This is a genomic window from bacterium (assembly GCA_035419245.1).
Taxonomy (GTDB): Bacteria; Zhuqueibacterota; Zhuqueibacteria; order Residuimicrobiales; family Residuimicrobiaceae; genus JAKPUX01.
Window position 1 is genome coordinate 1 of sequence record DAOLSP010000009.1, and the last position, 57,671, is coordinate 57,671.

A 57,671-nucleotide genomic window follows, 5' to 3' on the forward strand; every position below is an offset into this window, starting at 1 on the left:
TACTGGTATTACGCCCATAAGCATTGACTTTTACACAAGATTTTGGACTTGACTCGCTGTTTTCTGCTGATATTAGTCAGGGCTAATTTATTTACCGATCTTATCACAGGCTTTTTAATGTTACTACTGCATTTTTCAAGCCATCCGTCGTCGCTTCAAGTTTTATTTCTCCAGAGTTCTCTTGCGACTGGATCACAACAAGGCACAAACCGTGGAATGCCCTTCGCTCGCTGGCTTTAAAATGCTCATGGCTGGTGGGATTCCCGTTGTCCACTCCGGCAATAGCGCCTGCGCCTTTAATTACGAATTTCACAAGATGGTTGGCATTGGGGCAGACACGACCTTCCTGATCCACAATCTCGACTTTAACATACGAAAGATCCTTGCCATCGGCGCTGATTTCGGCACGATCCGGCGTCAGCCTTATTTTGGCCGCTAAACCTGCGGTTTGAACTATATCCGTGCACACGGTCAATCCATTGTTCTTAGCAATAGCCTTTAACGTTCCCGGAGCGTAAGGGACTTGCCATGCCAAATGCAAGTCCTCGGTATCACGGAATATCTTTTCGCCAAGTGACTTTTCATTCAAAAACAATTCCACTGATTCACAATTGCTGTAACACCAGACCGGTATCTCCTTGCCTTCGAAACCTTGCCAGTTCCAATGGGGAAGAATATGAACCATTGGTTTGGTTGTCCACTGGCTTTGATAAAGGTAATAGCGATCTTTGGGAAATCCGCATAAATCCACAATACCGAAATAAGAACTCACTGAAGGCCAGGCAAAAGGCGACGGCTCGCCAATGTAGTCAAACCCTGTCCATACGAATTCACCGGCAACCCACGGTGCGCTTTTGACCGCTTTGAGCGTAGCTTCCGCGGTACTTCCCCAACTGGGCGTGGTCATATCGTAAGAAGCGCACTGGTTATTCAACTCTTTTTTGATAACCAGCGTATCTCCTTCTTGAACCAGATTGTATTCTCCACGAGTGCTGACGGCCGAAGCAGTTTCAGTGGCAATCAACTTCGCCTTGCCTTTCAGCGTCTGGTAGAAGGGCATGGAATAATTAATGCCGAACAGGTCGAGTGGTTTTGAAAAGCCGCTCTGGATGGCCGCTTCCGGGGTATTACATCCCGAAGTGACAGGCCGCGTCGGGTCTTCCGCATGACAGATATCCACAAGCCGCTTTGACATCTCGTATGCATCAGCATTATTTTGCTCGGGGATTTCGTTGCCGATGCTCCACAGGATAATACTGGGATGGTTCCGGTCGCGATGAATCATGTCCCGTAGATCCCGCTCGCTCCATTGGTTAAAAAACGAGCCATATCCGAACATGGTCTTGTTTCTGATCCATTCGTCGAACGCCTCGTCCATGACCAGGAACCCCATATGATCGCATAAATCCAGCAGCTCGGGTGCAGGCGGATTGTGGCTTGTGCGAATGGCGTTGCAGCCAAAGCTTTTCAGGATTTCCAACTGACGTTCGATGGCCCGTTTGTTGATGGCACTGCCAAGGCATCCCAGATCGTGATGCTGGCACACGCCCTTGATGTCGACGTGTTTGCCATTCAAGAAAAAACCTTTGTCTGTTGTAAATTCAAACGTGCGGATGCCGAAAAGCGTTTTACAGGCATCCACACTATTGTTTTGCACAAGGATTTTGGATTCAACGCAGTACAGCGTCGGATTTTCCAGTGACCACAACCTGGGTTTTGCGACCTTTATAAACTGTTCGAAAATGCCAATGCTGTCCGCTTTAATTTCCTGAAAAACGCTGCTCCTTTTGGCAACCCGACGTCCGGTTTCATCCTCAATGACAGTTTCAAGCTTTACTGGTACGACAGAACCGGATTGATTCTGAATCTTGGTTTCGACGCGAACCGTTGCTTCGCTTTCAGACACTTCCGGGGTTGTGATCATAATCCCCCATGGAGCGATATGAACCGGTTCCTTGATATTCAATCTTACATTCCGGTAAATGCCTGCGCCGGAATACCAGCGCGAGCAGGGTTGCTGAACTTCTACCCTGACCGCCAATACATTTTTGTCTTGACCAAATTTCAGATGTGGGGTTAATTCATACTGAAAGCTGGAATAGCCATAAGGTCGATTACCGAGATGAACGCCGTTGATCCAGACGTCACTGTTCATATACACGCCGTCAAATATGATGAAAACCCGCTTGTCTTGAATATTTTCCGGCAGTGCAAACTCTTTCCGGTACCAGCCGATTCCTGCATTGATATATCCCGCACCGCTTCCGCCCGGGCAGGTTGAGTCAAAAGGTCCTTCAATCACTTTTTCGCCATCATTATAAATGCCGCCGCCCATGATCCCGTCGAACACCCGAACGGCGATGGTGTTTATTTCGCCGTACTTGATTATTTCGTGAGGGACTTTATAATGCCGTAAAAGATCCCAAGCCGTTATATAGTTGGGAGGGAAAGAACCCATACCGCCCACTTTTACGCCGTTGAAGTAAGTCTCGTCAGCATCGTCAATTTTGCCGACGCTGATGACGATATCTTTTCCTTTTAGATCCGCAGGAACAGTCAATCCGCAGCGGTACCAGCCATACACATTATCCGGAGTGTAGTTTGAATGTTCTTCCCAGGTGGAAGGGAGTTTCACAATCTGCCAGGAAATGTCGTTCAGGCCAGGGTCCTTCCAAAGCAGATTGTCGCCTTTATTGAATTTCCATTCACCTTTCACAATATTGAATTCAGGCGCCTCCGTCTCGCTCGTATCGAATTGAGCAAGCCCTTCGATACTCCAGTCGTGGGGCAGGTTTATCAGTCTCCACTGCGAATCATCAAACTTGGAATTCTGTCCATCCTTGACATCGCCGAGATGAAAGCGCCATGATTTGGTGAACAGCTCCCCTGTTTGCGGCTGAGCGAAAGCAACGGTAAACATCGCTGATAAAATTGCATGTAAAAATAAAGGATTCATAATATATGGAAGTTTAAATTTCATCTCAGGCCTCTTTGAGAACATACTACAACGAAACATTTGCAGGCATAGCCTGCGTATCCGGCTTGCCGACGGCTGTAACCGTTATTACTTTTTACTTTTCAATGGCTTGAGCAGCAGCGGGAAATACAAATCGAACGATCATTGAATCGCAATGGTGATCCATTTCAAATCTTTTGCGTCCGAACTGTTGCCGTAGAAAACCTGATACTCTCCGGGCGTCACGGCCATTTTACCGCTTTTCCTGTCGAAAAACTCGAATGCCCCGGCAGGCAGATTGATGATCGCTTTTTGGGTTTTTCCGGCAGCCACATCGACCCGTTGAAAACCCTTTAGGGTTTTCAGCAGTCCTTCCGTTTCATTGGCCTTGCGGACATAAACCTGAACGATTTCCGTTCCATCGCGTTTGCCGATATTCGAAACTGGAATGGTCAACTCGACGGATTCTTCCTTGTTGATTTTCATCTTATTCAAACTTGCCTCGCCGATCAAGAAAGCGGTATAACTTAATCCAAAGCCAAAAGGATAAAGTGGATCAGACATGTAGCGATAGGTGCGTCCCTTCATGGAATAATCTTCAAAATCGCCCACCTGTTGGATGTTCTTATAGAACGTGATCGGCAGTTTGCCGGACGGATTGTAATCACCGAACAGGACATCGGCGACCGCCTGTCCGCCGGATTCGCCGCCGTACCATGCCTGGAGAATGGCCGCACAGGTTTCGGTCTCCGGCATCAAACCCATTGCGGATCCTGAGCAATTCACTAGGATAATTTGTTTGCCGGCTTGTTTCAGAGCCTGCAAGCAGTTTCGCTGAATTTCAGGGAGTTCGATATCCGTACGGTCGCCGCCCTTGAAACCGGGCAATTCAACCGGCATTTGTTCGCCTTCCAGCTGAGAAGAAATACCTCCTGCGAATACAACGATATCGATGCCATGCAGCTTTTTGATGAGTTCATCGAATTTGACCGGCATTTCTTTGCCGAAATTCATACGCAGGCCGGCGGGCCAGCGGCCAATCTGTCGAAAACAGGCCTCGATTTTGTATTCCTTGCCTTTTTCTACTTTGAGCGGAATGCGCAGCGTACGCGGTCCAAACCGGACCGGCTTGTACAGGGTATCTGCGTTTACAACCAGTTCGAATCTACCCCTGGGTTCCACTTTGAAAATGATTTCACCCGACTCGGAAGGTTTGTAGACCGTCTCATATTTCCCGGAAAAATCCTGCAGATTCACGCCTGGTGCAAAGGCATGCTGCCCATCCGTCGTTAATTGGATTGGCTGAGTGATCTGCACGGTGGCGGCGACGTCTCCGGTCAGATCACGGTTGTTCCAATACGTTGCTTTGATGCCTACTTTGCCGGAAATGGAACACTTTCCGATAATGGATTCAATATACGTTTTATCTGTCAGGTCACATCCCCGGTCATAGACAATTTTTTCAGCAGGGAGTTTGGATTTGATACCATCCAGGATCGTTATGGTATGCAAAGGCGTGCCATTGTAGTTTCCCCACATCATTCTGGCCTCATCGGCGTTGGGCCCGATCACGGCGATCTTTTTTATGGAGCGGGAGAGAGGCAAAACATGATTTCTGTTCTGCAACAGAGTCATGGTTTCAAGGGCCATATCCAACGCCAATTTTCGATGTTCGCTGCAATTGATCACTGAAGCTGGAATTTTCGTCCAGGGCACCAAGGCATCATCATCCATTTCTCCCAGATCAAAACGAGCGGCCAGTATGCGCAGCACGCTTTGATCTATTTCTTCTTCATCGATCAAGCCTTTTTGCACGGCTTTCGGCAATTGCAGGTAGGCCGGGCCGGCGCATTCTACATCGGTTCCGGCTAATACGCCTTTGGCCGCGGCATGCAGCGTGTCCGAGGATACTTTGTGGCTGGTATAAAAATCAGAAATGGCGCCGCAGTCGGAAACGACGAGGTATTTGAAGCCCCATTCATCCCGCAGGATTTTTTGCAGCAGCCGCGTGTTGCCGCAGCAGGGTTCATCATCCAAACGCTGATAGGCGCACATCACTTCCCGGACATCGGCATCCTGAACCAGAGCTTTGAACGCCGGCAGATAAGTTTCCCGTAAATCGCGCGGGTCAACGTTATTGACGTTGAGCGTGTGACGGCTCCATTCCGGTCCGGAGTGAACGGCGAAATGCTTGGCGCAAGCCAAGAGCTTTTTATATCGACTCTCAGGAGGGCCCTGCAGTCCTCTGACTACAGCCATGCCCATACGCGTCATCAGGTAAGGGTCTTCACCATAAGTTTCCTGGCCTCGCCCCCAACGCGGGTCGCGGAAAATATTGATGTTGGGGGTCCAGACCGAAAGGCTCAGAAAACGGCGATTTTCCAGACCCCGCTTCTGGGCCTGGTTGTATTTAGAGCGAACTTCGTCGGAAACGGCATCGAATATTTGATATACCAGGGCGTCATCAAAGGAAGCGGCCATGCCGATTGGCTGCGGGAAAACGGTCACGCTGTCATTATTCGCCAAACCGTGCAAGGCTTCACTCCACCAGTTGAATTTTTTGATGCCCAGTCGCGGAATAGCTTCAGAAATATCGCACATTAAAACAGCCTTTTCCTCCAGCGTCAGTCGACCGAGCAGATCCCGGGCTCGCTCCAGCGAACTTTTTCCCGGATTCTGATATGGCAGCGTTTGGGCCTGGAGATGCGCAAAAAACAGAGCGAACACAGCAAGCAGCAAAATCTTTTTCATTTTTATAGTTCCTTTCCAGACGAGCAGGACACTCGTGGGCATCGGTCTTGATCCGGCGGTCAATAACTTTTCAACTGACGCTGACGGCGCGAGATATTTTGTCTGCAATATTTTTGGTGCTAATCGGTTCTAATGACAAATCCGCCCTGAGGAGACAAAACCAGCTTGATCGGGCGGGAACAATCGACCGCTTGCTGGACAACCTCTTTTGCATCGGCAGAATCGGTCATGAGGACCCCTTCGCCGGAGACAGCCAGAACGGACAGGTCCAGCGCCAACGGGCGTGGAGAATTTTCACCGTTGATGCCGGCGATATACCAGCGATTCGCTTGTTTTCGCGCCAGGACGACGTATTTTCCGGGAAAGCCGTCGATGAATTGGACATCATCCCAGATAACCGGTACAGTCCGCATGTACTCTTTGATATAATCCGGCTGCGCCGCCATGCCGCCGGGTGTTTCGGCGATATGCTGAATACCGCAGGTGAAAAGAACCGAAAGCGCCAGTTCAAAACCGTTGGTCGTTCGTCTCTGGACATTCGGTATGCCGGAAAAATTGACCGGTGTAAAATCCATCGGATCGAACAGATTTCTGGTAAAGGGGATGACCGTACAATGCGAAGCCTGGTTGTCGGCAAAGAATTGGCCGAATGTCACATATTCCTCTCCCCGGATCGCCTCCATGCCGATGAGATTGGGAAAGGTCCGCTGCCATCCTCGGGGAAAAGTGCTGCCGTGAAAATTTACTGCGAGTTCGTATTGGGCCGCATCCTGCAAAATATCCATATAATACGTCATCATGGACTGCCCGTCGCCGCCGAAAAAATCAACTTTGATGCCGCCAATACCGTAATCATGCAACTTTTGAAATTCGGCGCGTCGCAATTCCCGGGTGAGCAATTTATTGCGCGGCGTTTGGGGTGTAGTGTTCCAATCGCCGGCCGAATTATACCAGAGCAGGATTTTTACGTTTTTTGTTTTCGCATAATCCGCCAGTTGTTTGATCTTTTCATAACCGATTTGCGTATCCCACTGGGCATCGATGAGGCAGTATCGCCAGTTCATGGCGGCGCTGAAATCGATATAGCGCCGTTGCACATCATAAACAGTCGAATCATCCTTCAAAATGACCCAACTCCAGGACGCAAGGCCCGGTTCCAGCCATGAAGAAACATCATATTTTGCCGGAGCAGCCAAATCGGTTTCCAAAGTGGACTCGACGAGACCGGCAAGGTTATCGGCCAGGGCCACAATACGCCAGGGCGAAAGCCACGGCAGAGTCGATTCAGGCAAAGCCGGTCCACCAGATTTGCTCTCCTGCGGTTGCGGATATTGCACCGTGTATTCTCCATCCGGAGAGAATTGACCGAGACGTGATCCGCAATTGTTGGTATCCACGCCCGCCTCGCTGAGACAGATCCAATACTTGCCATAATTGAACAGAGCCGGCAAAACCCAACCGGCCGCATTGGGAGCAACGACGCCAACCGGAATGTCCAGATTGTAATACTCTTCGTAAGAGGGCGAAGAGTAGCACCATTGCATCCTGGCGTCGGCGCAGGGCTGCAAAAACGCTTTTGCGGCCGGGTCAAAGTGATAAGAAGTCGATTCTCGATAGATTCTCACTTTGGCTGTCGTTTTCTCCGGGAAATGATATCTGAACGCCACGCCGTCGTCCGACACCTGAAAAATGATCTTGAGGGTTTGTGCCTTTGGATTCTTTAGATAAAAGGTGCGTTTGTTGCCGGAATAGATGCAACGCACTCTTTTACCATGCAGCAATTGATAACTGTCGCGAACCAACTGCACGTCGGAAACAGCACTAAGGGAGAGATGGGTGGAGAAATCGCCGTCACTTCTGACCAGACCTAGTCTGGATTGTTTGAGGACCGTAACACCCGAATAAGAGATCGAATAGACTGGTTCACCGAGGGGCGTTAATCTGAAATCGACTAAAATTTTATTATCTGGACTCTGTATCTTATAGCTCTCCAAGCAAATTGCTTCTGTACTAACAACGGCCATAAACAGGATCAGCAACGACTGCGCCTTTTTTATCATCCGTACCTCGCTATCTAAATTGCGGTTTTCATGGAGAAGCCTAGTTTTTCAATTCGTTTACCGCTCGGCCAAGAAAGATATATTCAGCGCAGTTATCCAGCACGCACTCATTTTCACCCCAGAGAAACGGCCAGTCATCCTTGTTCTCTGGGAAATCCGGCTGCAACAGCAACAGACCGGGAACAATGCCGCCGGCAATAAATCGAAAATCGGCACGGTTATTTCCATAGGTAATTTTTTTCGATACGGTGCCCACGGAAGAGACGAACGACATGTTCGAATAGGGATGACAACCCATGATATAGTTCAAGCCTTTGTAGATGTACTCTGAATCGATGATTTCAGGATAGGCCTTGTGTGCATAGTAATTGTCAATTGCCCACCTGACGATCATGCTGTTCCCGCCCCAGCCCCTTGAAATCATCGGCACGCCATAGGGATTTTCTTTAGCGAGTCCATCCATATACTCTTTATACTTGACGACATAATCCTTCAGCCTGACACGATATGCGTCATCCATGTAAGGCCAGGCGCGCAATGCTGTGGATATGCTATAAGGCAATGCTCGATCCAGTTCGGGCCAGATGGATTCTTTGAAAAGTCGGCCATAGGTCTCGTCTTTTGTTGAAAGGAACAACTGCAGTGAAGCCATGAGCTTGACGTTGCCACCAAACCAGGCTGCCCATCTGGATGTATCAGGACCTTTAAATAGTTGGTTGTCTTCCTCCCACAGAGTTCGGGCCAGAGTCAGACACTCTTCAGCCAGAGGTCGGTTGAAATTCAGCAGTGCACGATGGGCTGCAGCCAGAGCGGCGACGGTATGATAGTCGGTCCAGGCCGTTCGTTCGGTAAATACCCAGCGATCATCCATGGTGCCGCTGGATTGGCCATCGGATTCATAAGGTTTTAAAGCGGGATTATAGGGCAGATTATCGGTGATGGTGGAGGCGTCGCCCAGATGGTGGTAGAGATGCAGCTTGGGAACGACAATGCCTCGTACCGGGAACCCGATATTTTTCACCTGTGCGGCCAGATTCAGCGTTCCGTGTTCAATTTGCTGTAAAATATCCGGCTTGCCGTCCGGGCGATGTATATCAACATAACGGGTGTCCTGATCAATATACGTTTCATCACGATCGAGAGCGAAATTCTCCCAAGCGTCGACGAAGCTCAGAATAGCGGCGCAATGAGAATCGGTCTGAATATCGAAATCGCCGGCGTCAAACCAGCCACCGACAGTCAGACCGGGGATGCGTTCCAGAGGTTTGTATTTCGTACCTGTGGTGGCGCCCATGGTATAGCCGTCAAAGTGCTGCTGATTGAGCGGCGCCTGCAGTGCATCATCCAGGTACGGAACACCATGCCACGTGCGATACGCCTCGTTGACCTTCATGTGATCCATCTGCACCGGAAACCAAACATCCAGGGTGGGATGCCAAATGTTGCGATAGACCTCAGTGCCGATGGGAAAGCTGTTGGTTTTTTGCTGACCATATTGTATGAAATAGAGGCCGGAATCCTGCACCGGAGTAAAGTCAAACTTGAAGTATTGGTAGCGCAGGAAACGGCCCCAGGGTTGCACATTGGCTGTAAACATGGCGACCGGCTTGCCGTCCGGCGTGACCTGATAGACGGTTGCCTTGGCCAACGGCGTGTCATTCTTGTCCAATTCGATGACCGCGACCTTGTGCTGGTTAGGCCGATACCCCACCTGCGAAAAGCCGATCACCGGTGCCCGTTTCCAATTGGGCACCGCATTGGCTTGCAGATACCACGTGAGCACCAGACCTGATTTTTTGGCAGGAATCAAACTGCGCACAATATACCATCCATTTTGCGCCAGATTGCGGCCGTCATATAAGCTCAAGATTTCGTCCGCAGACCTGATCAGGACAAAACGTTCCGGATCTTCAGGCGCCAGGGCAATGGTTTTGCCTGTGGCAAGAGGGAGGGGGAGGATAAACTCGCCTTTACCCCGGTCATCAAAAGTTGAATGACCGGCGAATTGCGCTATTTTTTGCGCGCTGGGTTTAACGACGGTATCACCGGAGGGATACAGAGGGAAATTGGCCGGCTTGCCGTCCGCCAGATAGGATTTTTCAAAATACGCAGCAGGCAGAAATTCCAGATTAAATCCGGCATGACCTTCCAGCTTTTCGGGAAGCGGTTTATCAAGAAAAACGTCGATCTCTACGCCCTTATCCTTGGCTGCAACCCGGATCCGGGAGTCAAAGTCGAATTCCTTATAACGGAGCGTAACCTCGATGACGTTGTTCTTTTTATCCACTTTGCGATCCACGACGGCAGGCACCAGGTCCCATTGTTCCGGAGTATTCTGCAACCTGACGGCGCCGCCGGTTGCCGTTCTCACTCCGTGATGGATGAGTTCAATACCGGCCGTCTTTTCATCAAAAAAGAAACCGTTATACTGGTTGCTGAACACCAGGACATTGACGCCTGGCGTTTCAAAGTAGCCCAGGTCATTGACCTGCAGCGTTTGGCTAAACGAGGCACGAAAGCAGAACAAAACAGCAATGAAGAGAAAATGCGGCTTGAGGATGGAGGCTGCCATGCCCATTCCTGCTTTTAGCACGGGACGAGTATCTTCGATAAGCATGTGTGACATTTTTTCCGCCTTATTGTTATTGTCCCGGGATACGACGAAGCCGGAGGTACGATACGCATTTGTCATACTCTGCAGCAACACGATTTGCAGATCCTACGGTTTCGACCGTGAAAAAGCTCTTTCTCATTTTCCGGGAAAAACGAGAAAGAGCTGGTCATGGCCTGCTAACGCAGCAGCACTAATTTTCGAGTCACCGTCCGATCGCCGGCTACGAGTCGGTATAAATAGGTGCCGCTGGGAACCGGAGCGCCGGCGCCGCTTTTTCCATCCCAGACTGCTTCGTGGCCTCCGGCGTTCAGGTTTTCGTTTACCAAAGTGGCAGTTTCCCGGCCAAGCAGATCGTAAATTTTGAGGACTACTTTTGCAGGTGCATCAATATCGAACCTGATTCTGGTCGTAGGATTGAAGGGATTGGGATAATTTTGCTCCAATCTGAAAATTCCCGGTTGTTCCGGTTCGTTCCGCTCGACAAGAGTCTTGTAGTCTTTGATATACTGAGCCAGCCATTGCATGGCGGGCCTCCAGGTTCCGTCTGCGCGCACCAGGTAACAGGTGGTTTGCCACATCTGCCCTTCGAGATATCCCCAAAGGGTTATGCCTTTCACCCCAGGATGTTCCCACAGGACCGGGAAGATTTTTTTAAACAGATCCAATTGTTGAGTGTCATTGGGAGTGCCGTAATTGCTGAGATTGCCCAGGTCCAATTCAGTGATGTAGATCGGCAGTCCGGTTGCGGCAAGCCTGTTGAGATTATTCGTCAAGGTGGTTGTGCTGGCCGATTCGAGTTCAAAGCGATGCCCTTGAACGCCGATACCGTCGATCAATCCTCTCTGCTTCAACAGGTTGATGATTTTCAGGTAGGTGGTGGTCGCGGCATCGTCATTGATAATGCCAAAATCATTCAAAATGAGTTGCGACTTCGGGAAATACAGTCTGGCTAACGCAAAGGCGTTGATGACCCAGTCCCAGCCGGTGCTGCCATTACCGCCCAGAGCTTTTTTATAATTGGCGCGCGCCGGGTTTCCGCTCCCATCCGGCGGATTGTGGTCGTTCAAGGGTTCATTGACTACATCGATCATATCAATTTTGGGATATCTTTTAGCCAGCATTCTGAACCAGGTTTCAATATATTTGATCTGCTGGGCAGAGTCCAAAGCGGAAATCCAGGAAGGTTGCTGAGCGCCCCAGATCAAGGTATGCTCCTTAAATAGCATGTTGTTATTTATCGCGTAATTATAGGCTCTGTCCAATCCAGTCCAATTCCATTTTGTGGTATCCTGCGTGCCTGCGACCGATCCCCACTTGCCGGCGTTTCCGGGCGATAGCTGTGTCCAGTATTTTGCAAACAAGTCATCAGGTACATCACCGTAGGCGTTGCCCAAAAATTTATCGGCTCCGGCGGCCAAAGGCGGACCTTGAAAATATTTGCTGGAATCAGGCGGTGTTTTTGCGGTAGAGCCGGGCAACCCATTATTCAGAGCATCAACGGTATAAAAATATTGCGCTTTACCAAAGGCGATCTTGTCGATCTGCAATCCGTCTTCGCGACTGGCGATTTGAAATATTTTATCCAGGCTGTCCGGAGCGACATAGAATGATTTTTCCGGTGAAGCGCCCTGGTACAAATTCTTGGTAACGTTCACCCATTTCCAGATTTGTGTCCCCAGCGCTCCGGGACCATCCACATAATCGGCCGCATTGGCAAATCCGGCACCGGCCAGTCCGTTGATGAAAATCCAATCTGCACTGGCGGTATCGCCTTTTACACCAAAACCTCTACCGTAGAAAAAGCTGTCATCGTCATAGCCGCCGGCGCCCACGCGCAGGCGAACAAACAGATTGTAATAGCCCGAATCCTGAAAAGCGACCTGGTAGGTGGCTATCCGGTTCGTGTCAGCAGGACTGGCAAGCCCGGTATAGTTTTGGGTCGTAGTGATATAGGTGACAGCGCCGTCCTGTGTTTTGGAAAAGAAACTGCCGATCTTACCGGATTCGGCTTCGACTATCACCGGCAGTTTGGGAGCGTTCACATCCGTTATTCTTAGATTATCTATGTAAATGACATTGCCGATATCGCCGGAATAACTGAAATGAATCGGTGCCCGGATATAGGCCTGGTCGTCACTTACCGTAAACCGCATGGTATACTCTTTCCATAGCGTGCCGAGTGTGGCAGGACGGATAGCGCCGTATTCCGAGTAAGAGTAATTGCCTACTGTAAAATTGACCTTCGCGCCGTTCTTTTTCGATCTGGCCCAAACCGAAAAATTATAGGTCGTGCCCTTTTTCGCGGGAATACTGTCGGCCACCGCCTGAATATCCCATTGATTGGTTCCGACGGCTTGGATCACAACTTTTAACGCCCGGTTGCCCTGTTTGACCGTATCACTGGTGATTTCGAAGATCGGTGGTGGTGTGATGCCGCTCGCTACCTGAATCAGCCAGCCCTTGATGCCGGCCGCATCGACCACGCCCGGATTGGAACTCTCAAATCCGCCGTTGGTCACCAGCTGAGCCAGCGCAGTGCCCGAAGTCATGATGAACAACACGAGCATACTAAGGAGACTCATGGACGATCGATTGCGAATAGAATTCATTTTGACCTCCAATCAATTTAGTGTAGCGTGATTAGTTTTTCGCGTAAAATGGTCGAGAAAAGTCGAACATCTCGAAGATGTCCGACTTTTGGTTCCGGTTTATCCGGGCCGGGTAAGTATGGAATTCATCTGAACAGCAAAGGGGCCATATCATACAGATTGTGCCTCCATACCGGCCACGTGTGGCCTCCGGGATATTCACTATAGACATACTTTATCTTCATCTCGTCGAATCTTTCCAGCATTTTCCGGCAGTTGTTGTAGGCGATATCTTCCTTGCCGCCCATCGAGATCCAGAAAAGGTTCAGGTTGGTGTTGATGCGATCGACATTTTTTGCCATAAACTCGTATTGCGCATCCGCCAGACTATTCTGCATGGGTATGATCCAGCCGGAGCTGAATACGCCCAACCAGGAGAATAGATCGGTGTTATTAATGCCGGCATATAGGGTTTGCAGCCCGCCCATCGATAAACCGGCCAGCGCCCGATTTTTGGCATCGGTCTCCGCACGATAATTCTTTTCAATAAACGGAATAATACACTGTTTCAGTTCTGCCGAAAATATTTTAAAGGTATTTTCGTCAAAGCCGGATATATCCACATTTCCATCCGGCATGACAACCAGCATGGGCTTGGCCTTATTGGCGGCGATAAGATTATCCAGAATCAAATCGGTTTTACCCTGGGTGGCCCAGCCGCGTTCGTCTTCACCACCGCCGTGCAATATATACAGCACCGGGTATTTTTCATGGAGATTGGCGTCATAGCCGGGAGGCGTATAAATATAAAATTGCCGCCATCGGTAGAACACCGTCGAAAAATAGCGCTTTTTTCTGATCTCTCCATGCGGGACGTCTTTTATCGCGTAATAGTCGTCGCCTTTGAACGGCACTTCGATGCCGCTGGCCATGCGTCCCATGCCATAGAACGTTTCGCTGGCCGGATCAGCGACCGCCACGCCGTCAATCAGGATGGAATAATAATGAAAACCTTCGCTCAACGAATCGGTGGTGACCTCCCAGACTCCGGACGTATCTTTTACCATGTCGTATTTCTTGACCAGATCGAGTTGGACATTTTGCGCCTGCGGCGCTTTGAGTCGAAATATGGCCCGGCTGTCCGGCAGGATTTGCGGATATTGGGCTCTGCGGACGTTGCTGGCGGCAGGAACGCCCAAGACGCTGTACTTGTTGAATCGGGACGCGTCCACTGGTTTGAATAAAAGCTGGGAAAACATATACAGGTCGTTTTTCCAGACCTTAAAGTCGTGCACGCCCGGTTCGATATAAAAAATATGAGGAACATCTTTGGCTTGCAGATAATCGTGCGTGCGCCGACTGAACAGGATCAGACCATCACTATCGCCGCAGGAAATCCACAACAGCTTTATTTTCTTTTTAGCCTCTTCCGGATCCGGTACCAGCAATTCAGGACTCTTGGTGTTCGGCGCCGCTGAAAAACCGCCAATCCAGGCAAATGTATCCAGATGGCCCAGGCCGAAATTCAATGCCTGTCCGCCGCCCATGGACAGACCGGCAATGGCGCGGTGCTCGCGATCGGCAAGCACCGGATACCTTTTCTGGATGAATGGGATCAAATCAGATAGTAGATCCTGTTCAAAAGCGGCGAACGCTTGCACCTTTTCTGGATCCATGATGTTACCGACAGCACGATCGTCCTTCATGGCCCGGCCGTTGGGCATGACGACAATCATGGGCGCGATTTTCTTTTCAGCATAGAGATTATCCAGAATCACCTGCGGCTGACCACCATTGAGCCACTCTTTTTCATCACCGCCGATGCCGTGCAGAAGGAAGAGCACCGGGTATTGGACCTTCTTGACATAATTGGGCGGCGTATAGACCAGCGCTTTGCGTTTGGTGCCGACTGTTTTTGAGTGGTAATAGACGGTGTCGATTTTGCCATGGGCAATATCCGCGCGTAAATCGTCAAAACCGGATGGCGCATGTTTGATGATGCTTTGTGAATTGGCCATAAGAGGGTAGGCAAAGAAAATTAAAATGGCCCCAAGTAATCGTTTCATGATTCATCTCCACAATTTTGAATTTTTCATCCATTTGAATATGGACGGCATCCAATCCGCAGGCTGCTGAAACAGGACAAAACCGTGACCGCCATGGGGATAAATATGCAGTTCGGCTGGAACGCGGCAGTGCCGCAACTTTTCATAAAAAACGATGCTGTTGTCTACATCGACCAATTGGTCATCTCCTGCATGGGTAATATAGGCAGGCGGGGTGTTCTCATTGACCTGCAATTCATTGGAGAATTGCCCGATGATTTCCGGGGATGGATTGTCGCCTAGCAAATTTTTTCTCGAATCAAGATGGGTAAGACTGTCCTGCATACTGATCACCGGATAGACGAGTATCATAAAATCCGGCCGCAGATTCACTTTGGCATCATTGTTGATAACGACCCGGTCAAAATGCGTGGCGGCCGTGGAGGCCAGATGTCCGCCCGCGGAAAAGCCCATAATCCCGACTTGTTCAATTCCCCATTTTGCAGCATTTTCTCGCACCAGCTTAATGGCTTGTTGAGCATCCTGCAAAGGACCAATTTTTTTATCCTGCATGGTGGCATCATCCGGAATCCGGTATTTTAGCACAAAAGCAGCCACTCCGTTCTTTGCGAATTCTATCGCCGTTTTGACGCCTTCCGACTGGTAGACAATCACCTGGTAACCCCCGCCTGGACAGATGATGACCGCGGCGCCGGTCGCCTTGTCTTTATCCGGCAGATAGATTTCCAGGGTCGGCTTGGTCACGCCGGAAATGATGCCTGCAGGCTGATCGTTTCCGGTTTCCGTGACAGCAGACGCCTTTGTATTAGGAACAGCGCCCGGATACAGGTCGATTATTTCCTGTGCGCCGGCTGGGAAGGAAAGCGCCAATATCCAAATAAATGTAATTAAACCTGATTTCATTCGATTACCTTGATTTCGGTTCAATGGTTACCAGCACCCGTTTGTAGCGTGACAGCGGCGGATCACCTTTATCGGTAACGCGCAGTATGAAATGAGCAATTTCGGTTTTATCGACTTCCGGCGCCAGCAAAAACACTCTGTATAAATTCTCCGCCGAGGCGATTTTAATTTCTTTTTTGAATGAACCAGGTTCCGGGTAATGAAACCAAAGATAGCTCAGGTTGTCGCCGTCCGGATCATGCGTACCACCGGCATCCAGCCAAAATCCTGAACCGGATTGAACCGTTATTTGTTCTGGATGCGCCAAGACCGGGACCGGTGGATGATTCGCCATAGGATAGGATTTGATACACCAGTCCATGCGCGCGGCAAAATCATTTTGAATATCATCTCTCCAGCGCCACAAGGTCACTCGATTACCGGTGAATGTAACCGTGTCCTTTTGAACAGCTCGGCCATATTCAGATATCTGATAGGGTTCGTATTTATCAATCGCATTGCTCCAGATTTCCCGGGATTCGGGCTCGATGGGTACGCCGCCGGTAAATCCAAAGTTAAACGACGCATACCCGGGTATGTATCTTTCATAACGCCCGCCCCATCCGCCCCAGTCAGGACGCTCCGGCACATTCAATCCATTGGGAATTAAAGACAAAAAGGACGGTGTATCGCCTTCCATGCCATAGCCGACATCGGGATAGAGCGCGCCGAGTGGGCCGTGACCTTGTTGAATGTTGTGCGCCAGCCAGCTGTTGCTGACAGTCTGGTTATTGATGCCCTGTACGAATTGATGAATAGCGCCCCAGGTCGAATTTTCATAGCCACCGGGACTTACAATATAGAACAGATCCGGAAAATTTTTCCTTATCCACAGACCGCTGTCATCCTGATCCGAGATAGTGTAAACCCGAAGTTGGGCGAGCAGACGTTTCACCTCGTTTTTTGATCTGTTTTTTTCAATCTTGTAAAGCGCCTGAGCCAGCGTATTGGGCCCACCCCACACGCACACCCATAACGGTCGTTGGTCGTTTTCATCGAGTTCCTTGATGATCCAATCAGAACCCGGCGAATCTTGCCCAACGCCAACGCCTTGCAGGCCATAGACCGGCAAACCTTGTTTGACCAGCTGCAACAATGAATCAGCCTCAGGATAACCCGCTGCATGCCTAAGCAGATTGGCCTGCACTTTGGCGTAGGCGCGAATCAGTCGGCGAATCGATTCAGGATAGACATTGCTTCTCTGGTGAATCGAAGTAGTGGCGATCAATCCCTTTATCTCGATTTCATTTGAATATAAAAGCAACCGGATCATGGATTGCGTGTCGTCAGGATCTGCTTCAATGTCCGTCAATATGATAGCCCGGCATTTTTGATTCGCCTGGCCGTAGAGTGCGGGTAAAAAGAGCAACAGAAACATAGCGGCCCGAAGCAGCGCTTTATTCAAGGTGCACATCGCGGTCTCTTAATTGATTTCCAGTGTTATGATCGATTTGGCCGGCAGGTTGACCGTCAGAATGCCGTTTTGCACTTGCGCGCCTGTGAACGGCTTGATATTCACGGTTTCCGGTTTGCCGAAATCATTATAGTCATTCATTTTCGCGGCGGTGATGATTTCACCGGTGACCTTGGTGCCTGTCTTGCCCTGCAACTCGCAACGAAGCTTCTGGCTATTGGTCGGATCAAGATTGGCCAGTGAGAGGTGAATTTTTCCGGCCTGGTCCCGTGAAGCGGATGCACTTAACGCTGGTATCGAATTCGTTCCGGATGTATATGCGGCGCTTTGCAGATCGATCGGCAGCCGCACTGCATCCTGATGTACCGTGTACATCTTGAATACATAGTAGGTCGGTGTCAGCACCATCTCGCTTCCCCGGGTGAGAATCATCGCTTGCAGCACATTGACCATTTGTGCAATGCTGGACATCTTGACCCGGTCACAATGATTGTGGAAAATATTCAGGTTGACGGCTGCCACCATGGCATCGCGAAGTGTGTTTTGCTGAAATAAAAAGCCGGGATTTGTTCCAGGTTCCACGTCGAACCAGTTGCCCCATTCATCGACGACGAGGCCGATTCTTTTCTGCGGATCGTACTTGTCCATGACCGCAGCATGTCTTTGCACCAGTTCTTCCATGTGCAAGGTGCGCGACAGCGTGGCGAACCAATCCGCCTCGCCAAAGTTCGTCGCTGATCCCTTCTTGTTCCAATCGTTCACCGTGTAGAAATGCAGAGAATATCCGCCCAGAAAGCCCTGTAGCCAGCCATCGGTGGTCTGCCATTTTTTCATGATCGTTTCGGTCCAGTCATAATCCTCAGGCAAACCGCCGGAAGATATCTTGTAGAGCGAATTGCTGCCATAGTTTTTGAGGAAAAAGGAGTAACGCGCCAGTTCATTGGCATAAAAGTCTGCGGACATGATGCCGCCGCAGCCAAAGGTCTCATTGCCCACGCACCAGAATTTTACTTTCCAGGGTTTTTCCCGGCCGTTCTGTTTGCGCAGCGCTGTCATTGGATTGTCGCCATCGGAGGTAAGATACTGCACCCATTCCGACATCTCTTGAACCGTGCCACTGCCGATGTTTCCGCAAATGACGGGCTCGCAGTTGAGCTGCTCGCACAGGTCCATGAATTCGTGCGTGCCAAAGCTGTTGTCTTCCGTTACTCCTCCCCAATTCGTATTGACGATCTTGGGACGATCCGCTCGCGGACCGATACCGTCGCGCCAATGATATTCATCTGCAAAACAGCCTCCCGGCCAGCGAATCGCCGGGACCTTGATGTTCTTCAAGGCAGCGACCACGTCATTGCGTATACCGCGGGTATTGGGAATGGTGCTGGCTTCCCCCACCCAAATACCACCGTATATGCAGTGTCCGAGGTGTTCTGAGAATTGCCCATAGATATACTTGCTGATGGTATCCTGCGCCAATTCGGCATGCACCACTAGCTTGTTGACCACCGGCTGTCCCCAGAGCACAATCGGCAGGCACAAAAACAGAGCAACAGTTAAATACCTTATGTTTTTCATAATCAACTCTCCTGAAAACGAGGTTACATCCAATGTGTTTTTACTGATTGGCTGATGGTTTCTCTTGAAGGGCCTTACAGTCGTCACTCGATGATGATGGATTTTTTTAAACGGATATCTTGCGACGAACTCCCGACGAGTACCTCCCAAGGTCCAGATTCCGTTTTAAAATCGTTGCTGGCGGTATCGTAAAAAGAAAATTCTGCCGCCGGTATCTTGAATGAAAGCGTTCGGTTCTCGCCGGGGGCCAGACTGATTCTTTGAAACCGTTTCAATTGCCTGATCGGCGTTTTGATGCTCGCAGCCATGGGATGAGCATAAATTTGCACCACTTCATCACCTTTCACACGACCGGTGTTTTGCACCGTACAGCTAAGTTCTACTTCGCCCTCTTTTGTAATCCGATCAGAGGTGAACGTCAAATTGCTGTAGGTAAATTGGGTATAGGAGAGGCCATGCCCGAACGGAAAGAGAACCGGCTGGTTGAAATACATATAGGTGCGCGGATTATGAATCAGATCATAATCCGACATCGGCGGCAGCTGCAGTGTCGAGGCATAAAATGTTTGCGGCAGTTTGCCGCCCGGATTGACATCGCCGAACAGGACATCGGCAATCGCCTGGCCGCTGTATTCGCCGCCATACCAGGCTTCCACGATGGCCTTGGCTTTGGCTTCCGTTCCGGCCAGAGCGACCGGACCGCCGTTTACCAGCACTATTACCACATTTGGATTAACGGCGGCAACTTCCTGGATAAGGTCTCTCTGTATTTGCGGCAACTCGATCTCGCTGCGGTCCAGTTCCTCGCGAGCCATGCCCGGCGACGTGCCGAGCACAAGGATGACCACATCATTTCGCGCAGCTGCTTCCTTGGCATCTTTGTACTCTTTTTGCCCAAGATCCCATGTCAGTCTGGCACAGGCGCCCAGACCATTGTCATATTGTTCTAACACGACTTCATATTCCCGGCCCGGCTGCAAATCCACGGCCACACTGCTCGGCTGTTCAGAGTGATCCATCCAGTCGTTGATCAACAGCTTGCCATCCAGGTACAGACGACTGCCGTCATCCGTACTGACGCCGAGATGATGAATGGGTTCAGACGGGATTATTTTTCCCTTCCAGCGAATGGAGAAACGATCTTCCGGCAGACCGGGAGCGGGAGCGCTGGTGCCGAAATTAAAATTGATCATGGAGTCGATGCGCGTAATAACCGGTTTTCCCGAGAGATCCATATTGGCATAGTATTCTCCCTTCATTCCGGTTTTATTCGTGCCCTCCACGCGAGTGAAGAACTGCGGCTCAATGGGACGCAGCAATCCGGGCATAATGACGCAGCCCATCGCATACTCAACCTGCAGACCCAGAGCAGCGGCTTTGGACTTTATGCCGGCCAGTGGACTGATCTGAATATTCGGCCAGCCGCTGTAGATGCCGAGTTGGAGTTCCGCTGCATTTGGACCAATAACGGCAATGGACTTGCTCTTTTCCTTTTTTAACGGTAATACGCCCTCATTCTTGAGCAGTACGATGGATTTCTGCGCAGCTTCAAGCGCCAATGCACGATGCTCTTGGCAGTCAAGCCGCTCTTTGGGGATCGAACGGTAAGGCACGGCTTCCGGCGGGTCGAACTCACCGAGACGGAAACGGGCGGCGAATACTCTTGCCAACGCACGATCGAGATCTTTAACCTCCAACAATCCAGTTTTAAGCGCTTCCGGCAGGAATTGGCGATACTCCCATCCGCAATCCAGGTCGCATCCGGCTTGAATGCTTCTCGCCGCGGCCTCTGCTCCGGTTTTGAAGAAACGATGTCCGAAGACCATGTCATTGACGGCGCCGCAATCGGAAACCACAAAACCGTCGAATCCCCAATTCCGTCTTAACAGATCGGTCAGCAAGAAGGTGTTCGCATTACAGGGTACATGATTGATTTCATTATAGGCGCCCATAATGGAATAGGCTTTCCCTTCCACGATCGCCTGCTTAAAGGCCGGCAAATAGTATTCAAACATGCAGCGCATATCGACATCGGAGGAACCGGTGTGACGGCGCGCTTCTTCGTTGTTGGCCATGAAGTGCTTCGGAGTGGAAACCGTTTTCAAATAATACGGATCGTTTCCCTGCATGCCTTTGATAAAAGCGACGCCCATGCGGGATAAAAGATACGGGTCCTCGCTGTACGACTCTTCATTCCGCCCCCAACGCGGATCCCGCGCAATGTTGATCGTAGGACTCCAATAGGTCAATCCCTTGCCGGAGGTCGCGTTTATGACGCGCGCCTCATCCCCTATGGCAACGCCGACCCGGTAGACGGCGTCCGGATCCCAGGTGGCGCCCATGGCCACTGCTTGTGGGAAGGACGTCGCACCGCTGGCCAATACACCATGCAGTGCCTCACTCCAATAGTTATATTTTGGCACGGCTAATCGGGGAATGGCGTCCGTTTCGTTGGTCAACTGCCGGATTTTTTCATCCACGGTCATTAAACCGATCAAATCAGCCACACGATCTTGGTAAGCGTTCGGTTGGAATACATTGACAACGACCGAACTCCGGAGCGAGTCCTCGCCGGAAAGAATGAGGTGATAATATCCGGGTCGCGGGAACGTCACCCGAGTGACCGGATTTTCTGCGTCTTCAAAAACGACATCGGCATTCTGCGGGCATCGCCATTCCACTTTAGTTTTGCCTGATGATACCTTGCCCGAAAGTTGGGCCGTGTGCGTCTTTTCCCAATTAATAATCTGATGACGGCCGGCGTCGATGACACTGGTTTGACCAGGCAATGACGAAGACAGGAGCAGAGAAAATAATATCGTGACGATTAAGTGCTGCACGGTTCCTCGATTCATTGATTCCTCCAGGCACTATTCGAATTTTATCCAATCGACTGCAACGGGATTTTCATCATTGTGCACCATCACCAAATTCTGTATCCCCGGTTGTAGGCCTGAGATGGAAGTAGTGACGGTTTTCCACTCCATAGCTTTTGGAACAGTCACCTTGGCGATGATCAGACCTTCCGCGTTCTGCTGCCGCAGCAGCAGCTTGGCGCCAAACTCGGCTGCAGCGCGTACGCTGACGGTCGTGTATCGTCTTTCGCCAAAATCCACTGCGTTGTATTGCACCCAGGAGTGCTTGGCGTAGAGTGTAACCTTCCAACCGTTGGATTTGCATAGCGTGTCCTGGAACGCAACGGTTACGCCGGAAGGACTGGTACGACTGTAACGATCAATCTGGATTTTTTGAGAAGCATCCGTTATGCCGACGCCGCGCAAAGAAGGTACTACTTTTTTAATGGTGCCGTCGTCATTGAAGAACAGACTGTCGATTCTTACGGACCTGTTTTTATCAAAACGGGGTGACAGGTCATTGCTGTGATAGAAAAGGTACCATTGCTGCTGATATTCGATGATGGACGGCTGGTTGGTCCAGCAGCTGTCGGGAGATTCATCCATCAACACGCCGGCAACTTGAAACGGTCCCATGGGATTACGGCTGATGGCGTATTCGAGCCGTTCGATTTTGTTTTCCACATGCGGAAAAGTCAGATAATAAAGGCCGTTGCGTTCAAACACGAACGGACCCTCTTTCAAGCCCTTTTCAGGCAGACCCTGAACCACCTGCGGTTCAGAGGCGAGCTCCAGCATATTCTCTTTCAACTTGGCCACATAAAAATTTCTCGCCGCCCAATACAGATAAGCCTGCCCGTCTTTATCGATAAAAGGATTCGGATCGATGCCGCGGGCCTTTAACATGGGCCCTGGTTGCGGAATAAAGGGACCATCGGGTTTATCGGACACGGCGACACCGATGAAAAAACCTCTGCCCAGCGTCGTATCGGCTGGCGGAGCAGGGAAATAAAAATAATATTTACCGTTACGGCGGATGCAATCCGGCGCCCACAGGGCATAGAAATTTGCATTGACCCATGGAACCTTATCTTGACTGACAATCACGCCATGATCGGTCCAGTCGCAGAGGTTTTCAGAGGAAAAGACATGATAATCTTCCATGCAGAACCAGCCGGGGCGGCCCTTGCCTTCAACAGCGAGAATGTCGTGTGAAGGATACAGGTACACTTTTCCGTCAAATACTCGAGCCGCAGGATCAGCGGTAAACTGATCCAGGATGATCGGATTTTGGGCCTGAATATCAACGCTGATAAAGCCGAGAGCGGCAAACAGAAATACAACAAATTTAGAAGGGTGCACCAGTCAATCCTTTCGGAAAAATCGTTTTACTTTATGACGGTTAATCTTTTTGTTGCCGAATGGCCGAGCGCCGTCAGTCTGTAATAATAGACTCCGCTCGCCAACGGGGCTGCGTTGAACACGGCCACATGCGTGCCGGCCGTCTTGGCAGCATCCTCAATCGTGGCCACCTCTTTTCCGGTCAGATCGTACACCTGGAGCAAAACCGGAGCAGCCCGAGGGATCGAATAAGCAATATTGGTGACCGGATTAAAAGGATTGGGGAAATTTTGATAAACTTGGAACCCTTCCGGCATGCTCTGCCTGCTTTTCTCGACGGCGGTGGCCAGCGGTCTGATTTTGTAGAGCGATGTTCCCGCCGTAATAAACAAGGTCTTCCGGTCGGCATCACCCCAGGCGCAATTGGAAGCAGAAGCATTCTGGGGCAAATTGATCTGTCCGAGCAACAATCCGTCGGGAGAGATCACCCACACGGCTGAGGAACAGGTACAGTAAATATTTCCCTGTTGGTCTGTTTTCATTCCGTCGGCATACCCGAACGTGGGAATGGTATAGAACAGTTTTTTATTCGACAGGGTTGAATCATCAACAACGTCCCAGACATAAATTTTGCGCGCCTGCGAATCATTCACGTACAGTTTGGTTTCATCCGGCGAAAAGCAGATGCCGTTTGGCAGCGTTAATGTGGCTAGGAGGGAAAGGTTTCCGGCCGGACCGATGCGATAAATTCCGTTAAAGCTCAGTTCCTTTTGTTGCCCGCGGGGGATATTAAAATCAGGATCGGTGAAAAAGATGGCGCCGTCGGATTTGACGACTAGATCGTTGGGGCTGTTGAATCTTTTACCTTCATACTTGTCGGCCAGGGCCGTTTGCGATCCGTCTTTTTCAAAACGTACGACCCTCCTCAAACCCATTTGACCGGCCACTAGCCGTCCCTGCAAATCAAAAGTCAAACCATTGGTACTATCGGAGTGGGGGTGGAATATCTCTTTGCCGTTTTCAGCTGTCCATTTATAGATTTTATTGCCCTTTATATCCGAAAACAGCAAGCCAAGGCCCTGATGCCAAACCGGGCCTTCCGGTTGAAGAATATCGGTGGCGATCATTTCTACCCTGGCATTCGGATCCAGAACAGTCTGTGAAACGGTGATCGATGCAACGATCAGGATGCAAAAGCTGCAAATACCTCGTATGAATGGAAAATAAGTACGGTTATTCATTGTTCTGCCTTCATACCCCCCCAAATGGACGTCTTTCAGTAAAGTATCAAGGACTGGCGAAGGCCAGGTTGAATAACGGAATCACGGTCGTTAGGGATTCCGGATAAAAACATACTTTTCACCTGGTTTCGTGGCCACATCATACAAAAATGTGTCGCGCCCCTTGATCGGTTCCAGTTTCGCTTGCGCAGAAATCACGGGTTGTTTTATTTGCGGTACCTGATAAAATGGGTTCTGATTCTCGCCTTTCGCTTGAACGAGTTCAGCCTTCGCGTCACAACGCAACGGCGAGTAGGAACGAATCCGGCACTGGCCTCCCCAATGGGATTTAATCGTCAATGTGCAGATTTCGCCGTTTTGCCACTCCATATTTTCTATTTCAAATCCGCCGCGGGCGCGCAGGCCTTTTACTCTTCCGCTGCTCCAGGCCTCAGGTAAGGCGGGAAGGACAAAAATAGCGCCATCGTTGCTCTGGACCAGCATTTCCGCAATACCGGCCGTAAAGCCGAAATTCCCGTCGATTTGAAAAGGAGGATGCGCATCGAACATATTGGGATAGAGCCCGCCTTTTTCAAACTCTGGTTTATCGACCAGACTGAGCTGTTTCTTTATTAACTGATAGGCATGGTTGCCATCCAGAAAGCGGGCCCATAAATTGATCTTCCAGTTCATGGACCAGCCGGTAGAGGGATCGCCCCGGTGCCGCAGTGAGGTTTGTGCGGCCGCACACAGCTCCGGGGTCCGGAAGGGTGAAATCTGATTGGAGGGATAAACCCCGTACAAATGGGAGACATGCCGATGGTGATCATCCGGATTGTCCCAATCCTCCAGCCACTCCTGCAATTGACCGTATTGCCCGATTTGCAGAGGTGGTAAACGCTTCAGCGCATCACGGATACTGAGGACGAACTCCCGGTCCCGGTGCAGGATGGTCGCGGCCCGGATCGTCTTGGTAAACAAATCCAGCAGCAATTGATTATCCATGGTGGTACCGGCAGAGATGGATGATTCAGGATGACAGGATGGCGCATTTTCCGGAGAAACTGAGGGACATACAACCAGCCAATGATGCCGGGGTTCTTCCACTAAAAAACTGAGGTAAAATTCAACCGCGCTCTTAAGAACGGGATAAACCGTCTCGAGATAGTCCTGTCTGCCGTGGAATTCATATTTCTCCCACAGATGCTGGCAAAGCCAGGCGCCGCCCATCGGCCACATGCCCCAAAAGGACCCGTCGATGGGGCCAGTCATGCGCCACAGGTCCGTGTTGTGATGCAGCACCCAGCCTTTTGCGCCATACATCTCTCTGGCGGTTCGTTTGCCGGTTTCGGCAAGCTCCTGTATCATCTGAATCAGCGGCTCATTCATCTCGCTGAGGTTGGTGACCTCGGACGGCCAATAGTTCATTTCCGTGTTGATATTGACGGTATACTTGCTGTCCCAGGGCGGATAAAGCTGATCGTTCCAGATACCCTGAAGATTCGCCGGCTGACCGCCGGGCCGAGACGATGAGATGAGCAAATAACGGCCGAACTGAAAAGCCAGGGCGACTAATGATGCATCGTTTCCCTCGGCAAATTCCTTAATTCGAACATCGGTGGTATTTTGGGCGGCAACCGACGCCCCCAAATCAAGGCTCACCCTTTGAAAGAAGCGCTGATAATCGGCAATGTGTTCTTTTAGAGTCCGGGCATAATTCTTTTTTAAAGCAGCGTTTAAAAAAGCGTTTGCTCTTGCGCTGGCATCAGCGCTGATATCGTGATAATTCCTGAAGCTGGAGGCGATCGAAATATAGAGTGTCGCCTGATCGGCATCGGTTACAGCAATGCCGTTCTCCTTTGCGGATACCACACCTCCAACGGTCATTATTTTTACCAGCACTTGAAACCTGACTGCGCCTTTAATGGAATCGCAATCGCCGGTTGTTCCGGATATGATTATCTTGTCATTCCCTTCTGTGGCGATACGGACCGGCAGGGGATGCGTCAGGGACGCGGTGAAATTGAGCATGCCCGGTCTACCGGCAGAAATTCGGCAGATGATAACCTGTTCGGGAAAAGAAGCAAAAATTTCACGGGTAAAGGTCACACCATCGACATCGTACTGGGTGTTTGCCACTGCGGTTTCGATATTCAAATCACGATAGTAATTGGCGACATTTTCATGTCCTGGAAATACGAGGTTGAGATTTCCGGCGGTCTGATACGGCATACCCTGGGAATTCCGGCTGATGAACTTTTGATTCACCAGATCCTGCGCCTCTTTGTAATGACCGTCAAAAATCAATTGCCGAACTTGCTGCAATGCGGTTTTGGCTTCAGGATTGTCATTACGGTACGGCTGACCTGCCCAGATGGTATTTTCATTGAGCTGGATCGTTTCCCGCGCCGGATTTCCATAGATCATGGCAGCCAAACGACCATTGCCGATCGGCAACGCCTCGACCCATTGTTTGGCCGGTTCATCATACCAGAGTTTCAGCGAAGCGTTATCCTGAGCCCACGTGTCCAGGACTGGCACGAGACCCAGAATGAATAAGAGGCCAATTTTTTTCACACCTATTCCTTCAGTTGATAATGATCAGTTTCCTCATCTGCATGCGGTTGCTGCTTTCCAGTTTGTAGAAATAAATACCAGAGGCGAGCCCTTTCGTATTAAACTGGATCACATGAGCGTTTGCGGCCGCATATCCGTCGACCAAGGTCGCGACGACTTGTCCCAGTGAATTGAAAACCTTCAACGTCGTCCGGCCAGCTTGTGGGAGTGAAAAAGCGATGGTTGTACTCGAGTTGAATGGATTGGGATAGTTTTGCTGCAGTTCAAACGTGACCGGCTGGCTTGAAGAATGCACAATGTTCGTCACTCCCATTTCTTCGTCAATGGCAGCGTATTCAGCGCTTCGTTGCGCCAACCATTCTGCCTTCTTCACCGGAAACCAGTTTAGATCGCCTACAGGGTAACCGCCGGTGGCCCCGGTTAGCAGAGCGGCATCGCTGTAAGACAGATCGACCTGAATCGGCCAATCGGAGTGGATATAAGAATTCGGCCCTGTACTCACAATGCGGAAATCAGGCAGCAGAGCCATGCTGAGCGTATCCACCGTTGAAAGCGCAAATGCCTTTAAAAGATCGACCCGGCTGGTGAGCAGATCTTTAGTATCTGTAAAGGTTGGAAGAGTTGTGTATACCTGACCCAACTTGAAGTGGGGGTAAGTGGCCTTGTTGTTGAACATCGCAGTGGTACGTTGGTTCGTTATGACCATCTGATCCGCCCAGTCGCTCTGGCCGTTCACTTGCAGCGAATCCAGGATATGAACCATATCGGCAAGTCTGGGGTCCCAGTAAACGACATTGTTTTCAAACAGGTACTTTCTCGGCAAATTTCTGAACCGGTCAAACGTCGTATCGTTGGCCGGGTAGGTCTGCACATTGACCAGACCGATCGATTGCAGGTCGGTATCGTGTTCACCCATATCAAGCCACGGTATGCGAGAATAGGCCTGGACATTGCAATTCACAAAAATGTTGTTGGTTGTACTCATGTTGATCTGATAGCCCAGGTCCATGAACACATATCCGGCGCAATCGATCAACGTGTTATGGTTGAAAACAACTCGATTGAAAGGAAATTGGCGTAATTTGTACATCCATCCCGGAATATTGACATGCGTCGTATTTTCAACCAACAACGTATCCATAAAGCTGAACATGTCACAAACGCCGCCGCTGCGCCTGCAGGGCTGACCGCCCAGGTTCACGATATAGCAGTCTCTAATGAACAGCGAGAGGCCTGGTGTGAAGCTCGTGACAATGGTCCAGCGTGTACGCTCAAACAGATTGTTCTGCAGAGTCACTTTGCAGTTCGGATTCGTAACATAAAAGAAAACCCAACCTAAAGCGTCAGCCGAAGCCGCCGGAATAATATTACAATTCTTCACCGTGATGTCGTGCGCCACATTGATGCCGCCGGCATTGGTGCTCCCCCAGGGATAATTGCTGCCGCATATCAATGGCGGCGCTGAATTGGGATTCTTGTTGTTGACGAGAATCGTACTGTCTGCTCCGACAATGGTGGTCGGCCGCCGGGTCGTTGGATTTAAAAGCAGAGGATAATAACCGTTAGCCTTCAATAGATAGACGCGTCCGGGAGGGACATTGACCGAGTCCAGAAACAGGGCCTGATATAAAGAATTGGATTGTCGGCCCATTTCGTAATAGTCCTTGATCACCAGTGTGTCCCCGCGCACTTCGGAAACATAGTCGTTGAGCGTCTGCGAAAGGGCGATGGACAAGGGCACTAGGAGAGACGTCGCAAGTAGGGGCAGCTTTTTCATACAAGCCTCCTTTACAGGTTTAATGCCCGATGGCAATAAATCTGTTAACGCTCGGCCCGTCCATTATACTCATGGTTGACAAGGTTTATGATGTAATGATTCATCTTTCTGTTCAATCGACAAAGTTTTATGCACTCGAAGCACGTGTAACATCATCCGTGAGTCGTAGAGAGATTTACGACACCGTCAGTTTTACTTAATTTATGCCACATGTGCCCATAAAGAGCAACGAACGCAAAGCAACCCATCGGCATAAGAAATCCGACAGACATATTGTAAATATCTCCAAGATAGCCCATGAGTTTGGGCATAATTGCACCACCCATGATAGCCATGACAATATAGCCCGATGCCTTTTTCGCCTGTATGCCGAGCCCGTAAATACCCAATGTAAAGATCGTCGGAAACATGATCGACATAAAGAAAAAGCTCAGGAAAACTGCAGCAACCGAGATCCAGCCGAGTTGAAGAACGACAAGGCCGCACATCAAGACATTCAAAAGCGCATAGGTGCCGAGGGCACGATGTGCCTTGATTTTCCGCAACATGGCAGCACCCGTTGCACGGCCTAAAAGAAATAAAGGGAATCCTATTGTTCCGAGAAGAAATGTCGCGCCTTTTTCATTCAAAAAGTAAGCGCCATCGCGCAGGTTCGTGCGATCGACAAAGAACCAGCTACCGGCAATAGACTGGGAGAGAGATGGAATTTCTTCAACCATATAATTAATAAAAAAACTGAAAATACCTGCCTGAGCTGCAACGTAGAGAAATTGTGCAGCCACTGCTCCTGAAAAATGTGGATGAGACCAGATGGAACGCTTGATTTTCTTCTCTGCGGAATCACTGAGATGGTATTCATCCTCTGTATTCAACTCAGGAATGTCGGTAAAGTAAAAAATGATAGCCATCACGAGCACAATAATCGCCACTACCATATAAGGAATATAAAGTTGCTGCTGAGCGACTTCAGCACCTTGTGTGGAGTAGAAAAAAGCGCCGCCGATGATCGGTCCGAGAATCCAGCCGATACCATTAAAGGATTGTGCAAAATTAATGCGTGTTGCGGCATATTTTTTCGGACCCAGAACGGTCGTATACGGATTTGCCACCGTTTCCAGAATAGTTAACCCCATCGCGATCAAACAGACACCGAGCAGAAAACTCCAAAATGTCGAGATGTGGGTTGCCGCGATGAACCAAAAACCGCCCAATGACACCAGGAGAAGTCCGGATATGATTCCTCCTTTATAGCCAAGTTTACGGGCTAACCAGCTCGCGGGCAGAGCCATCAGAAAGTAGCCCAAATAATGTGAAAACTGCACCCAGGCCGACTGTGCTTTGGATAAATGCAAAAAGTCCTGAAAATGCTTATCCATCACATCGATCATGCCATTACACGTTCCCCATAACAAGAACAAGGTGCTTACAATGATAAAGGTAAAGAAATAGTTGTTGCCGGCATCGTCTTTGAATATTTTTAAAAACTTCATAAGATCTACCTTGTTTTTCTAAACCTTTGCATATTCTCATGATCGTTGAACTAGTTAGAAATCACAACTCCCTTTTTTAAAATAATGTTTGCATACAGAGCGGATTCACCTGTTGATATTACAGCAAAAGCTTTTTTTGCTCTTTCATAAAATTCGAATCGTTCAATAAATTCAAACGTTGAAAAGGGTTCTTTACTGTCTTTAATAATTTTTCGATATTTTTCCCATATGACAGGATTCACATTATCACCCGGAGTTACAGCCATTAATCCTACTGGCTTTTCAACATAGGTATCGAGCGGAAAGAATTTCAATATGGCTTCTAATACTTCAGGCACATTGTGTCCATCAAGACGCACTAATCTATGTGCAACCGAAGCGGCTGGAAAATTTCCGTCCGCGATTACAATTTCGTCCCCATGCCCCATCTCCATGAGTATTTTAAGCAAGTCCGGGCTTAATATTTTTGGAATATGTTTCAGCATTTTATAACCTCCTATTGACTATTTAATTTCCTCGTCAAAAACAACAGCAACTTTACCGCATTTTCCGCTGGCCATTAATGAATAAGCCTGACCGGCTTCGCTCAACGGAAATCGATGGGTAATTAATAACTCCGGTTTTATTTTCCAGCGAACCAGCCTTTCGACAAGTTCTTCCATACGCCAAATGTTTGTGACCCAAGAACCATAAATAGTTTTTTGATCATGAATTATATCTCGCGATGGTTGGAATTCACATGTCCCGCCTTCTCCGAGAAATACAATCTTTCCCCATTTGCGTGTAGCCTGTATGCACGTGAGGCGCGCCTTGTTATTTGCCGAACAATCGATTGATTTTTCTACACCGTATCCAGATGTTAAATCCAACATGTGCTTAAGATTATCATCTTGATTTTTAATGACTTTATCGAATAAACCAGTATCTTGTGCAATAGATAATCTTTCATCAATCACTTCGATTCCAAATATTTTTTGTGCACCCATTGCTCTACAAAGCATAGCGGATGCCAAACCAACGGGTCCTAATCCGGTGATCAGTACAGCGTCATTTCCGCTTATCCCAATTTTTTCCAATCCTTCATATACGGTCCCAAAACCACATGCAACCTGTGCCCCATCAGAATAACTTAATTCATCTGGCAGGTAGACGAGATCTTTTTCTTCAGCAAGCAAATATTCTGCCATTCCCCCATTACGCTGCCAGCCGTAGGCCCTCCGGTAAGGACTTGTGCAGGATATCATATATCCTCTGCGGCAGTCGTTGCACACGCCGCAACCTGAAATGTGATAAACAATTACACGATCTCCAGTTTTAAACCGCCGGCACCCTGGACCAGTTGTGACGATCTGACCACATGGTTCATGCCCGGCAATCATTCCAGGCTGGTATCCTTCCGGACCTTTACCAAGATGTTGGTGATAGATACATCTTATATCCGAACCACAGATTGTAGAAGATTTCATTTTTAGTAAAACCTCGCCATGCCCTGGAACAGGTATATCAAATTCCTTTAGTTCCACAGTACTGTTTCCGGGCATAATTGCGCCGATCATTGTACTCATATTTTATCTCCTGTGAAAATAGTTATTAAGGAGGAGTAATTTCTCCATTCAAATCCCACAAGTCCTCCCAGCTCTGGTTTTCTTTCCACAGAAACACCTGTCCTTTAATTAGTCTGCAATTTTTATCTATTTGTGAAATACTTTGCATATCATTTTCGGTTAATTGGAATTTGACAACAGATTCAAGATTTTCAAAGTAATGATTTACAGAAAATGGAATCGGGATTTGCCCGCGTTGGATTGACCATTTAATGGCAACTTGTGCCGGCGTGACATTTAATCTTTCAGCAATGGACACGAGCAGTGGGTCTTCAAGGTCAATGGTATCATCCGGGGTTCTATCGCGTTGAGGCCGTCTCGGTGAGCCGAGCGGACAATAAGCAATCGGTTGAATACCGTGCTGTAAACAGAATTCCAACAATTCCGGTTGTTGAAAATGAGGGTGCAATTCCATTTCGTTGCATGCAGGTTTTATTTCTGCATCTCTCAATAGCAACTTCAACTTGGGAATAGTCATATTGGACGTTCCGATATGTTTAACAAGACCTTTATCAACCAGCTTTTCCATTTCACGCCATGTTTTCATATAATTTTCATGAATGTAGGGCTGGGCGTTCGCACTCCGCGACCTAACATCGCATTTTGGCGGATGGTAATTCGGAAAGGGCCAGTGGACAAGATAAAGATCAAGATAATCTATTTGCAAATCTGCCAATGACTTGATGCAAGACTCTTCAACTCTATCGTGCATGTCGTTCCAAACTTTTGATGTAATCCACAGATCTTCTCGTTTAAGAAAACCGCTATGAATTATTTTTTTAAAAATAGAACCAATGTTTTTTTCATTCCCATAAACGGAGGCACAGTCAATGTGCCTGTAACCTGCGTAGATCGCTCTCTTGACTGTCTGGGCTACTGTTTCGGCAGGCACTGAATCCGAACCGAATGTTCCGAGTCCTATGCACGGTATTTTGTGGCCGGTACTTAGAGTAAGTTCTGGGATTAATTCCGGATCGATTTGTTTTCTGTTGGTACTATTCTCGATCATATAAATCTCTGGCATTTACAGTTAATTGCACTTGACATAAGAATGATATCCGGATATTTTTCATGAATGGCCTATGTGAATAGCAGCCAGTTTTCGCATAGGGCGCTTGGCCGATCTCAAGGTGTTTCAGATTAAAGGATTGGTGTCCGCGCGTCGACGGTATTCTTCCCATGGTTCATATACACAAAATCCTCGTCCTCAACCCAGCAACCGCCGGTGAAGCGCAGAATTCTTGACCGCGCTTGCAAAGGCTTGAAGGCAAAAAGACATAACCAATAAAAGCGAACCAAAGCCAAGTCAGTAAATTTTTGCGCTCATATTTCTTTTCATTCGGCAGTCCGGCATTTTTAAGTCTTGCCTATTTTACAATGATAGATCCCAATCCGGCATTCGTTTCAAACCAATCAAAATCGACATAACCGCCCAAGGCTTTCGTGGCATAGTTGAACAGACAGAATTTGTTGCCGGTAAAAATTTTCAGATTAAACTTCATCTTGAGTTCGTCGCCGAGCCGGATATAGGATTTGTTATCCAGGCTGTAGGAAAAGAAAGCCGTGCCGGTATGGGGTACTGCGTTGCCGTGATACAGTTCGGCCGCGCCGGAGCCATAAAACGCATGGGCGCGCAGATAGATGGTAGAATGCTTGACGGCTACAGAGTCCACGGTTTTGCCGTTATGGATCATGAGGAGATAATGCTGTCCGTTCGTTTTTCGAACTGCCAGAGAAGCGTAGGGATTTTGCAGCACCGCTATCCCGGCCACATCTCCTTCCCTCATCTGGCTCACATCCATGACCGTGGTGGCCATGGAAATCAACGAATCGGAATAATAGGCGAACATCCTCTGGGTCAGTGTATTGCGCGCTTCAGGCAGACTGTCCACGATCGATGCGGTTTTCAGCCTCAAAAATCCTGGCCGTTCCGACAAAGACCATTTGCTGGGATCCGGGTTATGATTCCAGCCCCACTGCATTCCCAGCGCAGGGTTCAGAAATTCATCGGATGTGGGCAGCACCTTAATGGGATGTTCTTTGCCGACGTTGGGTTTTGGAGCGGTGACAACCGCTTTGCCGTTTACACCGACCAGCGGCCAACCATCCTGCCAAGTGACTGGTTGCAAGGAAGGAAAACGTCCAAAGGGACCGCTATCGACGAAGAGCATGGACCACCATTCGCCGGTTTGTGTTTGAATCAAAGCGCCCTGATGGATGCCATAGTTGGGACCGTGGGTCGTATCGCGAATGGCGATATTTTGTTCGTAGGGACCAAAAATGTTTTGCGATCGCAGTGCCACTTGAAAGCCGTCCAATCCACCGTAGGTGCAGTACAGGTAATAATATCCGTTGATCTTGTACACGTGGCTGCCTTCAAGACCATTGCGGATATTGCCTGTAAACACAAGCGAATCCGGACTGATCGGAGAAAAGTTTTGATCCAATTCGGTCATGCGAATGGTGCTGTATCCGTGAGCGACATAGATTCTGCCGTCATCATCAAAGAAGAGGCCGGGATCGTAAAATCCCTTTGGCAGCCTGGAGATCTGCCACGGACCTTCGGGTTTGACGGCGGAACAAACAAACCCGCCTTCATCTAGCGTGATGAAAAGTAAATAAAATTTGCCGAGATGATATTTGAGGCTTGTCGCCCATTGACCATGTCCGTACCGATGGCAGCCCTCGAGATCATAGCATCGGCTGAAATCGAATCGTGGTACAGCATTGTTGCAGTACTCCCAATTCACCAGATCATAGGATTTCAGAACTGTGACGCCAGGAAAAACGAACATGGTTGTGGTCACCATATAATAGACGTCGCCGACACGGATGACGTCGGGGTCCGGAAAGTCGGCCGCAATGACCGGATTGGTAAAGGTGCCGTCGCCGTTATCGCTATGCAGTTTTTGCGCTGTTACAGAGGTGCATATGCATATAAAGACGAGACACAGCCATTGGCCGATTTTCATCGGATTTTTCATACAACTGCTCTTTCCTATTGGGTCGTGTCTCCCGATATCATCTCAGAAGCGTAAATCGCTTTATGGAAGTAAAATCATTTGCCGTCAATTTGTAATAATACACACCGCTGGCGAGTTGACTGGCATTGAACGAAACCATATACGTTCCAGCAGCCCGGTCGCCATCCTCCAGCGTCGCCACTTCTCTGCCGATGGTATCATACACTTTGATGGTCACCCTTGAAAAACCGGGAACCGAATAACTGATTTTGGTCGAGAGATTAAACGGATTCGGATAATTCTGGCTGAGAATATAGTTGGAGGCCAGAACCGCTTCTCTTTCCACGTTGGTATAATTCAGTACTTTGACCAGCTCAATGCCGGTGTTGAATCCAAGGTCTCTGGAATACTGTTTATCGGTCAGGTTATTCCAGTGTTCGTGGGTTCCTAAACTCTGAAGATGTCGGCTGGTGTTATCGGGATCATATTGAATGCCGGCGGCCCATAACGTCGTATCGGCAGCCTGGTGCAAATAATCATCCGCTGCCGGTTTTTGTGGGTAAGTGCCGGCGCCGTCGCCGATATTGCGCGAGGCGGTGAATTCCGAGCGCAAGAAATCGTAACCGACCGATTCGATAGCCACCGGATCCAGGGAAGCAAAAACCGATGACATCCAGTCTGTATTAAACGGTGGCATGGTAAATTTTTTCGGGTAACTGATTTCCTGATCCGCGGCCCACAAAGCATCCAATAAATAAACCAGCGATTTCCGGCCGAGTAATTTATGCCCCATCAGATCCACTTGTACGCGATACATGCCGTAGTCGGTCCTGCTCACACCGGGTTTATTGGGAGTTTCCTGCGGATCGACGAGACCATTATGTAAATGAGAGGCATCACCACGGGTGTGAGAGCCAAAGTGATTTTTCGCAAACATGGTGATGCCGGCGCGTTTATGTCCCTTGAGCATCGGCAGGTTTATCAGATATTCGACCTCTTCATAGATGGTATAAAGATAATCACTATAAACAGCGGCGCCGCCTGGTCTGAAAGCATCCCACACATTTTCTCGCAGAACCGTTCCCTTGTCCGAATAGAAGATTTTCGCCGTGGTGCTGGCCGTAAACTTCTCTCTTCCCAGCGCTGCATAATTATCATGACTCATATAGTGCACGTCAGGAAATTCATTATGCCACATATCGTAACAGTGCTTGTAGGTATTTCTCATTGGGTCGCCGACATAGATATCACTTTGTGCTACTCCTACAACGTTGACCAGTTGCCTCAGTACAGAAAGAACCATTTGCGGAGAAGTTTCTGAAATGCCGTATGAGCTATTGGCGACGACAGAGAGATCTTTCGTGCTGAAATTGCCTCCCCAACCGCTAACGTTATTTATCTTAATGAAAATTTTTTCTCCGGTTTTATATCCAACGCTCCCTTTGCCTCTGGTATTGTTGTGAAATTCGAATATTGCGTTCCATGCATCCGCATCGGTGGATTTCCCGGTCAGCGATCGGATCGCCTTACCGACCATTCCATCTATCACGGTTTGATCATTATTTTCAGGCATCCACCAGGCATGTCCAACCGAATTGGCTATACAATTTTCATTTGTTGCATTGGGATCGTAAACCCAAACCACTCTGCCAGGGAAAATGCCCTTGCCTTCGCCGATGGGCGCATTGCCAACATGAAGCGAATTCGGTAAGCGGATATCGGCGTCCGTGTTCGGCGAGGTAAAGTTGCGAAATCCGTAAAAGACAGCCAGAAAAATCACCAGATAGATAGCCACATACATTCTTTTTCTAGTCTTCCAGTATCCGAGTGCAGAGGCGGCCAGGGCAAACAGATAGACCAGGAATCCGGCAGCCACAGGAGTGGCCGCTTTGACGCACGGGTACTCGGCCCGGCTGGGTTTTGGCACGACTCGAATCAGGATCCACAACAGGGCGGCCAGGCCGGCGATGGGAAAGAAAATTTTGTACCATACTCCCGGTAAGATGATCTTTTTCACTTTGCCGGTTTTGGGACATACTTGAATAAATTTATCAAATACGGTCTTCATCACAGCTCCTTTGTCGACTGGTCTGAAACTATTTAGTTAGGGTACAGAATAGATTGATTCCAAAAAAAAGTCTCATCGATCTTGAGTTGTATATGATTCGAATAACTTTTCTCCTCGATTTCCTTGACGAGTAAATGGGTTGCAGTCAGACTCAACGCCCGGGGGTCCTGATGGATAATCGACAAAGGGGGAGAAAATGTCTGGGCGATTTCGTTACAGCCAAAGGCGACGATGCCAAAGTCTTGCGGAATTTTCAGGCCTAATTCCTTGGCGGCCTGATAGACTCCCAAGGCGGCCCGATCGTTAACAGCCAGGATAATTTCGGGCAGAGGGGTGGAATGATATAATTTCTTGAAGGCACGGTAACCGTCCGTAACTTCAAATCCGCCTTCAATGATCCAATCCTGGTTTATCTCCAATCCGTTTTTTTGTATCGCCTGTCGGAACCCCTTTTGGCGTTCCTTGCCGATGCTGGTGTTCGAAAATCCGGCAATGTGTGCAAATCGGCTATATCCCTTGTCGATAATCATTTTTAGGGCGTCCATCGCACCCTTTTGATCATTAAAAGTGACGCTGGAAAACTTTAAGCCCTCGTACTGTCTGTCAAAAAAAACGAGTGGAATATTCAGTTCTTTGATGTGGGTAAAAATCTGTGGGTGTTGAGTTTGCTGAGTGAGGCAGACTAATAAACCGTCGACTCTCATTCCGATCAATTTTAGCAGGTTTCGTTTTTCCCTATTTTGATCCTCGCGAGAGATGGTTACAAAAACACTGTAATTCAAATCGTCCGCGGCATCGATTATGTTATCTGTCACTTGGGCAAAGAAGGGATTTTCCAGATCCGGGATGACGACACCGAGTGTATAGCTGTGTCTAGACTTTAAATTCTGTGCAATCAAATTGGGTGAATAACCCAATTCCTCAGCGACCTGACGGACCCTGATTTTCATCTCGGTGGAAATATCCGGATGATTACGCAGCGCCTTGGAAACCGTTATCCGGGTTACATGAAGTTTTTTTGCGATATCAGACTGGGTAACATGCGCCATAGGGCATTTCCGCAGGTAGAAGATTGGAAAATGGATTACTCACCCCAGGATGAATAAGCCGGCTAAGACCTTAGGGTGAGTAAAAAGAAAAAAATGATCGAATAAAAAAACAGTCCGAGTGCAAAGGCTGCGGTAAACCCGAAAACCATGGAGATAACAAGCGCCAGGATGGAACCCAGAACCGACATGGCGCCATTGACTCCGTACATCCAGGGAATTTGGGCGGAAAAATCATCTTTCAGGATTTGAATGGCGCCGGGGAACGGAATGCCCAGAAAAAAACCCAGAGGCGCAATCATGGCAAAACACAGCGTTGACCGCAACAGCTGATGATATCCCATCAGGGAACGGAGCACAAGCGGACAGCAAAGATAAACAATCCCGCCCGATACGACAATCAGTAAACTGACGATCCGCATTCCCTTATGGCGGTCATCGGATAATAATCTTTTTCCCAGATAACTGCCGCAGCCCATGCCGATCAACAAAGAACCAAGCAACAGGGAAAGAGCGATTGTCGGAGAACCCAGATAGAGAATTAGCTTTTGAAACAGAGCGACTTCCACGATCATAAATCCTAATCCTGTGCAGCTCACCACCAGCAATGCCAACCCGAGATCCTGCATGGTCTTTTGCGGCGACCGTTTTCTCAGATTGTAAAAGGGTATGGCTATTATACAAAGGTTGATGAAAACCAGACAAGCCAGCAATCCGAGATACTCTGCCGGTATGCCTTTGCGGATCTTGTAGAAATAAGGACGGTCATCCAAACAGGGCGAAACATCGTAGGGGCAGTGGCGGAGGTAATTCCGCAGCCCTTCCACATTCGGGCTGACCTGTTTCAGAAGGGCATTTACTGGTGTATCCGTGGCTTGTAGTAGACGGTGAGGGAAATAGGTGATTCGGGGCAAGTAGGCCGGGAGTTGAGATTGCAACTTCTCCATTTGCTCGACTTGTTCCTCGGTAAAGCCGTTTTTCCTGATGACCACGGTCGGGGCGAAATCTTGCTCCCAAATCAGTACATGATTAAGCAGCTCTTCGATCGGGAAGCCCTGCTGCCTAAAGGCTTCGAGTGCGGTGATCAGTAATCTCGCCAGTTCCCACCGGTTATGAACCGTAATGATGAGACGCCCTTCGGGCGTCAGTATGTTCCAATAGTCCTGCAGCGCCTCCACCGTCAGAAGAAAATTTTCGCTCACGGCAAAGTTGTCGATATTTTGCAGTTGTTCGGTGGATGGCAAAGCCATGACCAGCAGGTCGTAACGTCGGCTGCAGTTTTTAACATAATGGCGGCCTTCCGCAACATCAATCCGGATATTCGGGAAATCGGTATAGAGGCCACCGTTAAAATCCCTGTGACTTTTGACGATGCCGACAAAATCAGGGTTGATTTCAACGCCGGTGATTTGTTCGACTCCGGAGAGCAAACCCAACAATACTTCCTTGCCGCCGCCGGGGCCGATTACCAGCATGTTGTTGCGTTCGTCGTTTGTTAAAAATAAAAATGGAATGGCACCGGTCTGTGTGATCAGGAGATTTTGCAGCAAGATATCCGGATTCCGGACATCGCCGGAAAACCGGTACATCTGTGTGCCAGCAGCGCCATCGATGAAGAGCTGCCGAACCATATCCTGGTCATCGTACTCTACCAGATCAGCCCGTCCGTAAATGCTCCAACGGCTGTCCATGATATGCGAAGTCCTGGCTGCATCCGGATAAACCTGATAGAAATCCTTCTCCGGGAAACGTCCGATAGGAATGGGCCCTAGCAGGTCCGCGTCCCGGAGCAGGATAAGCCAACCTGCCGAGAAACACAACAAGACCCCCAGGCCGAAAAGTAGTACCTTTTTTATTTGACGATAGCTCAGCAGGACTCCGGCGGAGACGATCAATATGCAGAGAAAAAAAACGCTGTTCGAAGCCCCTAAATAGTTCAGTAAAAAGATAGCTGATATGGAACCAGCCGCAGCGCCGAACAAATCAAACGCATACAGCCGGAAACTGTATTCAGCCCAGAATTTGAACAGCTGCGAATAGACGATGCCACCCAGGAAGAAAGGAACAAAGAGCAAAATCAGGTAGATTATTCGGTCGGTTATGCTCAAACGTATGATGGCGACGATAAACACCAGCAGGGAGAGGCCCAACCCAAAGGTGGTTCGGCAGATGATTCGGTGCATGTCGGAAAGGTCAATGGATTTAAATCGATAATGAGAGAAAACGCCGCCCATAGCCAGGCCGAGTATTGCAAGCGACAAAATGATTGCAGCGTGGTTATTGACAAAAATAACCGAGGAGATTCTCGTGGCGACGATTTCAAAACAGATCACGGCGGCTGAGATCATCCATAGAGCTGCGAACGGTGTTGAATATTTATTCATTTGTTTGTTTTCAGGTTGCGATCCAAAACCTTGGGGAAAGTTTTTGCATCATATTGTTGCCAGAGCCGGTTCCGAACCTGCCGCGTCATTTTATCTTTCATATATTTCCTGAAATCCTCCGCGATGGTGTTCTTGACATCATCATAGGATAACTGCTTTTCAGGCTGGGTATACACGTTTTTGATGACGGCGTACTGGTCGCCGGCCTCCGGATCATGATAGGCAATCGGTCCGGCTGTTTCATTGAGATTGGTACGAAAGGCGGCTTCGCCAAGATACGGCTTCTCGACGCTGAGATAGGATTTGATGCTTCCATCCCGATTACGGATGAAGGTTTTGACCAACCACCTTTCGGACACTTTCTCAAAAGGTGTGCCGTCGGCGATTTTCTGCATGGTTTCTTTGGCTGTTTGTTCGTTGTTGTAGATCATGGCGAAAATATTGATCTTCTTCAGCTGATAATAAAGAGAGTCCTTTTGCTGGTTATAAAAATTGCGCAGCATCTCCTCGGTCGGTTTCGGAATTTGCGAATCGATGACGGCTTGGTTATACAAGACGGCAATTTGATTTTTCAGTACCGGATTGACGGTTCGAGCATGGAAGATCTTCTTTCGCAGGCCGAGTTGTTCCGCTCTTTTGACGATTTGATCCGTGCGCAGCGCTTCCAGGATGAATCGTTTATGATCTTCGACGGTTAGTTTTTTCGAGGATCGCGGAATCAAAACCGTGTTCAGTAAACGAAGATACTCCCGCAAGTCGATCCGCCCGGCTGAACAGGTCAGCAGGACGGCGTTGTTTTTGACGACGGCTTTTTGCAGAATATCCTTGTAGCGATCGATATAGAAGCGGGGATCTTCCGCCCATTTGACAAGCTGCCGCAAAGCGGTTTCATTCCAGATCAAGCTGGCGTCATCGATGGTTTTACTCTTTTCATTCTCAAACTCGTTCAAGCTTTTATCCGCATAGGCGTTTCTAAGCTTCGCCACCAGTTCATCTTTAATCTTTTCGAACGGTTCCGGGGTTTTATCCTCCACGTTGACGATTTGGACGATATGAAAGCCGTCCGGGTTGAATAGAACACGGAGCGCGCCGCGGGGCAGATTAAAAATGGCGCTGTCCAGCGAACTGTAGACGGTCTGCTCCCAACCGACCGGGCGTATGGCTCGGTCTGAATTTTTGGCGCTGTTGTTTGCAGCGGTGGCGAGCAATTGGTCAAAATCTCCGCCGCGCTCGATTTCGGATTTGATATCGAGCGCCTTTTGCCTCAGCGACTGGATCGTTTCCTGCGGTGCCCTTTCAGGCAACTGCAGTAATATTTGCCGATAGTATACCACCCTGTTCACGACGTCATACACCCGGCGTGCCTGCTCCGCATTGGCGTATTTTTTCTCATAGCGTTCGGTGTAATATTCTGCGACCAGTTCTTCATTGATGATCCTACGAATGCTCTGTATCCATTTCTCGTCCTGATCCAGCCCTCTGGCGAAAAAATCGATGCGTTTCAATTGATTGGTTATCATATCCTCCAGCGCGACAGAATAGGCCTCGGACCGACTCTTGAATTTCCTCATGTACGACCAATCCGATACATATTGCTGCAGGTTTTCAAAGGTGAATGCATCTTGTTGCCCAATTCGGGCGACAACCTCCGGAGATTTTTTCGAAAAATCGGAACATCCCGTCAAAGCCAGCAACACGACCAGGATCAGGAGATTGAGCGAAATCTGAAACCATCTCATGATAAACCTCACAGCAAATTGTACTCCCACTCTAATTAGTACGCCTGTCGGTAATCGCCGATGATCGGTTCGTACGCAACCATGGGTAACTAATCGTTGAATAAGAACAGTATTGCCAAAACAACAACTCATTGGCGCCGCAAAACGCGTTTTCGTTGCCGGCCGATGCGCGCGCTTTGATGGCGCGATGGTCAGCCATTAACAGCCTTGGTGGATCCTCTGATCATGAAATCCGTTTCCAGTACTATATGTCTGGCCGGTAACGGAGTGGATGATTCTATGTTATCAATGATAATTTCCGCCGCCTTTTCCCCGATTTGGCGGTGCGGCGCGTGGATGGTCGTCAGCGGCACCGGATAAAAGAGGGCGTGCTCCACATGGTCATTGCCGATCAGGGAGATGTCGTCCGGAACTCGGATACTCAATTCTTTGAGCGCCATCATCACAGACAGGGCTTGTTGGTCATTGAAGCAGATAATGGCGGAGGGAAAATCGGCACGATTTTTTCTCTTAAAATATTCTATTGTATTTAAAAAGCTCTCTTTATAGTTCGACCCAATATAAACAACTGCGTCGGCATTAAAAACAAGTGTACTTTCGCTGAAAGCATGCCGAAATCCTTCAATGCGTTCCTGGGCACAAGAGGATTGCCGGGGACCGGCAAAATGAACGATGTTCCTGTGCCCGCAGTCAATCAGATATTTCACCGCCGTTTTCACGGCTTTACGGTTATCGATAGCCACCACATTGGCGTTGATCCCTTTGACCGCTTCCAGCAGGACAAAAGGATAATTTATCATCTTCCATCTAAACAGGTGTTCAATTTCAGCGGGCTCGGCGACCACGGGAGACAGAATCGTGCCCTTGATGTCGTTTACGGAAAAGAGCTGAAAGAATTTTTTTTCTGTTTCCGGATTATCATCGGAACTGGAAAGAAGGATCGAATAACCTCTGCGATCGGCGTAGTCCTTGGCGCCCGTGGCGATCATGGCATAAGAGGGAGTGATCAAATCCTTGACGATGATGCCGATGTTTTTGCTGAATAAGTCGGTTTTCAGATACCTGGCAGCACATTTGGGGCGAAAATTCAATTTCCGCATGACCAGCAGGACATGGTCGCGCGTCTCCGGTTTAACTGAGTTTTTATTATTAATGACGGCAGAAACGGTGCCCTTGGATACACCGGCAACCTTGGCAACATCATCAATGATGATTTTTTTCACTATTTTGTCCGGCATCATGCAGTCAAGGCCGTACACAGTAGCATATTTTAAGCTCTGTCCGACATCCACCAATTTCCATTATAAGTTGCCTCATGAGGCGCGTCACCTGAAATCATCGGTTCAGCCCGTTCTACGGAAAAGCCCAGTCTCCCAGTGTCAGTGCCGGGGAAAATCCTGGAGATCATCCGGCTCATCTTGTTCTCACTTAAAAAAAACGGGAGCATCCATTCTCCCAATTCTGAAAACCGCCGGTAGGATATCGCGGCATGTAGGATTCTTTAAAGCTGGCGAGCTTCGGCGCCGAATTGCTTCCACTACAACAAACACAGTATTAAATAGATGTTGCTCTACTCATTTTGACAAAGGGATCAATAACGAATCGATCTCTGCTATTGGGATGATTTGCCGAGATGGGCATGACAGCCTCTGCCCCGACATACTCCTAATTTGGATCCCCATGGGAGTCAAAACCCTGTCAGGGAAACAGCCCCTGACAGGGTTTATGACTGGCAACCGATAAAAGGATCCTTATTTTACCAGCATCATTTTTTTGGTGACTTCGTAGCTGCCGTCGGACAGTTTGTACATATAAACGCCGCTGGCCAGTTTGGAGCCGTCAAAAACGACATGATGGGTGATGCCGGCATTCTTATAGCCATCGACCAGGGTGGCAACTTCCCGGCCCATAGCATCATAGACCTTCAACGTCACAACGCCGGATTTCGGCACGGAATAGGCGATGTGGGTGGACGGATTGAACGGGTTCGGATAATTTTGCTGCAGAACGAAATCGACCGGAACCTCGCCTGCCGGTTTATGGGCGACACCCGTCTTGCCGGTATTCAAAGCCTTGTCAATAATGGCCATTTCGGCGCTTCTCTGCGCCAGCCATTGCGTCTTCTTGGCCGGGAACCAGTTCAGATCGCCCACCGGGAAGCCATTGGTGGCGGCGGTCAACAGGTTCGCGTTGTTGTAGGACAGATCCACCGGAATCGGAAAATCGGAGAAGACGTAATTATCGAGGCCGACATTAACCAAACGCCAATCAGGCATGGTAGAGGTGCTGGCGGTATCACAGGTGGATGTGGAGAATTCCTTTAAAACATCAACCTGGGTTGTCATCAGATCCTTTGGATCGGTGAAATTCGGTTTTTCGGTTATCCACCTGCCTTCGGTCAAATAGGGGTAGGTAGTATTGTCGTCGAACATGGTTTTGGTTCTGGTATTCATGGGGATCATCTGGCTCACCCAATTTGTGGAGCCGTTGACTTTTTTGGCATTTAACGTTGCCGGAATGTCAGCCAGTTTTGGATCCCAGTAGATCACGTTATTGTCGACCAGATATTTCCGATCTTGATGTACAGCCGTGTCCGGATAGACGTTGATCAAACCGAGCGGTTGTTTACCGGGATCCTCTTCGCCCACATCGATGGTTTTGCCGCCATAGGGCTGGACGTTGCAGTTGACGAAAATGTTGTTGGTCACGCTGATGGCGCATTGAGAACCTAAATCCAACATGACGACATTGGAGATGTTGACAAAGGTATTATGGTTGAGGATGATGCGATTGAACGGGTTGGCTCTGAATTTATACATCATGCCCTGAGCCATGACGTGGGTGCTGTTCTCCACCAGCAAGGTATCGACCGGATTGAATACGTCCATAACACCGCCGTTGCGCCGGCAGGGTTGGCCGTTCATATTGACGAAGTAGCAATCCTTGACAAAGAACGAGGTCCATTTGGCGAAGCCGCCCATGAACACCCAGCGCGTGCGTTCGAACAAATCGTTTTCCAACGTCAATTTGACGCCGTCGGCGCCATTGCCGAAAAAGTTCCAGCCCAAATCCTGCTTTGAATCCGCCGGAATAATGCTGCAGTTCTTTACCGTCAGAGCGTGATTGTTGTTGATTCCACCCGTGTTCGAACCGCCTTCCCAGGCCGCACCGCAGATGACCGGGGGATTGACGCCTACCGCTTTGTTATTAACCAGGATGGTTTTGTCCTGTCCAACAATTACGGTCGGTCTTAGTGTGGTCGGGTTGTTGACCAGCGGATAGTATCCGTTTGTTTTCAACATATAGACGCGGCCGGCCGGAACATTATTGACGTCCAGGTTGATGGCATTGGTCAAGGAGTTTTGTTCCTGATTCATATCCCAGTAATCTTTGATGACTAGAGTGTCGCCGCGTACTTCAGCGACATAGTCCATCAACGTTTGGGAAAAAACCGTCGATGCTCCTAACAAAAGCAACGCTGCAAAAAGTAGTTGTAGCTTTCGCATGACGTGACTCCTTTACTTTTTGTTCATGACCCGACGAATTATGATTGCGAAACACGTGCTTCAACAACCATGGCAAAATCTGGTTAAGGGTTTGGCTGACAATACTCCTTATGTTAGTCGTTCAGATTTCCGTGAATTGGTGAAAGCCTGATTTAAGGGCAAATACAGATCATCCTCCTTTCCAGTTTTATTAAGCCAGCCGATTAAAAACTGTACCGCAAGTTGGTCTGAAAAATTCTGGGTGAGTAAGCCCAGGAAGCTTCGTTTTTCAGAATATCGCCATTCAAAGCTCTTCTGAATTTGGCATAGGTAACTGTCTTGTTGTTAAAGATATTGATACCGCTGATCGAAAAACTCAGCCCGCGGATTGGCAGTTTTTGCTGCAGCGTAAAGTCCCAGCGATAAATATTGCCGGTGTAGCGGTCCTCTTCGGGTCTGGTGCCAACGTTGGTTATGACATCGCCCTGCAAGTTGAAAGAGATACGGCCGGATAAGCCCTTATAATCAACGCCCAAAGCGGCATTCAGATTATCGTTGCCCTGAAACAAGAGTCGGGCATTACGCACCGTATCGGTTGTCGTGTAGACATTTACGGGACGACCGGTCCTAGGATCGCGAACGGTTTGGGTTATATTGCGGATTTGCTGATAATCCATGTCAGATTGGGCTCTGGTGTAGTTGACGTTCAGAACCAAGAAATTCAACGGTTGTGGCATGTACCAGAAATGCGTCTGCCATTCCACTTCGAGGCCTTTGATATGGGCCGGATGCGGGTTGTTGATATAGGTGGTTATGTTTTGACCCGGCGTCGGCGGCGTGGCTTTGAGGGCAGACCAGAGTTTGGCGCCCGGGAAGGAGACGTGATAATAACTCAAATTCTGGTAAAAAATGGAGGTTTGGAAGAAAACATTGTCGATTTGCTTGTAGAAACCACCGATGGAGAAAAGACCGATTTTATTATTATAGAAGGAAACATAGGCGTCATAGTTGGTCGAGATGGCAGGTTTCAATTTCGTATTCCCTGCCTCCGCGTAGCCGCCGGGTTCGTAATAGATTTTTGGCAGAATGGCCTGATAATCAGGGCGGGAGATCCCTTTGGTATAAGCGAAACGGACATCTGCCCAGGGTGTGGCCTTATAGCGCATCTGGATATTGGGAAAGATGTCATCGTCATTTCGGTCGACGGTGTTCAAAGTATCATAGACGACGCCGTAACCGTAAACCGAATGGGTACAATAGACGAATTTCGCTTTGTAATTCATATTATAATGCTCGTAGCGGGCGCCACCGATCAGAGAGAGCTTGGGGCCGATGTTCAGATCCGTCATCAAATAGCCGGCCGAGAATATCTCATCGCCGTTAAAATCTTCTCGTTCCGAGTAGGGCATGTGCCGCGCAGGCGCCCAACCGGAGATGGAAGTTTTCATATACCGATCCATCAAATCCCGGTCATAGGCGAATTTAAAGTGGCGGTCGCCGTTGAGGAAATACTTGCCTCTGGTGTAATTGCTGTCCCAAAGATCGCTGAACAACACCGGATTGGTCTTTGAGATGCCGGGGTGTTTGGGGAAAAAGTTGGTGGTCGCATAATAATAATCATCGTCATACGACCCGTTAAAATCGGCTTCCACGTCGTTCTTACGCGTGGATTTGGTGTATTTGCCACCGAATTTGATTTTGGAGGAGATGCTCTTCATAAAGGTAACCGGCACGGTGAAATCCAGAGTGGAATTGTAGACATGCTGGTCGAATTTTTCTCCGCGACCGACGACCCAGCCCTGAACAGAGGCGCCCATGGCATCCTTAGGATCGGTGGGTATGTTCAATGCCTCGCCAAGAGTCAGAAACTGCCGCTGGGTGTAAAAATTGATGGCCTTGCCGTCCTCGCTGCTGCCGAAGGGTCGGGCGGCCGTGTTGTAAAAATTCATGGGTTGTCCGGCATCGCCATATCTCTGCCGGGTGTATTTGTTGGAAAAAGAATGGGACAGGGAAAGTTCGGTTTTGATCCTGCCGAAATTGTATTCTGTTTGCAACGCGTTGATCATCAAATCTTTGCCATATCGGTTTCGGCCGATGGCCAGTTGTCCCTGGTTTGTATCAAGTATATAGGCATTCCTGAAGGATGTATTGTTGCTCAGATTATTGGCATAAGTGTTCTGCAGGACGATTTTGCCCTTTGGCAACAAGTAATCCAGAATCACACTGCCGCCGCCGTTGCTGATCACGTTCCATTGATCTTCGAGAGTAAAAGAATTCATCTGGTAGGGCGCCTCTCCATAGGGGATATTGCCCTTGCCGTTGATGCCGAAGGCTGCAGAAGCGATATCCTGCCCGATATCGGACCGGTCCGCGTTTCCTTGAATGAATATGCCTAGATTGTCTTTTAAGAGCCGCTTGCTAACGCTGGCCCATACTTTATAATTGTCGGATGTACGATCCAAGGTGTTATAGTTGGCCTGCGAAAAAACGTCGAAATGCAGACCAGTCGGGGCTTCACGGAGACGGAGATTGACGACGCCGCCGATAGCATTGGCATCCATATCCGGCGTCAAGGCTTTGATCACTTCGATACCGGAAAGAAGATTGGAGGAGATAAAGCCTAAATTGGTCGAACGGTCATTCAACTCGGTGGAGGGCACCTGGATGCCATTGATCAGCACGGTGTTCAGTTTGGCCTGGATGCCGCGAATGACCACTTTATCTCCATCCTGGAGTGAAAGACCCGGCAGACGGCTGAGCGCCGTGGCGGCGTTGTCGTCAGGCAATTCTTGAATTCTGGATTTGGATACGACGTTGGTAATTCGGGCGGAGGCGATTTGCTGGTTGATGGCTTGGAGTTGACCCTGGGCTTGTGCGGTGATGGTGACCTGTTGGCCCTGTAAGGTCACCGATTTGAGGCTGAAATTATGTTCCACAACACCTTCTGCAGGAATCTCAACCTCAGCGCTCAATTTCTCATAACCGATGATGGAAACGACGATGGTATATTTGCCGGCGGGTACATCGGCAATAGTATAGGCACCTTTAAAATTGGCTGCTGTTCCCAGACTGGTGCCCTTGAGCATGATGTTGCCTGCCGGCAAGGGATCTTTGGTATCCTTGTCAAAAATTGTTCCCTTGATCGTCCCTCCGAATACGGCCGACGGGGCCGCTGACAAGACGACCACCCCGATCAGTAGGAGAACCCAGCCACTAAAACGAATCGGGGACCGGTTCATAAATGACGGATAGAACCCTCTGACACTGTTCAGTAACCTTTTCATAATCTTGCTTCCTTTCTTTGATTAGGGTAAACATCTCTGAAAAGGTTTGGAATTTAATTTATTATTTATTAGTCATATAGAATTCCTGTAGAGGTTTGGGTCTGCACCAAAAGAAAAGAGGTTCGAGGTGATGTTTTACTGCAGCTGTTCGGTAATATTACCTTCGGGTATCGTAGCTGTCGACCCCATAGTTGAAAAAATCAGCCCAATTACTTACTCGAGAACTATTAATCATGCGAAATATAAACAAGGTTATTATAAAAGGCAAGAAAATATTGAACTGTTTCAAAAAATTTTGAATCGTTAAAAGCTGATGACTGATAATGTCCCATCGGAATACTCCAGCCAGGGGATTATGCCGCTCCTTTTGTCTATTGATACCATCGATCATTGCTGACAAAGCAGTATATTGAGACAAGCCAGAATCAAGCCACTGCCATCGACATTGCAAAGCCCTTCTCCTTGACGTCAATTTGAGTGATATTACTCTTCGCGGTTAGCCCAATCCGGCATTCCTCGGCTTGCACAAGTGAATTCTGCACTGCAGTCCGCCGGGGTTGAGATGAAGATAATGCTCACCCGGCAGCAATTTGTTCCCCTTGCAATTTTTCTGATGTATCTTCCATGAATGTCAAAGCGCGAAAAGCTGACGCGGCCCTATTTCGGTATCATAAATCCAATCCAAATTGTCGTCCCGTTATTAAAAGGATCGAGTTATTTTATCCGAGCCGGAAGGTCATTCAGACTGGCTCAGGTGAGTCTGACTGGATTCCAGGGCATTGCTCATCTTGATGGAAAAGAAGTATGATCAAGTGATCGCAGAACTCTACAAAGATCATCAGGCGAGAGTTCACGGGTGGGCGCGCTGACGCTGACGTACCGGGTGGGAGTGAGAGGATGCGGGGGGGAGGATTGCTGCTTTGAGGGCGCACCGAGATTATTTGCTGGCAATTTTACAAATTTATTGTTACTATTCAAGTACCAACGGTCGCACACAGAGGAAGAATCCCATGACATCGGCTGTGCCGATTTTCTCCCATGCCCTGGTCAAACTGTCGCTCGTTCTGCTGTTCAGCGCCCTCGCCGCCCGAGGCGAGGAACTGCCCGCCGCCGTCCGCCAGACCCTGGCCCAGTGGCAGGAGCGCAAGTTCGGGCTGATGATGCATTGGGGACCCTACAGCCAGTGGGGCGTGGTTGAATCGTGGTCGATCTGCTCCGAGGACGAACCCTGGTGCAGCCGCAAAGGCCGCCCCTATAACGAATATGTCGCAGCGTATGAAAAACTGCCGACGAGCTTTAATCCCCTGCGTTTCTGTCCCGGGAAATGGGCCGCCGCTGCCAAAGCGGCGGGCATGCGCTACGTGGTCTTCACCACCAAGCACCACGACGGCTTTTGCATGTTCGACAGTCCCGGTACCTCCTACAAGATCACCGATCCCTCGTGCCCCTTCGCGACCGATCCCCGCGCTGATGTGACCCGGGCGATTTTCGAGGCCTTCCGCAAGGAGGATTTTATGGTCGGGGCCTATTTCTCCAAACCCGATTGGCACAACCCCGACTATTGGGCGCCGGAGTGGGCAGCGCCCGACCGCGGCGTCAACTATGATCCCGCCAAACACCCCGACCGCTGGCAAAAATTCAAGGACTATACCTATTCCCAGATCGAGGCCCTGATGAGCGGTTACGGCCGCGTCGATATCCTCTGGCTTGACGGCGGCTGGGTGCGTCCGCAGAACACCATCACCGACGAGGTTCGCTCGTGGGCGGGCATGAAACCCTGGGATCAGGATATCGACATGGAGCGCATCGCCGCCATGGCGCGTAGCCTCCAGCCGGGAGTGCTCATCGTCGACCGCACGGTCCAGGGGCCCTATGAAAATTACCGCACCCCCGAGCAGCAGGTGCCGGACCGACCCCTCGATTATCCCTGGGAAACCTGCATGACGATGGGCGACCAGTGGTCCTTCAAGCCAGACGACCGCTATAAACCGGCGCGGCAGCTGATCCACCTCCTCATCGAGATTGTCGCCAAGGGCGGCAATTTCCTCCTCAATATCGGCCCGGAGCCGACCGGCGAATGGGCCGACGTCGCCTATGAACGCCTCGCTGCGATCGGCGCCTGGATGCAGGTGAATCACCAGGCAATCTATGGCTCAACGCCGCTGCCGCCCTGGAGAAGCGGTAAATTCGCCTTCGCCGCAGGTAAGGACCATACGCGCTATGTTTTTTATCTGGCGGATGAGGGCGAGGAGGCCCCGCCCGCCAGGCTGCTCATTCCGGGCATCACGGCGCCCCGATCAGCCCGCATCATGCTGCTCGGCCATGACCGGCCCCTGAGCTGGCAGCAAGATACGGCGGGAATTACAGTGCACCTCCCGGCGGCCCTACGGCAGCACATGCCTTGCGCCCATGCCTGGACCTTCTCTGTTCATTGAGTGATGTCCATCGCTGTTCATCCTCCTGGGGAAAGAACTTATGATGAGGAAAGCATTGATTCTCACTTGCCTTGGCCTCTTACTCGCCGGCAGCCTAGCGAAGGCAGAGACCAAAAAGGCCTTTGATGAGCGGATGCGCTGGTGGCGCGACGCCAAATTCGGCATGTTCATCCATTTCGGCCCCTATGCGGTCCTGGGCGGCGTCTACAAGGGCAACAACAGCGCCGCGGCCGAATGGATCATGAATGAGGAGAACATCTCCATCCCCGAGTATGAGGCGTACGCCCGGCAGTTCAATCCGGAACAGTTCGACGCCAAGGCCTGGGTGGCGCTCGCCAAAGTGGGCGGTGCGCGCTATATCATCATCACCTCCAAGCACCACGACGGTTTTGCAATGTGGGATTCGCAGGTGAGTCCCTACAACATCGCCCGGTTCACACCCTTCAAGCGGGATTTGCTCAGGGAGCTCTCCGAGGCCTGCAAAGAGGCGGGCATCCGCCTCGGCTTTTATTACTCGATCATGGACTGGCATCATCCCGACGCCAAAGGCGAGCGCTTTGCTGAATACCGCGATGGTTATCTCAAACTGCAGCTGCAGGAGCTCTTGACCGGCTATGGCAAGGTCGGTGTGCTCTGGTTCGACGGCGAGTGGATCGACGAGTGGACCGAACCGCAGGGCGCCGAGCTCTACAATTTTGTACGCAGGCTGCAACCCGGGATCATCATCAACAACCGCGTCGGCAAGGGCCGCAACGGGATGCAGGGGATGAGCCTCGATCACACGGCCGCTGGCGACTTTGGCACGCCGGAACAGGAGATTCTCAGTTCGGGCGGCGCCGGGATGGACTGGGAATCCTGCATGACCACCAACGACAGCTGGGGCTACAAGCAAGCGGACCAGAACTGGAAATCGGCGGAGACTCTCGTCCACAATTTGATCGATATCGCCGCCAAGGGCGGGAATTATCTCCTTAATGTCGGCCCGGACGCTACGGGTGTGATCCCGGAGGCGGCGCAGGAGCGCTTTCGCGAGATGGGGGAGTGGCTCAAGGTCAACGGTGCGGCGATTTATGAGAGCCGCACCTTGCCCGAGTACGCCGAGGGGGGGAGGATCCGCTACACGCGCAGCCAGGATGGCCGGACCCTTTACGCTGCCGCTCTGCAATGGCCCGGAACCACCCTGCGCCTGCGCTATGTCGAGCCCAGGAAGGGCTCCAGAATTTACCTGCTGGGCTATAAAAAGCCCCTCACCTGGCGGCAGAGCAGCAGCGGCGAAGTGGTGATTTCCCTACCGGCCCTGCTGCAGCGGGCCGGCAACCGGCCCTGCCGCTACGCCTGGGTGTTCAGGATCACGGGCCGGCAGCTGCCCGTCGCCAGACCCCCGGTTATCGCCAGCAGCAAAAAATCGGGGGTGAGCAATGCTCTCTTCATCGGCACCGAGACGGTCACTTTGAGCTCGCCGGAAGAATCGGCCGAGATCCACTATACGCTGGATGGACGCACGCCGGACCGGAATTCGCCGCTCTATTCTGCGCCGATCCTCCTGAAAGAGGATACCGAGGTGGAGGCCATCGTTTTCGCTCGGGGAAAGGTGGTCAGTCCGGTCGCCTATGCCCAGTTTACCCGGACCACGCGCGTGAAGCATATGATGCTCGAGAAGAGCCCCTCAGTCAAATATCCCGGCTGGGGCGAGCTGGGACTGATCGACGGGCAGCGCGGCGGCCTCGATTTTCATGACGGCAACTGGATCGGCTTCGAGGGCGAGGATCTTGACGCCAGCATCGACCTCGGCGAGCCGACGACCATCTCCATGGTAGCGCTGAGCTGCCTGCAAGACCAGAATTCCTGGATTTTTCTGCCGGCTGGGATCCGGCTGCTGACCTCGACCGACGGCCGGAATTATGTCACGACCGCCGAATGGAAAGCGGAACCCCAGCCCGCAGCGACAGCCGAGCGCATGGAGATAGCCCTGATGTTTAATTCCAAGAGCTGCCGCTATCTGCGGATCCAGGCCAGCAACGTCGGTACCTGTCCGGCCTGGCACAAGGGGGCGGGCGGCAAGGCATGGTTGTTTGCAGACGAAATCATCATTCAGTAGGAGGAAGCATGAGTGACGAGCACCATCAAGAGGGGAACAGCCAGGGAGTGGACCGGCGATCATTTTTTAAGACCGGTATGCTGGCCGGCCTTGGGGCGTTGACAGCCGCCTCGGTGCTGGACAGCTGTAGTAGTGCGGCCGATGCGCGCGAGGCTGCTCCGGAGCACCCCTTTTCCGTAGCGCCCCTGAAAAAGGTGCGTATCGGCATGGTCGGGGTCGGCTTGCAGGGGACCTCGCATGTGCGCAATTTTCTCGGCATCCCCGAGGCGCAAATCGTTGCGGTCTGCGATATCCGGCCGGAGCGGGCGGCTGCCGTGCAGAAACTGATCACCGGGGCCGGCCATCCGGAGCCGCGGGCCTATACCCGCAGCAGCACCGATTTCATCCGCCTCTGCGAGGAGGAGGATCTTGACCTGGTCTTCACAGCCACCCCCTGGGAGTGGCATGTGCCGGTCTGTCTCCACGCGATGAAAAATGGCAAGCATGCGGCGACCGAAGTGCCGGCGGCCGTTACTGTTGAAGAGTGCTGGCAGCTGGTCGAGGCGGCCGAAAAATATCGCAAGCATTGTGTGATGATGGAGAACTGCTGCTACGACCGCGAGGAACTGCTCATCCTTAATCTGGTTCGCAAGGGGATGCTGGGCGAGCTCATCAACGCCGAGGCCGGATATCTCCATGACCTGCGCGGCGTCAAATTCGGCAACGAGAACGAAGCGGTCTGGCGGCTGCCCCATTCCATCCGCCGCAACGGCAATCTCTATCCCACCCACGGCCTCGGCCCGGTGGCGCAGTGCATGAACATCAACCGCGGTGACCGGTTCGACTTTCTGGTCTCGATGAGCTGCAATTCGCGCGGGCTCAATCTCTACGCAGCCCATCTCTACGGCGCTGACGACCCCCGTGCCAAACAAACCTATGCTCTGGGCGATGTCAATACCAGCTTGATCCGCACAGAACTCGGCAAGACCATCACTCTGATCCACGACACCTCCTCGCCGCGGCCCTACACCCGTATCAACCGCGTGCAGGGGACGCGCGGCCTGGCTGAAAAGTGGCCGAACCGCATCTATATCGAGGGCAAGAGCAAACCACACCAGTGGGATGATCTCGAGAGCTATTACCCGGAGCATGCGCATCCTCTCTGGAAGGAACTCGAAGCCCAATCGGCTGGTTCTGGTCATGGCGGCATGGACTTCATCGAGGACTATCGTCTGATCTGGTGTCTGACTCACGGCCAGCCGATGGATATGGATGTCTATGACGCGGCCGCCTGGAGCTGCATCTCCGAGCTGAGTGAACGCTCGGTGGCGCGCCGCAGCCGGCCGATGGATGTGCCCGATTTCACCCGCGGCCGCTGGAGGGTCTGGCCGCAGCTGGGCATTGTCACCGCCTGAGGTTACTACCCGCCGTCACCAACGACCCGCGCCGCTCCCACCCACTAGGGCGGGAGCGGCGCGGGGACCAACCGGAGATTCCAAGATGCGTAGCGCTGCACCTTGTCTGATCCCCCTCCTTTTAGCCGTGCTCTTTTCCTGTGCCGGCCCCCGGCGGTTGCCGGAGGTGTCCACGGTCCAGGGCCCAGTGCTGATTCCTCTGCCCGCCCGCATGACGCTCGCAGAGGGCCGTTTTCGTCTCGATGCCTCCACCACCCTCATGACGCAGCCGCTCGACCGCTTGCAGGAGGTCACCAGCTATCTCTCGGAGCTGATCCGGAAGGGGAGCGGCTGGCAGCTGGCACAGGGCGAGGGAGTCTATACGGACGGCAATGCCATCGTCCTGCAGCTGGTGGATTCAACCGCCGCACTCGGCCGGGAGGGCTACCGCCTCGAGATCCATCCGAAGAAGATTCTGATTCAGGCGGCAGCGCCCGCTGGCATTTTTTACGGCATCCAGACCCTGCGCCAGCTCTGGCCTGGCGACTGGCAGCACCCGGAGCCGCTGCAGCAAGTCCAACCCGCCTTGATCCCCTGCATGACCATCGAAGACCAGCCGCGTTATGCATGGCGCGGGATGATGCTCGATGTCGCGCGCCATTACTTCCCCAAGGAATTCATTTACCGCTTCATCGACGATCTGGCGATGAACAAGCTCAACACCTTTCACTGGCATCTCAACGACGATCAGGGCTGGCGCATCGAGATCAAGCGCTATCCCAAATTGACCAGTGTCGGGGCCTGGCGTGTTGACCGCGAGTCGGATCCCTGGGACAGACGCAAACCACAGCAGCCCGGCGAACAGGCCAGCTATGGCGGTTTTTACACCCAGGCGGAGATCCGCAATATTGTCGCCTATGCGCGCAGCCGCTTCATCACCATCGTCCCCGAGATCGAGATGCCGGCCCACGCCGGCGCGGCTCTGGCGGCCTATCCCGCGTATTCCTGCAGCGGCGGTCCCTTCACCGTCCCGACGGGCGGCGTTTGGCCGATCGTCGACCTCTATTGTGCGGGCAATGACAGCACCTTCACCTTCCTGCAGAACATCCTCGATGAGGTGATCGGTCTCTTTCCAGGGGAGTACATTCATCTGGGCGGTGATGAAGCGGACAAGTCCGAGTGGAAAAAATGCCCCAAATGCCAGGCGCGCATCCGCAGCGAAAAGCTGGCGAATGAGACCGAACTGCAGGGCTATTTCATGCGGCGGATGGAGCACTATCTGGCCTCCCGCGGCCGGCGGATGATCGGCTGGGACGAGATCCTCGAGGGCGGACTTCCGGCGCGCGCCGCGGTGATGTCCTGGCGTGGTATGCGCGGCGGTATCGACGCCGCCCGGGCCTATCACGACGTCGTGATGGCCCCGACCGACTATTGCTACTTCGATTACTATCAGGGCGTGCCCGATCTCGAACCCAAGTCCATCGGTGGTTTTTTGCCGCTGGAGCGGGTCTATGCCTTCGAGCCCACCCCCGACAGCCTCAGCGCCGTACAGGCCGCCCATATCCTCGGCTGTCAGGCCAACCTCTGGACCGAATACATCGCCACGCCCGAGCATGCCGAATACATGATCTTTCCGCGTCTGTTCGCTCTGGCCGAGGTAGCGTGGTCGCCGGCATCCGCGCGCCATTGGCCCAACTTTCTTGGACGCGTTGTCGCCGCCATGCCGCGGCTGGAAGCGATGGGCATCAACGCCTCGCATACCCTCTTCAATGTCCAGGCCGAACTTATGCGTTCCTCGGACGGCCGGAATGTCGAGATCGTGCTGAAGAGCCTCGCTCCCAGCGGAGAGATCCGCTACACTCTGGATAACTCCCAGCCTTCGGCCACATCGCAACGGTTCCAGGGGCCGATCGTGCTCGATCGAAGCGCCACGGTCAGGGCCGGCCTCTTCCGCGACGGTATGCTCAGCGGCAAGATCGTCGCGGTGCCCTTTCTCACCCATCTTGCTTGCGGGAAGAAGATTACCTACTGCGCGCCCTACAGCGCCAAGTATGCAGCCGCAGGATCCAGAGCCCTGGTCGACGGTCGCAAGGGGACGCTCCTGTACAGCGACGGCGCCTGGCAAGGCTTTGAGCAAACCAATCTCGAGGTGGTCATCGATCTCGGCCGGAAACAGGTGATTCAGCGCGTCACGAGCAGTTTTCTGGAGGACGTCGGTTCCTGGATCTTTGGTCCGCGCCAGGTCACCTATTCCTTCTCCGATAAGGGGGCGGTCTATATCACTCTCGCCGATCTACCAGGCAAGTCCCATGATGACAATCCCGCCGCCGCCGTGCGAGACTACAGCCAGGATTTCGAGGATCTCGAGGCGCGCTACATCAAGGTGACTGCGGCCAATATCGGGGTTTGTCCGCCCGGCCACGCCGGTGCGGGGCAGAAGGCCTGGCTCTTCGTCGATGAAATCATTGTCGAATGACCAGCCCGCGCCGCGAATGGCCGATTCGATGCACCTGGTACCGATTGATGGAGTGACCCGCATGCGTTTTCGTAAAACCATCCTGATTTTCCTGCTCCCGGCCGCCGGCCTTTTCGCCCAGCCCGGTATCGTCCCGATCCCCATGGAAATGACCTTCGGGGAGGGCGCCTTCAACCTGGACGCCTCTACCCGGATTTATTATGAGGCCGCGATCCCGGAGCTGCCGAGCTATGCCGAGCGCTTCGCGAACCGGCTGCGCCAGGCGACCGGATTCCAACTGCCGGCGGCACCGCTGCCGGTGGATACGACGCAAACCGGCGCCCTCTATTTTCTTGCGCAGGGTGCCCGTACGGAGTGGGGCCCCGAGGGCTACAGCCTGACCGTGACCCCGCAGGCGTGCCGAATCCGCGCCAACGCCGCCGCCGGATTCTTTTATGCCACGCAAAGTCTGCTGCAGCTGCTGCCGGCGGAGATCGCCGCTGCGGCGCCC

General features: G+C 50.7%; 31 protein-coding genes (1 of these 31 running past the window's edge). 5 read left to right on the plus strand and 26 right to left on the minus strand.

Going from position 1 to position 57,671, the window contains the following annotated elements:
- Positions 1-103: 103 nt before the first annotated feature.
- The 26 genes from PLH32_11625 to PLH32_11750 all read right to left on the minus strand — a co-directional run bounded on the left by PLH32_11625 (position 104) and on the right by PLH32_11750 (position 48,799).
- Positions 104-2,980 (minus strand): glycoside hydrolase family 2 TIM barrel-domain containing protein, encoded by a 2,877-nt coding sequence (locus PLH32_11625; protein ID HQJ65253.1) that lies wholly within the window; start codon positions 2,978-2,980, stop codon positions 104-106.
- Between the two features lie 138 nt (positions 2,981-3,118).
- Positions 3,119-5,707 (minus strand): glycoside hydrolase family 3 C-terminal domain-containing protein, encoded by a 2,589-nt coding sequence (locus PLH32_11630; GenBank protein ID HQJ65254.1) that lies wholly within the window; start codon positions 5,705-5,707, stop codon positions 3,119-3,121.
- A gap of 119 nt (positions 5,708-5,826) precedes the next feature.
- Positions 5,827-7,767, minus strand: a complete 1,941-nt coding sequence (locus PLH32_11635) for a glycoside hydrolase family 97 catalytic domain-containing protein (GenBank protein HQJ65255.1) — start codon at positions 7,765-7,767, stop codon at positions 5,827-5,829.
- 40 nt (positions 7,768-7,807) lie between these two features.
- Positions 7,808-10,474, minus strand: coding sequence for a glycoside hydrolase family 9 protein (locus tag PLH32_11640; protein HQJ65256.1), 2,667 nt, complete (start codon positions 10,472-10,474; stop codon positions 7,808-7,810).
- 83 nt (positions 10,475-10,557) lie between these two features.
- Entirely contained in the window at positions 10,558-12,990 is a 2,433-nt protein-coding gene (locus PLH32_11645; protein ID HQJ65257.1) for an endo-1,4-beta-xylanase, read from the minus strand.
- A gap of 125 nt (positions 12,991-13,115) precedes the next feature.
- Positions 13,116-15,035, minus strand: coding sequence for an alpha/beta hydrolase-fold protein (locus PLH32_11650; protein HQJ65258.1), 1,920 nt, complete (start codon positions 15,033-15,035; stop codon positions 13,116-13,118).
- Positions 15,036-15,038: 3 nt separating this feature from the next.
- Positions 15,039-15,938, minus strand: coding sequence for an alpha/beta hydrolase (locus PLH32_11655; GenBank protein HQJ65259.1), 900 nt, complete (start codon positions 15,936-15,938; stop codon positions 15,039-15,041).
- A 4-nt stretch (positions 15,939-15,942) separates the two neighbouring features.
- Positions 15,943-17,355 (minus strand): DUF1593 domain-containing protein, encoded by a 1,413-nt coding sequence (locus PLH32_11660; protein ID HQJ65260.1) that lies wholly within the window; start codon positions 17,353-17,355, stop codon positions 15,943-15,945.
- A gap of 45 nt (positions 17,356-17,400) precedes the next feature.
- Positions 17,401-18,966, minus strand: a complete 1,566-nt coding sequence (locus PLH32_11665; protein ID HQJ65261.1) for an alpha-N-arabinofuranosidase — start codon at positions 18,964-18,966, stop codon at positions 17,401-17,403.
- 83 nt (positions 18,967-19,049) lie between these two features.
- A complete protein-coding gene (locus PLH32_11670; GenBank protein HQJ65262.1) occupies positions 19,050-21,821 on the minus strand; it encodes a glycoside hydrolase family 3 C-terminal domain-containing protein in 2,772 nt (923 codons plus the stop codon).
- Positions 21,822-21,836: 15 nt separating this feature from the next.
- Positions 21,837-23,183 (minus strand): family 43 glycosylhydrolase, encoded by a 1,347-nt coding sequence (locus PLH32_11675; GenBank protein ID HQJ65263.1) that lies wholly within the window; start codon positions 23,181-23,183, stop codon positions 21,837-21,839.
- Positions 23,184-23,209: 26 nt separating this feature from the next.
- Positions 23,210-24,403 (minus strand): SMP-30/gluconolactonase/LRE family protein, encoded by a 1,194-nt coding sequence (locus PLH32_11680; GenBank protein HQJ65264.1) that lies wholly within the window; start codon positions 24,401-24,403, stop codon positions 23,210-23,212.
- Between the two features lie 90 nt (positions 24,404-24,493).
- The gene (locus PLH32_11685) at positions 24,494-26,959 is read right to left on the minus strand and encodes a glycoside hydrolase N-terminal domain-containing protein (GenBank protein ID HQJ65265.1); all 2,466 of its coding nucleotides are present in this window, start codon (positions 26,957-26,959) and stop codon (positions 24,494-24,496) included.
- Positions 26,960-26,969: 10 nt separating this feature from the next.
- Complete coding sequence (locus tag PLH32_11690; GenBank protein HQJ65266.1) at positions 26,970-28,736, minus strand: T9SS type A sorting domain-containing protein; 1,767 nt, start codon at positions 28,734-28,736, stop codon at positions 26,970-26,972.
- 152 nt (positions 28,737-28,888) lie between these two features.
- A complete protein-coding gene (locus PLH32_11695; GenBank protein HQJ65267.1) occupies positions 28,889-30,226 on the minus strand; it encodes a sugar MFS transporter in 1,338 nt (445 codons plus the stop codon).
- Positions 30,227-30,276: 50 nt separating this feature from the next.
- On the minus strand, positions 30,277-30,711 hold the full coding sequence (fucU, locus tag PLH32_11700) for an L-fucose mutarotase (protein ID HQJ65268.1): 435 nt from the start codon (positions 30,709-30,711) through the stop codon (positions 30,277-30,279).
- Between the two features lie 18 nt (positions 30,712-30,729).
- Positions 30,730-31,791, minus strand: a complete 1,062-nt coding sequence (locus tag PLH32_11705; protein ID HQJ65269.1) for a zinc-binding dehydrogenase — start codon at positions 31,789-31,791, stop codon at positions 30,730-30,732.
- Between the two features lie 25 nt (positions 31,792-31,816).
- Positions 31,817-32,839 carry an aldo/keto reductase gene (locus tag PLH32_11710; GenBank protein HQJ65270.1) on the minus strand — a complete coding sequence of 341 codons (1,023 nt, stop codon included), beginning with the start codon at positions 32,837-32,839 and terminating at the stop codon, positions 31,817-31,819.
- Positions 32,840-33,197: 358 nt separating this feature from the next.
- Entirely contained in the window at positions 33,198-34,814 is a 1,617-nt protein-coding gene (locus tag PLH32_11715) for a glycoside hydrolase 43 family protein (protein ID HQJ65271.1), read from the minus strand.
- A gap of 37 nt (positions 34,815-34,851) precedes the next feature.
- Positions 34,852-36,861: a DUF362 domain-containing protein gene (locus PLH32_11720; protein ID HQJ65272.1), complete on the minus strand. Its 2,010-nt coding sequence runs from the start codon at positions 36,859-36,861 to the stop codon at positions 34,852-34,854.
- A 32-nt stretch (positions 36,862-36,893) separates the two neighbouring features.
- Positions 36,894-37,910, minus strand: a complete 1,017-nt coding sequence (locus tag PLH32_11725) for a LacI family DNA-binding transcriptional regulator (GenBank protein HQJ65273.1) — start codon at positions 37,908-37,910, stop codon at positions 36,894-36,896.
- A gap of 62 nt (positions 37,911-37,972) precedes the next feature.
- Entirely contained in the window at positions 37,973-40,291 is a 2,319-nt protein-coding gene (locus PLH32_11730) for a hypothetical protein (GenBank protein HQJ65274.1), read from the minus strand.
- Positions 40,288-42,030 (minus strand): peptidylprolyl isomerase, encoded by a 1,743-nt coding sequence (locus PLH32_11735; protein HQJ65275.1) that lies wholly within the window; start codon positions 42,028-42,030, stop codon positions 40,288-40,290. The genes PLH32_11730 and PLH32_11735 overlap by 4 nt, the downstream gene beginning before the upstream one ends.
- A 191-nt stretch (positions 42,031-42,221) precedes the next feature.
- Positions 42,222-43,253 (minus strand): LacI family DNA-binding transcriptional regulator, encoded by a 1,032-nt coding sequence (locus tag PLH32_11740; protein HQJ65276.1) that lies wholly within the window; start codon positions 43,251-43,253, stop codon positions 42,222-42,224.
- Positions 43,254-43,781: 528 nt separating this feature from the next.
- Positions 43,782-45,536 carry a T9SS type A sorting domain-containing protein gene (locus PLH32_11745; GenBank protein HQJ65277.1) on the minus strand — a complete coding sequence of 585 codons (1,755 nt, stop codon included), beginning with the start codon at positions 45,534-45,536 and terminating at the stop codon, positions 43,782-43,784.
- A gap of 203 nt (positions 45,537-45,739) precedes the next feature.
- On the minus strand, positions 45,740-48,799 hold the full coding sequence (locus PLH32_11750) for a TonB-dependent receptor (protein HQJ65278.1): 3,060 nt from the start codon (positions 48,797-48,799) through the stop codon (positions 45,740-45,742).
- Positions 48,800-49,809: 1,010 nt separating this feature from the next.
- On the opposite strand from PLH32_11750, the gene PLH32_11755 reads away from it, so the two are divergent.
- The 5 genes from PLH32_11755 to PLH32_11775 all read left to right on the plus strand — a co-directional run.
- Entirely contained in the window at positions 49,810-51,234 is a 1,425-nt protein-coding gene (locus PLH32_11755; protein HQJ65279.1) for an alpha-L-fucosidase, read from the plus strand.
- Between the two features lie 40 nt (positions 51,235-51,274).
- The gene (locus PLH32_11760) at positions 51,275-53,332 is read left to right on the plus strand and encodes an alpha-L-fucosidase (protein ID HQJ65280.1); all 2,058 of its coding nucleotides are present in this window, start codon (positions 51,275-51,277) and stop codon (positions 53,330-53,332) included.
- Between the two features lie 8 nt (positions 53,333-53,340).
- Positions 53,341-54,726: a Gfo/Idh/MocA family oxidoreductase gene (locus PLH32_11765; protein ID HQJ65281.1), complete on the plus strand. Its 1,386-nt coding sequence runs from the start codon at positions 53,341-53,343 to the stop codon at positions 54,724-54,726.
- A gap of 85 nt (positions 54,727-54,811) precedes the next feature.
- A complete protein-coding gene (locus tag PLH32_11770) occupies positions 54,812-57,181 on the plus strand; it encodes a family 20 glycosylhydrolase (GenBank protein ID HQJ65282.1) in 2,370 nt (789 codons plus the stop codon).
- Positions 57,182-57,242: 61 nt separating this feature from the next.
- On the plus strand, positions 57,243-57,671 hold the start of the coding sequence (locus PLH32_11775) for a family 20 glycosylhydrolase (GenBank protein HQJ65283.1). The gene runs 2,427 nt beyond the window's last position; 429 of the gene's 2,856 nt are visible here — the first part of the coding sequence; its start codon is at positions 57,243-57,245; its stop codon lies beyond the right edge, outside the window.

Excerpts from the sequence above, each read along its gene's own strand:
- PLH32_11625 (HQJ65253.1), bottom strand. The coding sequence starts at position 2,980 with ATGAAATTTAAACTTCCATATATTATGAATCCTTTATTTTTACATGCA.
- PLH32_11630 (HQJ65254.1), bottom strand. The coding sequence starts at position 5,707 with ATGAAAAAGATTTTGCTGCTTGCTGTGTTCGCTCTGTTTTTTGCGCAT.
- PLH32_11635 (HQJ65255.1), bottom strand. The coding sequence starts at position 7,767 with ATGATAAAAAAGGCGCAGTCGTTGCTGATCCTGTTTATGGCCGTTGTT.
- PLH32_11645 (HQJ65257.1), bottom strand. The coding sequence starts at position 12,990 with ATGAATTCTATTCGCAATCGATCGTCCATGAGTCTCCTTAGTATGCTC.
- PLH32_11650 (HQJ65258.1), bottom strand. The coding sequence starts at position 15,035 with ATGAAACGATTACTTGGGGCCATTTTAATTTTCTTTGCCTACCCTCTT.
- PLH32_11655 (HQJ65259.1), bottom strand. The coding sequence starts at position 15,938 with ATGAAATCAGGTTTAATTACATTTATTTGGATATTGGCGCTTTCCTTC.
- PLH32_11660 (HQJ65260.1), bottom strand. The coding sequence starts at position 17,355 with ATGTTTCTGTTGCTCTTTTTACCCGCACTCTACGGCCAGGCGAATCAA.
- PLH32_11665 (HQJ65261.1), bottom strand. The coding sequence starts at position 18,966 with ATGAAAAACATAAGGTATTTAACTGTTGCTCTGTTTTTGTGCCTGCCG.
- PLH32_11670 (HQJ65262.1), bottom strand. The coding sequence starts at position 21,821 with ATGAATCGAGGAACCGTGCAGCACTTAATCGTCACGATATTATTTTCT.
- PLH32_11680 (HQJ65264.1), bottom strand. The coding sequence starts at position 24,403 with ATGAATAACCGTACTTATTTTCCATTCATACGAGGTATTTGCAGCTTT.
- PLH32_11690 (HQJ65266.1), bottom strand. The coding sequence starts at position 28,736 with ATGAAAAAGCTGCCCCTACTTGCGACGTCTCTCCTAGTGCCCTTGTCC.
- PLH32_11695 (HQJ65267.1), bottom strand. The coding sequence starts at position 30,226 with ATGAAGTTTTTAAAAATATTCAAAGACGATGCCGGCAACAACTATTTC.
- fucU (HQJ65268.1), bottom strand. The coding sequence starts at position 30,711 with ATGCTGAAACATATTCCAAAAATATTAAGCCCGGACTTGCTTAAAATA.
- PLH32_11705 (HQJ65269.1), bottom strand. The coding sequence starts at position 31,791 with ATGAGTACAATGATCGGCGCAATTATGCCCGGAAACAGTACTGTGGAA.
- PLH32_11710 (HQJ65270.1), bottom strand. The coding sequence starts at position 32,839 with ATGATCGAGAATAGTACCAACAGAAAACAAATCGATCCGGAATTAATC.
- PLH32_11715 (HQJ65271.1), bottom strand. The coding sequence starts at position 34,814 with ATGAAAAATCCGATGAAAATCGGCCAATGGCTGTGTCTCGTCTTTATA.
- PLH32_11720 (HQJ65272.1), bottom strand. The coding sequence starts at position 36,861 with ATGAAGACCGTATTTGATAAATTTATTCAAGTATGTCCCAAAACCGGC.
- PLH32_11725 (HQJ65273.1), bottom strand. The coding sequence starts at position 37,910 with ATGGCGCATGTTACCCAGTCTGATATCGCAAAAAAACTTCATGTAACC.
- PLH32_11730 (HQJ65274.1), bottom strand. The coding sequence starts at position 40,291 with ATGAATAAATATTCAACACCGTTCGCAGCTCTATGGATGATCTCAGCC.
- PLH32_11735 (HQJ65275.1), bottom strand. The coding sequence starts at position 42,030 with ATGAGATGGTTTCAGATTTCGCTCAATCTCCTGATCCTGGTCGTGTTG.
- PLH32_11745 (HQJ65277.1), bottom strand. The coding sequence starts at position 45,536 with ATGCGAAAGCTACAACTACTTTTTGCAGCGTTGCTTTTGTTAGGAGCA.
- PLH32_11750 (HQJ65278.1), bottom strand. The coding sequence starts at position 48,799 with ATGAAAAGGTTACTGAACAGTGTCAGAGGGTTCTATCCGTCATTTATG.
- PLH32_11755 (HQJ65279.1), top strand. The coding sequence starts at position 49,810 with ATGACATCGGCTGTGCCGATTTTCTCCCATGCCCTGGTCAAACTGTCG.
- PLH32_11760 (HQJ65280.1), top strand. The coding sequence starts at position 51,275 with ATGATGAGGAAAGCATTGATTCTCACTTGCCTTGGCCTCTTACTCGCC.
- PLH32_11765 (HQJ65281.1), top strand. The coding sequence starts at position 53,341 with ATGAGTGACGAGCACCATCAAGAGGGGAACAGCCAGGGAGTGGACCGG.
- PLH32_11770 (HQJ65282.1), top strand. The coding sequence starts at position 54,812 with ATGCGTAGCGCTGCACCTTGTCTGATCCCCCTCCTTTTAGCCGTGCTC.